Source organism: Ruegeria sp. R13_0, from assembly GCF_017743995.1.
In the GTDB taxonomy this organism is placed as follows: domain Bacteria; phylum Pseudomonadota; class Alphaproteobacteria; order Rhodobacterales; family Rhodobacteraceae; genus Ruegeria.
The window spans coordinates 288,171-345,841 of sequence record NZ_JAGHRB010000002.1 but is presented as its reverse complement, the minus strand read 5'-3'; the positions used below and the strand labels follow the sequence as shown (position 1 = coordinate 345,841).

The 57,671-nt window shown below is 57.8% G+C and carries 51 protein-coding genes and 2 pseudogenes (2 of these 53 cut by a window edge); 32 read left to right on the top strand and 21 right to left on the bottom strand.

Features of this window, described 5'->3' with window-relative positions; all coding sequences use genetic code 11:
• On the top strand, positions 1 to 769 hold the 3' portion of the coding sequence (locus tag J7394_RS04000) for a fumarylacetoacetate hydrolase family protein (protein ID WP_209251126.1). Its footprint begins 380 nt before the window's first position; the window shows 769 of its 1,149 coding nt (coding positions 381–1,149); its start codon lies beyond the left edge, outside the window; the stop codon is at positions 767 to 769.
• A 10-nt stretch (positions 770 to 779) separates the two neighbouring features.
• Positions 780 to 2,276 carry an aldehyde dehydrogenase (NADP(+)) gene (locus tag J7394_RS03995; RefSeq protein ID WP_209251125.1) on the top strand — a complete coding sequence of 499 codons (1,497 nt, stop codon included), beginning with the start codon at positions 780 to 782 and terminating at the stop codon, positions 2,274 to 2,276.
• A 44-nt stretch (positions 2,277 to 2,320) separates the two neighbouring features.
• On the opposite strand, the pseudogene J7394_RS03990 reads toward J7394_RS03995, so the two are convergent.
• Both J7394_RS03990 and J7394_RS03985 read right to left on the bottom strand, forming a co-directional pair.
• Positions 2,321 to 2,416, bottom strand: a pseudogene (locus tag J7394_RS03990) (IS6 family transposase); the annotation flags it as partial.
• Between the two features lie 30 nt (positions 2,417 to 2,446).
• Complete coding sequence (locus J7394_RS03985) at positions 2,447 to 3,325, bottom strand: LysR substrate-binding domain-containing protein (RefSeq protein ID WP_209251124.1); 879 nt, start codon at positions 3,323 to 3,325, stop codon at positions 2,447 to 2,449.
• 108 nt (positions 3,326 to 3,433) lie between these two features.
• On the opposite strand from J7394_RS03985, the gene J7394_RS03980 reads away from it, so the two are divergent.
• The 6 genes and pseudogenes from J7394_RS03980 to J7394_RS03955 all read left to right on the top strand — a co-directional run.
• Positions 3,434 to 4,438 carry a sterol desaturase family protein gene (locus tag J7394_RS03980; RefSeq protein ID WP_371811926.1) on the top strand — a complete coding sequence of 335 codons (1,005 nt, stop codon included), beginning with the start codon at positions 3,434 to 3,436 and terminating at the stop codon, positions 4,436 to 4,438.
• Between the two features lies 1 nt (position 4,439).
• The gene (locus J7394_RS03975) at positions 4,440 to 5,270 is read left to right on the top strand and encodes a 3-methyl-2-oxobutanoate hydroxymethyltransferase (RefSeq protein WP_209251123.1); all 831 of its coding nucleotides are present in this window, start codon (positions 4,440 to 4,442) and stop codon (positions 5,268 to 5,270) included.
• Positions 5,267 to 6,367 (top strand): zinc-binding dehydrogenase, encoded by a 1,101-nt coding sequence (locus J7394_RS03970; protein ID WP_209251121.1) that lies wholly within the window; start codon positions 5,267 to 5,269, stop codon positions 6,365 to 6,367. The genes J7394_RS03975 and J7394_RS03970 overlap by 4 nt, the downstream gene beginning before the upstream one ends.
• An 8-nt stretch (positions 6,368 to 6,375) precedes the next feature.
• Positions 6,376 to 7,749: an MmgE/PrpD family protein gene (locus J7394_RS03965; protein WP_209251120.1), complete on the top strand. Its 1,374-nt coding sequence runs from the start codon at positions 6,376 to 6,378 to the stop codon at positions 7,747 to 7,749.
• Between the two features lie 45 nt (positions 7,750 to 7,794).
• Positions 7,795 to 8,352 carry a trimethylamine methyltransferase family protein gene (locus J7394_RS03960; RefSeq protein WP_209251119.1) on the top strand — a complete coding sequence of 186 codons (558 nt, stop codon included), beginning with the start codon at positions 7,795 to 7,797 and terminating at the stop codon, positions 8,350 to 8,352.
• Positions 8,327 to 8,758, top strand: a pseudogene (locus tag J7394_RS03955) (ABC transporter permease subunit); the annotation flags it as partial. The gene J7394_RS03960 and the pseudogene J7394_RS03955, both read left to right, overlap by 26 nt.
• Before the next feature lie 308 nt (positions 8,759 to 9,066).
• On the opposite strand, the gene J7394_RS03950 reads toward J7394_RS03955, so the two are convergent.
• From J7394_RS03950 to J7394_RS03875, 16 genes are all read right to left on the bottom strand, one after another.
• Entirely contained in the window at positions 9,067 to 9,762 is a 696-nt protein-coding gene (locus J7394_RS03950) for an RraA family protein (RefSeq protein ID WP_209251118.1), read from the bottom strand.
• Positions 9,759 to 10,454, bottom strand: coding sequence for an alpha/beta fold hydrolase (locus J7394_RS03945; protein ID WP_209251117.1), 696 nt, complete (start codon positions 10,452 to 10,454; stop codon positions 9,759 to 9,761). The genes J7394_RS03950 and J7394_RS03945 overlap by 4 nt, the downstream gene beginning before the upstream one ends.
• Positions 10,451 to 11,575, bottom strand: a complete 1,125-nt coding sequence (locus J7394_RS03940) for a cobalamin-independent methionine synthase II family protein (protein ID WP_209251116.1) — start codon at positions 11,573 to 11,575, stop codon at positions 10,451 to 10,453. Before J7394_RS03940 ends, J7394_RS03945 begins: the two co-directional genes overlap by 4 nt.
• Positions 11,576 to 11,585: 10 nt before the next feature.
• Entirely contained in the window at positions 11,586 to 12,188 is a 603-nt protein-coding gene (locus J7394_RS03935) for a class I SAM-dependent methyltransferase (protein WP_209251115.1), read from the bottom strand.
• Positions 12,185 to 13,144: a cupin gene (locus tag J7394_RS03930; protein WP_209251114.1), complete on the bottom strand. Its 960-nt coding sequence runs from the start codon at positions 13,142 to 13,144 to the stop codon at positions 12,185 to 12,187. Before J7394_RS03930 ends, J7394_RS03935 begins: the two co-directional genes overlap by 4 nt.
• 134 nt (positions 13,145 to 13,278) lie before the next feature.
• Complete coding sequence (locus J7394_RS03925; RefSeq protein WP_209251112.1) at positions 13,279 to 14,268, bottom strand: nuclear transport factor 2 family protein; 990 nt, start codon at positions 14,266 to 14,268, stop codon at positions 13,279 to 13,281.
• Positions 14,265 to 15,308 (bottom strand): LacI family DNA-binding transcriptional regulator, encoded by a 1,044-nt coding sequence (locus tag J7394_RS03920; RefSeq protein ID WP_209251110.1) that lies wholly within the window; start codon positions 15,306 to 15,308, stop codon positions 14,265 to 14,267. The genes J7394_RS03925 and J7394_RS03920 overlap by 4 nt, the downstream gene beginning before the upstream one ends.
• Positions 15,301 to 16,056 carry a hypothetical protein gene (locus tag J7394_RS03915; protein WP_209251108.1) on the bottom strand — a complete coding sequence of 252 codons (756 nt, stop codon included), beginning with the start codon at positions 16,054 to 16,056 and terminating at the stop codon, positions 15,301 to 15,303. The genes J7394_RS03920 and J7394_RS03915 overlap by 8 nt, the downstream gene beginning before the upstream one ends.
• Positions 16,056 to 16,820 carry an SDR family NAD(P)-dependent oxidoreductase gene (locus J7394_RS03910; RefSeq protein ID WP_209251106.1) on the bottom strand — a complete coding sequence of 255 codons (765 nt, stop codon included), beginning with the start codon at positions 16,818 to 16,820 and terminating at the stop codon, positions 16,056 to 16,058. Before J7394_RS03910 ends, J7394_RS03915 begins: the two co-directional genes overlap by 1 nt.
• On the bottom strand, positions 16,820 to 17,872 hold the full coding sequence (locus J7394_RS03905) for an ester cyclase (RefSeq protein ID WP_209251104.1): 1,053 nt from the start codon (positions 17,870 to 17,872) through the stop codon (positions 16,820 to 16,822). The genes J7394_RS03910 and J7394_RS03905 overlap by 1 nt, the downstream gene beginning before the upstream one ends.
• Complete coding sequence (gene hisD, locus J7394_RS03900; RefSeq protein WP_209251102.1) at positions 17,869 to 19,200, bottom strand: histidinol dehydrogenase; 1,332 nt, start codon at positions 19,198 to 19,200, stop codon at positions 17,869 to 17,871. The genes J7394_RS03905 and hisD overlap by 4 nt, the downstream gene beginning before the upstream one ends.
• 11 nt (positions 19,201 to 19,211) lie before the next feature.
• Positions 19,212 to 19,742: an ester cyclase gene (locus J7394_RS03895; RefSeq protein ID WP_209251100.1), complete on the bottom strand. Its 531-nt coding sequence runs from the start codon at positions 19,740 to 19,742 to the stop codon at positions 19,212 to 19,214.
• A gap of 4 nt (positions 19,743 to 19,746) precedes the next feature.
• Positions 19,747 to 20,901 (bottom strand): carbohydrate ABC transporter permease, encoded by a 1,155-nt coding sequence (locus J7394_RS03890; protein WP_170692622.1) that lies wholly within the window; start codon positions 20,899 to 20,901, stop codon positions 19,747 to 19,749.
• Position 20,902: 1 nt separating this feature from the next.
• Complete coding sequence (locus J7394_RS03885) at positions 20,903 to 21,925, bottom strand: carbohydrate ABC transporter permease (protein ID WP_209251099.1); 1,023 nt, start codon at positions 21,923 to 21,925, stop codon at positions 20,903 to 20,905.
• Positions 21,926 to 21,992: 67 nt separating this feature from the next.
• On the bottom strand, positions 21,993 to 23,204 hold the full coding sequence (locus J7394_RS03880) for an ABC transporter substrate-binding protein (RefSeq protein ID WP_209251098.1): 1,212 nt from the start codon (positions 23,202 to 23,204) through the stop codon (positions 21,993 to 21,995).
• A 75-nt stretch (positions 23,205 to 23,279) separates the two neighbouring features.
• Positions 23,280 to 24,326: an ABC transporter ATP-binding protein gene (locus J7394_RS03875; protein WP_170641200.1), complete on the bottom strand. Its 1,047-nt coding sequence runs from the start codon at positions 24,324 to 24,326 to the stop codon at positions 23,280 to 23,282.
• Between the two features lie 152 nt (positions 24,327 to 24,478).
• On the opposite strand from J7394_RS03875, the gene J7394_RS03870 reads away from it, so the two are divergent.
• Positions 24,479 to 25,492: an ester cyclase gene (locus J7394_RS03870; protein ID WP_209251232.1), complete on the top strand. Its 1,014-nt coding sequence runs from the start codon at positions 24,479 to 24,481 to the stop codon at positions 25,490 to 25,492.
• Positions 25,489 to 26,361, top strand: a complete 873-nt coding sequence (locus J7394_RS03865) for an amidohydrolase (protein ID WP_209251097.1) — start codon at positions 25,489 to 25,491, stop codon at positions 26,359 to 26,361. The genes J7394_RS03870 and J7394_RS03865 overlap by 4 nt, the downstream gene beginning before the upstream one ends.
• A gap of 198 nt (positions 26,362 to 26,559) precedes the next feature.
• Here the strand turns inward: J7394_RS03865 and J7394_RS03860 are convergent, their stop codons facing one another.
• Positions 26,560 to 27,807 carry an NAD(P)/FAD-dependent oxidoreductase gene (locus J7394_RS03860; RefSeq protein WP_209251096.1) on the bottom strand — a complete coding sequence of 416 codons (1,248 nt, stop codon included), beginning with the start codon at positions 27,805 to 27,807 and terminating at the stop codon, positions 26,560 to 26,562.
• A gap of 200 nt (positions 27,808 to 28,007) precedes the next feature.
• Between J7394_RS03860 and J7394_RS03855 the strand changes: the two genes are divergently transcribed.
• The 15 genes from J7394_RS03855 (at position 28,008) to J7394_RS03785 (ending at position 44,558) form a co-directional block, all read left to right on the top strand.
• Positions 28,008 to 29,150 (top strand): aromatic ring-hydroxylating dioxygenase subunit alpha, encoded by a 1,143-nt coding sequence (locus J7394_RS03855; protein ID WP_209251095.1) that lies wholly within the window; start codon positions 28,008 to 28,010, stop codon positions 29,148 to 29,150.
• Positions 29,151 to 29,152: 2 nt separating this feature from the next.
• Complete coding sequence (locus J7394_RS03850; RefSeq protein WP_209251093.1) at positions 29,153 to 29,569, top strand: RidA family protein; 417 nt, start codon at positions 29,153 to 29,155, stop codon at positions 29,567 to 29,569.
• A 4-nt stretch (positions 29,570 to 29,573) separates the two neighbouring features.
• Complete coding sequence (locus tag J7394_RS03845; RefSeq protein WP_209251091.1) at positions 29,574 to 30,248, top strand: DUF1028 domain-containing protein; 675 nt, start codon at positions 29,574 to 29,576, stop codon at positions 30,246 to 30,248.
• A 24-nt stretch (positions 30,249 to 30,272) separates the two neighbouring features.
• Positions 30,273 to 31,382 carry an aromatic ring-hydroxylating dioxygenase subunit alpha gene (locus tag J7394_RS03840; protein ID WP_209251090.1) on the top strand — a complete coding sequence of 370 codons (1,110 nt, stop codon included), beginning with the start codon at positions 30,273 to 30,275 and terminating at the stop codon, positions 31,380 to 31,382.
• Between the two features lie 54 nt (positions 31,383 to 31,436).
• On the top strand, positions 31,437 to 32,372 hold the full coding sequence (locus tag J7394_RS03835; protein ID WP_209251089.1) for a LysR family transcriptional regulator: 936 nt from the start codon (positions 31,437 to 31,439) through the stop codon (positions 32,370 to 32,372).
• Positions 32,369 to 33,514 carry an acetylornithine deacetylase gene (argE, locus tag J7394_RS03830; protein WP_209251088.1) on the top strand — a complete coding sequence of 382 codons (1,146 nt, stop codon included), beginning with the start codon at positions 32,369 to 32,371 and terminating at the stop codon, positions 33,512 to 33,514. The genes J7394_RS03835 and argE overlap by 4 nt, the downstream gene beginning before the upstream one ends.
• 303 nt (positions 33,515 to 33,817) lie before the next feature.
• Positions 33,818 to 34,579 (top strand): enoyl-ACP reductase FabI, encoded by a 762-nt coding sequence (gene fabI / locus J7394_RS03825; protein ID WP_209251087.1) that lies wholly within the window; start codon positions 33,818 to 33,820, stop codon positions 34,577 to 34,579.
• Between the two features lie 14 nt (positions 34,580 to 34,593).
• Entirely contained in the window at positions 34,594 to 37,017 is a 2,424-nt protein-coding gene (locus tag J7394_RS03820; protein WP_209251086.1) for a DUF3141 domain-containing protein, read from the top strand.
• A gap of 154 nt (positions 37,018 to 37,171) precedes the next feature.
• Positions 37,172 to 38,533: a V-type ATP synthase subunit B gene (locus tag J7394_RS03815; RefSeq protein WP_209251085.1), complete on the top strand. Its 1,362-nt coding sequence runs from the start codon at positions 37,172 to 37,174 to the stop codon at positions 38,531 to 38,533.
• Positions 38,511 to 39,116: a V-type ATP synthase subunit D gene (locus J7394_RS03810; protein ID WP_209251083.1), complete on the top strand. Its 606-nt coding sequence runs from the start codon at positions 38,511 to 38,513 to the stop codon at positions 39,114 to 39,116. Before J7394_RS03815 ends, J7394_RS03810 begins: the two co-directional genes overlap by 23 nt.
• The gene (locus J7394_RS03805; RefSeq protein WP_209251081.1) at positions 39,113 to 40,909 is read left to right on the top strand and encodes a V-type ATP synthase subunit I; all 1,797 of its coding nucleotides are present in this window, start codon (positions 39,113 to 39,115) and stop codon (positions 40,907 to 40,909) included. The genes J7394_RS03810 and J7394_RS03805 overlap by 4 nt, the downstream gene beginning before the upstream one ends.
• A complete protein-coding gene (locus J7394_RS03800; protein ID WP_209251079.1) occupies positions 40,906 to 41,349 on the top strand; it encodes an ATP synthase subunit C in 444 nt (147 codons plus the stop codon). Before J7394_RS03805 ends, J7394_RS03800 begins: the two co-directional genes overlap by 4 nt.
• On the top strand, positions 41,349 to 42,026 hold the full coding sequence (locus J7394_RS03795) for a hypothetical protein (RefSeq protein ID WP_209251077.1): 678 nt from the start codon (positions 41,349 to 41,351) through the stop codon (positions 42,024 to 42,026). The genes J7394_RS03800 and J7394_RS03795 overlap by 1 nt, the downstream gene beginning before the upstream one ends.
• 1 nt (position 42,027) lies before the next feature.
• Positions 42,028 to 42,720: a hypothetical protein gene (locus J7394_RS03790; RefSeq protein ID WP_209251075.1), complete on the top strand. Its 693-nt coding sequence runs from the start codon at positions 42,028 to 42,030 to the stop codon at positions 42,718 to 42,720.
• Positions 42,717 to 44,558, top strand: a complete 1,842-nt coding sequence (locus J7394_RS03785; RefSeq protein ID WP_209251074.1) for a V-type ATP synthase subunit A — start codon at positions 42,717 to 42,719, stop codon at positions 44,556 to 44,558. The genes J7394_RS03790 and J7394_RS03785 overlap by 4 nt, the downstream gene beginning before the upstream one ends.
• 424 nt (positions 44,559 to 44,982) lie before the next feature.
• Here the strand turns inward: J7394_RS03785 and J7394_RS03780 are convergent, their stop codons facing one another.
• On the bottom strand, positions 44,983 to 46,755 hold the full coding sequence (locus J7394_RS03780) for a M14 family metallopeptidase (RefSeq protein ID WP_209251072.1): 1,773 nt from the start codon (positions 46,753 to 46,755) through the stop codon (positions 44,983 to 44,985).
• 715 nt (positions 46,756 to 47,470) lie between these two features.
• Here J7394_RS03780 and J7394_RS03775 point away from each other — a divergent pair.
• The 6 genes from J7394_RS03775 (at position 47,471) to J7394_RS03750 (ending at position 54,669) form a co-directional block, all read left to right on the top strand.
• The gene (locus J7394_RS03775; protein WP_209251070.1) at positions 47,471 to 48,877 is read left to right on the top strand and encodes a YfcC family protein; all 1,407 of its coding nucleotides are present in this window, start codon (positions 47,471 to 47,473) and stop codon (positions 48,875 to 48,877) included.
• A 6-nt stretch (positions 48,878 to 48,883) separates the two neighbouring features.
• Positions 48,884 to 50,215, top strand: coding sequence for an amino acid permease (locus J7394_RS03770; protein WP_209251068.1), 1,332 nt, complete (start codon positions 48,884 to 48,886; stop codon positions 50,213 to 50,215).
• Entirely contained in the window at positions 50,212 to 51,438 is a 1,227-nt protein-coding gene (locus tag J7394_RS03765; protein ID WP_209251066.1) for an arginine deiminase, read from the top strand. The genes J7394_RS03770 and J7394_RS03765 overlap by 4 nt, the downstream gene beginning before the upstream one ends.
• Before the next feature lie 20 nt (positions 51,439 to 51,458).
• Positions 51,459 to 52,460, top strand: coding sequence for an ornithine carbamoyltransferase (gene argF / locus J7394_RS03760; RefSeq protein ID WP_209251064.1), 1,002 nt, complete (start codon positions 51,459 to 51,461; stop codon positions 52,458 to 52,460).
• A 3-nt stretch (positions 52,461 to 52,463) separates the two neighbouring features.
• Positions 52,464 to 53,393: a carbamate kinase gene (gene arcC, locus J7394_RS03755; protein WP_209251062.1), complete on the top strand. Its 930-nt coding sequence runs from the start codon at positions 52,464 to 52,466 to the stop codon at positions 53,391 to 53,393.
• A 124-nt stretch (positions 53,394 to 53,517) separates the two neighbouring features.
• Positions 53,518 to 54,669, top strand: a complete 1,152-nt coding sequence (locus J7394_RS03750; protein ID WP_209251060.1) for a porin — start codon at positions 53,518 to 53,520, stop codon at positions 54,667 to 54,669.
• Between the two features lie 56 nt (positions 54,670 to 54,725).
• Here the strand turns inward: J7394_RS03750 and J7394_RS03745 are convergent, their stop codons facing one another.
• Positions 54,726 to 56,276 carry an AMP-binding protein gene (locus J7394_RS03745; RefSeq protein ID WP_209251058.1) on the bottom strand — a complete coding sequence of 517 codons (1,551 nt, stop codon included), beginning with the start codon at positions 56,274 to 56,276 and terminating at the stop codon, positions 54,726 to 54,728.
• 570 nt (positions 56,277 to 56,846) lie between these two features.
• On the opposite strand from J7394_RS03745, the gene J7394_RS03740 reads away from it, so the two are divergent.
• On the top strand, positions 56,847 to 57,671 hold the 5' portion of the coding sequence (locus tag J7394_RS03740; protein WP_209251056.1) for a sugar phosphorylase. 918 nt of this gene lie beyond the right edge of the window; only the first 825 of its 1,743 coding nucleotides appear in the window; it begins with the start codon at positions 56,847 to 56,849; its stop codon lies off the right edge, out of view.

The following is a 57,671-nucleotide window of genomic DNA, read 5'->3' as shown; positions in this document are numbered from 1 at the left end:
CCGCTGCACCGAGATTTTGGGCGACAGCCTGCGCGCGGTAGTGCCCGGATCTGAAAAAGCACTGGCTTTGAAAGACGCCTTGATCGCCGAGGATGTTTGGTCGCAATACCTTGAGGTTGGGATTGGACCTGATGCCGAGGTCTTCACCAAATCTCAGGCTATGTCGGCTGTTGGAGTTGGCGCAAGCATCGGGCTGCATCCGATCTCAACCTGGAACAACCCGGAACCCGAAGTGGTTTTGGCCGTCGACAGTGCTGCTCGTATCAAGGGCGCGACGCTGGGCAATGACGTCAACTTGCGCGATGTTGAAGGACGCTCGGCGCTTTTGTTGGGCAAAGCCAAGGACAACAATGCTTCTTGCGCTATCGGTCCCATGCTCCGGCTTTTTGATGGCAGCTTTGGTCTTGATGACGTGCGACGGGCTGAGCTATCGCTTCGGGTGATTGGTGAAGATGGTTTTGAATTGCACGGCAACAGTTCGATGGCCGAGATCAGCCGTGATCCGGAAGACCTCGTTCGACAGACCCGTGGCGCACATCATCAATACCCTGACGGCTTTTTCCTGATGCTGGGTACGCTTTTTGCGCCCACGCAAGACCGCGACGCGCCGGGTGGAGGTTTTACGCATAAAATGGGTGATCTCGTCGAAATATCGAACCCGCTACTGGGCACATTGGCCAACACTGTGCGCCTCTCAACCGAGTGCCCACCCTGGGTTTTCGGCACCAGCGCGCTGATGAAAAACCTTGCTAAACGCAAACTGATTTAAGGACATAGACATGAACGGACACAGCCTGATTTCTGGCGAATGGATGGCAGGTGAAGGAAGCTTTCATTCTGCGCCTGCAACTGGTGATGCCAAAACCTATTCGGCGGGAACACCGGGCCTTGTGGAACAGGCGTGCGCCGCTGCGGAGGATGCCTTTTGGTCCTATGGGTATTCCACGCGCGAAGAGCGCGCCGTGTTTCTTGAACGAATTGCCGATGAGATCGAAAAGCGCGGCGCGGAAATAACTGAAATTGGCTGCTCTGAAACTGGTCTGCCTACCGCAAGGCTGGAAGGTGAGCGGGGCCGCACAACTGGGCAGTTGCGCCTGTTCGCTGACCACATCCGCGATGGCGCATACTTGGACTACCGCCATGACGCAGCCTTGCCGGATCGCCAGCCCTTGCCGCGCCCGGATTTAAAAATGGTTCAACGCCCGATCGGCCCGGTGGCCGTTTTTGGCGCATCGAATTTTCCTTTGGCCTTCTCGACGGCTGGTGGTGATACCGCTGCGGCGCTGGCGGTGGGGTGTCCTGTGGTGGTCAAAGGTCATCCGGCACATCCGGGTACAGGCGAGATCGTGGCCGAGGCTATCGACGCCGCCCGACAGAGCCTTGACCTGCATCCGGGTGTCTTCAGCTTTGTGCAGGATGGTGGCGTTGCCGTTGGCGGCGCACTCGTTCAGAATCCGTTTATCAAAGCGGTTGGCTTCACAGGTTCCTTGCGCGGTGGCCGGGCCTTGTTCGACCTATGTGCAGCGCGTGAAGAGCCGATCCCGTTTTTTGGTGAGTTAGGTTCGGTCAATCCGATGTTCCTGCTGCCCGCCGCCCTGAAATCACGTGGTGCAGAGATCGCGAAGGGTTGGGCGGCGTCCTTAACTATGGGGGCAGGCCAGTTTTGTACCAATCCCGGGATTGCCCTTGTGCCTGAAGGATCAGACGCTGAGCTATTCATAGCCGAGGCTGCCGCGGCGCTGCAGGATACGGCCCCGCAGACCATGCTGACAGATGGCATTGCCCGCGCGTTTTGCGAAGGTCGTGATCGCATCGCATCCGAGCCCACGGTCGCGGCGGTGGTTTCGGGAACGGCTGAGAACCGGGATGTGGGGGCCTTTCTCTACCGGGTTTCGGCCGACGATTTCAAAGCAAGTCCGGTCTTGGCGCACGAGGTCTTTGGGCCATTGGGTATTGTGGTTGTTGCCAAAGATGTCGCCACGTTCGCTTCGATCGCACGGGCCATGGAGGGTCAGCTGACTGCGACTATACACATGGATCAAGACGACACTTCCCATGCCGCCAAACTGATGCCAATACTGGAACGCAAAGCCGGCCGCGTATTGTTCAATGGGTTTCCGACGGGTGTCGAAGTTGCTGACAGTATGGTGCATGGCGGCCCTTATCCGGCATCGACAAACTTCGGGGCAACAAGCGTAGGTACTCTTTCGATCCGTCGTTTCTTGCGACCTGTTTGCTATCAGAATGCACCTGATAGCCTCGGTATTGAGGGCTGAATTCAAGCGGAACCGTATGACACACAAACAGGCCTGCTCAAAATGAACGATTTGAACCCGCGCATGTACCGTATGCCACGCTTGATAGACTGATGATCCTGCTCGATCAGGCTGTTCAGATACTTGGACCTGGCCGTTTGGGCTGGGTTTTCCGAAACGTTAGACCTGAACTAAGGCGCCAGAGAAGAGACCCAGTTCCTGAATGCAAAAGCCGAGGGATTTCCCTCGGCGTGCTCGGTCATACAGGCGAAATATCCCCTTTGGGTCTGAACGGTTCTGTTTGTTAGCCGCGTCAACTGACCTTGGGCCAGCAGGCTTTGCAGCAGCGTTTCCAACCCCAGAATGACGCCGTCCCCATTCAGCGCCGCTTGCAGGTACACCATGAACGAGGTGAACTTCTGCTCTGATCTGGGCGCAGGTGGCGCGATGTTCGTTCCTTTGAAATAGATATCCCAATCTCGTGCGTGCACACCGGTGGAAAGGTGCAGCAGCTCATACCGCACAAGGTCGTCCAAATCGCCAACTGCATGAAACAGGCCGGGTTTCGCAACTGGAACGAGCCGCTCGGAGAAAATGCGCTGGGTCTTCGCGGTTGGTAAGCTTTTTGGGTCATCGAAAACGATCAACACATCTGCTTGTTCGCTCTTATAGGCTTCGTTTTGGTCGCGAGAGACCAATTCAACAGCGATGTCAGGATGTTTCAAGCGAAACTCTGCCAATCGTTGCATCAGATAACAGCTTGCGAATCCAATTGTTGTGTTCACGACGACAACGTTCCGATCTGGTTGCGCCTTTATCTGGTTCATGGCGTCTGCGACCTGAGAGATGCCCCCAGAAACGGCCTGAAACAGCAGATCACCTTCCGCAGTCAGTGCTGCATTTGGGCGTGTTCGAACGAGCAGTTTGACACCAAGCTCTGCCTCCAGCTCTGCCACTCGGCGGCTTACCGACGGCTGTTGGACGTTCAGCTCGCTTGCGGCGCGCGTGAAATTCAGATGTCGGGCAACGGCCTCAAAGGCTGTGAGTAGCTTCCAGTTCAATACAGGCATCAAGTATTCTCTCATGGAATAGTCTGTATAGCTCTTTTAGGCGTTCTCCTGTGGTCAGAAAAAGCCCAAAAATGTTGCACTAAACGTGAATCGCATGGGCTCTGCAGGGTGAAGGACAAGATTGCGGACCATTCTGTGCCGGAAGGCGGTGCCAAAGAGTGGACGTGGAACCCCGCGTTGCCCATTCCTGTGAGCCCGGTTTTCGTTTGGCCACCCCAACCTGTACGAGCCGTGAAGTGGCTTGCCGCGTATTGGCTGACGCTGTCATCCACAGTGATCGAACTAGGACTTGCTATTGCGATCTGGTGGGTCACGCAGCCGACTTGGGAGGCCATGCAGACGTTTGATTTTGCTTGGATCATGACGATCTGGGCTCGCAACATGATTTTGCTCGTCCTGGTCGCGGGGGGCCTTCACCTTTGGCTTTGGCGCTGGCGCCGTCAAGGAGAGGCCACCAAGTTTGACCCCCGCGATCTTGCTGTGAACAATCGCAATTTCACCTTCCGCAATCAGATCTACGACAATGTCTCTTGGTCGTTGGCATCAGGGGTCACCGTTTGGACCATCTTTGAGGTTTCATATTTCTGGTGTGCAGCCAACGGGTTTGCGCCTGTCTTGAGCATCACTGGCGCACCGATTTGGTCGGCCGCTTGGTTCGTACTGATCCCCTTGTGGGCGTCGTTCCATTTCTATTGGATACACCGCCTTTTGCACTGGCCGCCAATCTACAAGCGGGTGCATTCACTCCACCATCGCAACGTCAACGTCGGTCCATGGTCGGGCATGTCGATGCACCCACTCGAGCACATTGGCTATTTCTCCTCTGTTCTGATCCATTTTGTCGTTCCGTCCGACCCAATCCACGTCATCTTTCACTTGTACAATCTGGCGCTTAATCCGGCGGTCTCGCATGCCGGATTTGAAAAGCTGTTCGTCAAAGATCGCAAGCGCATGGCGCTTGGGGATTTCTTCCACCAGCTGCATCATCGTTTTTTCGAATGCAACTACGGCACCGCTGAAGTGCCATGGGATGTTGTTTTTGGTTCATTCCACAATGGGACTCCTGAAGCCACGCGGCGTATCCGCGACCGTAAGCGTCGTTTGGGGCGGTAGCATGAAGCGGATCTACACAATGGGGGGCGATCCAGCGGTCCGGCAGCTGACAGTTGCCGATATCCTAGCCATGAAGGGCCAAAGGAAACTGGTGCAGGCGACCGCAACGACCGTAGAGGAAGCGAGCGCTGCTGCAGAGGCTGGACTTGACATGCTGAGCGTCTCTGTCGGTGACGAACTGCGAATGGTGCGTGCTGCTGCCCCAACTATTTTTTTGAACGCGGCATTGCCATTGACTTGTTTTGCGAGCCAGCAAGACCTCTTACGCGCTGCCTACGAGGCGATGGAAGATGGGGCGGATGCTGTGTATTTCTGCGGCCCGGTCCGTTGGGTCGAGTACCTGTCTGCAGCGGCTATTCCCGTGATGGGGCATGCGGGGCTTGTGCCGCGAAAAAGCATCTGGCTTGGCGGCCTGCGCGCATTCGGGAAGACTCCAGTGGAGGCGCGGCGTCTTTGGCAGGATGTTCGCGATCTGGAGAATGCGGGCGCCTACGCGGTCGAGATTGAAGTCGTTCCAGCAGAGCTGACAGCTGAAATCACGAAGGCGACGTCGCTTTCGGTAAGTTCTATTGGTTCCGGTCCGCATGCCGATATCGTGTTCCAATTCACCGAGGACACCTTGGGGACGACTGTAAACGCACCGCGTCATGTCAAAGCCTATGAGGATTTTGTTGCGCGCTTGGCGGATCTACAGACAGCTCGGGTTTCCGCCCTAAAGTGTTTTGCGGAGGAGGCGCGCTCCGGCGCTTATCCTGGCCCTGAAGTCTCTGTGGCGACGCCACAAGAGGCACTCGAAGCACTGCGTACCGCAATCCACGGGGGCAAGCAATGAAGACGCAGGCAGCGGTTATGTACGGCATTGGCCAACCTCTTCGCGTTGAAGAGCTTGATTTGGCCGAACCAGGACCCGGTGAAGTGCGCGTTACCATGGGCGCTGCGGGCGTTTGCCATTCAGACTATCACGTCATGTCTGGCCAAGCCGGTCACGAATTGCCCGTCGTGCTTGGACATGAAGGCGCAGGTACGGTCACAGCCTTGGGGGACGGCGTAGAGGGTCTCGAGCTAGGCGATCACGTCGTGCTCAGTTGGATTCCCTATTGCGGGGCGTGCTTCTTCTGTAAGAATGAAAAAACCCACCTGTGCCAAGCCTACAAAGAGCCACTTTGGGCAGGAACCATGCTGGATGGCTCCTGCCGGTTTTCGAATGCAAGTGGACCGGTTTACCACTTGTCGATGCTCGCTTGTTGGGCCGAGACTGTGGTCGTGCCGCAAGTGAGCTGCGTGAAGATCGACAAAGCTGTTCCTTTTGAAATCGCTGCACTTTTGGGTTGTGCCGTCACCACCGGTGTCGGGGCTGCTTTGAACCGGGCCAAAGTTGCGAACGGTGACAAGGTCGCTGTGATCGGAGCAGGTGGCGTTGGGCTCTCAATCATCATGGGGGCAAAGCTTGCGGGTGCCGCGCAGATCATCGCCATAGACGCGTCACCCGAGGCCGAGGGCAAGGCACGCCAGCTCGGCGCCACGCATTTCGTGGATGCAAAGGAAGACGTAGGTGCAGCTATTCAGGACCTAACTGAGCATGGAACGGATCATGTCTTTGAAGCCGCCGGAAAGCGCGTGTTGCAGCGCGCCGCCATAGACTACTGTCGTCCTGGAGGACAGGTGACCTTTGTTGGGATGGACGCCAACGATGCGACAATTGACTTGCCATCGACCGGGATCACGCGGTCTGAGATCATGGTAACTGGGTCGATCTTTGGGTCGTGCTGCACGACACGAGATTTCAAGGAGTACGGTCAACATTTCCAGGATGGCGACTTGCCCGTCGACCAACTGATCGGTCGCCGCTACCGGCTGGATCAGATCAACACTGCGATTGATGACATGTTGGCCGGCAAATCCGGACGCGGTGTCATCTTGTTCGACTAGGATACGAAATGAGCGAAACCGCACTTGAATGCCTTGCTAGATTTGTAGCCGAGAACGTTCTGACCCCTGATCAGGCGACCACGGCCATTCTAAGAGACGGTGTGATTGACACCCTCGGCTGCATGATCGTTGGCGCAAAGACAGATGTCGCACAACGCTGCCTGTCAGCAGCCGCGCATATGGGGGGAGGTGGAGGACCGTCTCGCGTCGTGGGATCGTCTGAGTGTTTCTCACGGCCCCACGCAGCATTTCTAAACGAAGTGGCCGGGCACGCTTTGGATTTCGACGATTGGGAAATCCCCGGTAACACGCACCCGACCGTGGTGTTGCTGCCCGCTTTGCTGGCAGTGGCGGAACGAAATACCAGCGGAGAGGACTTGGTTCGTGCTTATCTTGCTGGTTTCGAGGTGATTGCCCGCCTGGGAGAAGCCTTGAACTTTGAGCACTACGACGCCGGGTGGCATTCAACGGCAACGCTAGGAGCCCTAGGCGCAGCAGCGGGGTGTGCGCGTCTGATGGGGTTGAACCCAACTGAGACGACAAGAGCCATGTCCTTGGCCTGCAGTTCCGCTGCCGGTTACACATGTCAGTTCGGTTCAAATGCAAAGCCTGTCCAAGCGGGGTTTGCGGCACGCGCCGGTGTGGAGGCCGCTTGCCTTGCCAAAGCAGGGCTCAGTGCACAGCCTCACATGTTGGATCACCCCAGCGGCCTCGCGGCACTTATGGGTGGTTTCAACGCAGACCGTTTGGAGCAGGCCCTGCAAAAGACCGGAACGTCATACGCCCTTAGCGAACATGGCTTGGTTCTTAAGCCATGGCCAAGCTGCGGCTACACCCATCGGATCATGACTTGCGCCTTGGCGATCCGCGCGCGCATTCAAGCCGAAGAGATTTCGCAGGTCATTCTGCATATGCCTGATTTCCACGCGGCTATTCTGCCGTTTCGCAGTCCGAAATCGCGCGCGGAAGCCCTCTTTAGTGCCCCTTTTGTTGTCTCAATAGGGCTCCTTGAGGGAGATCTGACACTTGCCGATCTTGAGAGTGAAGCTTGGAAACGCCCCCCAATCTCGGAATTGATAGTGCGCTGCGATCTTCGACCGTTCTCACCAAAAAGACCCGATCTGAACTACAGCCCAGAAGACCCCGACCGTATCGAGGTCATTCTACGGACAGGCGAGCGTATCGAGGAATGCTGTGTGTACCCGGTCGGCGCACCAGATATCCCAATGACTCAACGCGACGTCTTGGCCAAGTTCAAAGCAAATCTTGGTCAGATGTTCGAAGCGAATGCCAGGTGCACGGTTTGGATTGCTAAACTACAAGACTGGCCGCAGGCCCCCTCCGTACTTGACCTCTTTTTCGAAGAAGGATTTGTCCGATGAGTAGAGTTCGATCAGGGCGCAACGCGCGCCGCGCGGCGCGGCAAGGTGGTGCGGGTTCAGGCCCTGCAACCTCGATCTGGCCTGGGATCGAAGGGGGGGCAATACCGTCCAATTCCCAAAGACGGAATCGAGGCCATCCATCAAACGGCGCTGCGTATCTTGGCTGAGATCGGCATCGCGCGCGCCACGCCCCGGTGTGTTGACACCGTCATTGCCGCAGGTGGTTCGGTCTCCGAGGCAGGCAGGCTGCTCTTTCCTGCCGACATGGTTGAGCGCGTCATGGAAACCGCCGGTCGTGGCTTCAATCTGCACGGTCAGACGCCCGAATGTGATCTCGACCCGTCAGGTACGCGCATTCATCTTGGTACATCCGGCGCAGCGGTGCACATCGTGGACAGTAAAACTGGCAAGGTACGCGACACAACATTGTCCGACCTGCATGACATGGCGCGTTTGGCTGAAGCCCTTCCCAACATTCATATGTTCCAACGCACGGTTGTCGCGAGAGATATTCTTGACCCGCATGCGATGGAGTTAAACACTGCCTACGCGTGCGCAGCTGGAACCAGAAAGCCTGCAGTTTCCCTGGATACGGTCGTCTGAGCTTTGGCCCTACCTGCGTCAGGCTTGGCCCTACGCAGTCCTAGCGCTGACGCTATCCTTTGCGGGATATGAGGGCGAGGTCATGCGAGGCGCGTTTTCAGGCGTGGCAAAAGGCCAGTTGGAGGCTGCAAAGTCTTTCGGGATGCCACGTTTCACAATGTTCCGCCGGATCTGGCTACCCCAAGCCGTACGTAATGTTCTGCCAACCTTGGGCGGAGAAACCATCTTGCAGCTCAAAGCAACACCACTCGTGGCAACGATCACAGTGGTCGAGATATATGCGGTTTCGTCCCGGGTTCGAGCAGACACATTTGTGGTCTACGAGCCCCTGCTGTTGCTTGCACTGGTTTACATGGCCATCGCCGGCTTGATTGCCTTGGCTTTCCGACGATTTGAGGGAGGTTGAGGCATTGGCAGCAATACCTACGAACGGTTGTTGGATAGATTGGCTCAGAACGTGCGAGAGGCAGGATTCAAAACCAGAATAGGACGGTTGCTGCGAAGTCGATTGCGGACAGTTAGGCTTCAGGGCTGCGATCAGACATGTTCATCGCTCGTTTTTACGCGATAAACTACGTGGCTGAATGGAAATCTATAATCCTGAGTCTAGGGTGAGCGGGTGCTGGCTCACCTCGTCAGGCTTGTGATTTGCCCCTTAGAAAAAACGGTCAATTCATGCGCCAATGATTTCTAGAGTCGATGCGTCAGACGCAATCAAACTCTTGCCTTTTCGAACTCGGCCCATGCGGTTTCAAAGGTTTCAAAATCAAATCCGGATTGGCGTGCAGCATCCAGGACGATACGTTCTGTCACCAGCAATTTCTGGATCGCCGCTTCCAGTTGCACGATAACATCCTCTGGTATCACCAGTGCTCCGTGACGGTCAGCGTGTATCAGATCACCTGGGCTTACAGTTAAGCCAAACACGGAAACTGGTGTATCAATCTCGCGTATGTAGACGAACCCATGGCTCGGGCCGATTGAACCGGCGACCACCGGAAACCCATCGGGTAGGTCCCCAAGATCGCGCATGACGCCATTGGTTACGACCCCCGACATGCCAAAACCTTTGTGGACGGTGGTGTTGATCTCACCCCAATAGGCGCCGATACAGTCCGGGTAATCTACATCCTCAATCACAGCGACAGATGGCTTTGGGGCCTCAGCCATATATTTGTAATAGGCCATGCGCCGCGCCCGGATCACATCTGCTGGCTCGGTTGGCGGGTGAATAGCAGCGATCTTGGCGGTGCGGGCATAGCCGACAATTGCTGGCTCATCGGGGGCAGAGCACTGCATGGTGCCCCGGGTGAACTGATCAAAGCCTCGTTTGCCCTGCGCCACTTCAATGGCGTTGCATACAGTGGGCGTGTCGACCTTGCGAAGCAGAGACAGAAGCGATGGGGTCATGAGTCCTCCAGCCAGCGGATCAGGGCCGCCGTGGTTTCTTGTGGTTGTTCCAGTGTGGGCAGGTGCCCTGCGTCTTCAATGATCGTCAGCACGCTGTTTGGCAGAAGATCGTGCATAAGTTGGTGGCGTTCGACAGGGCAAAGACCGTCGGCACGCCCGCACAGAACCAGCGTTTTGCCGGTATAGGCCGACAGGGTTGCGCGTTGGTCGATGCGATCCATCAGCGCTTGCGACTGACGTAGAAAGACGTCCGGCCCCAGATCCGTGGCCATAGCCATGCAAAGATCCAGAATGGCGCCCTGTCGTGGACCATCCGCCAGATAGTTGGGCTTCATCTCATCGCGCATAACCTGCCGCAAGCGCCCCTCGCGCACGGTGGCCATCTGCGGTGCACGGCGCGCTTTGACCTCGGACGCCTCTGCCAGCGGATTGGTATCCAGCAAAGCAAGGCGTTCCACCCGATCCGGGTCCTGACGCAGCGCTTCCATCGCAACAATCCCACCCATCGACAGCCCCGCCAAAGCGAAGCGCGGAGGGGCGTTGTTCAGAATCTCGGCGGCCATGGCCCCAACGCTGTCCTGCTGGCTTAGCGGGAAGCTCATCAACGGGACCCTGTTTGACAGCGCGTCGATCTGCGGACCAAAAAGGCGCGCATCGCACATCATGCCAGGCAGCAAGATCAAAGGCGTCATGACGCAGCCAGCTTTGCCCCTGCCGACAGCGCTGCCAATTTGGCATAGGCGATCTGCGGATCAACCGCTCCGAACCCCGCGAAGGTACCAAAACCGCAATCGCTGCCTGCAATCACCCGATCCGCCCCTACGATGCCCGAGAAACGGTCGATGCGCTGCGCTACAAGCTCGGGGTGTTCGATGAAATTCGTGGTGGTATCGACAACGCCGGGCACTAGTACCTTGTCATCAGGTATCTCATCTTTCCGGTCGCGGAACACGGTCCATTCATGGGCGTGTCGCGGGTTCGAAGTTTCAAACAGCACATAGCGCGATTTGGTCGCCATCAGAGTGGAGAACACCTTGTCCATTGCGATGTCACAACAATGGGGCCCCTCGTAATTGCCCCAACAGATATGCACGCGCACACGGTCCTGCGGGACGTTCTGTAGAGCATGATTCAGGGCCTCGACATGCATATTGGCGATCGTCACGAACGCGTCGTCCGACAGATCGGTGAACAACATGTGCCGCGAAAGGGCTAGATCGGGACAATCCAGTTGAAGGTCCAGACCGGCGGCCACGATGGTTTCGTATTCTTCTTTCATCGCATCGGCCAGCGCGGCCAGATACGCCTCGCGTGTTGGGTAGTGGTCATTCTGCAGAAACAGCGAAATCACCCCTGGCGAGGCGGCATTCATGAAGCCTCGGTCGATCCCGTGCTGGGACATCGCTGACTTGAGGTTGGCGATGTCCTTCTGCAACTCGCCTTGCCCTTTTGAACGTACCTCCCCCGTACACATGGGGCGCGCATATTTCGGGGTGCCGCCATCATCGGCCAGGCGCTGCAAAAAGCTGGGAAACATCTTCAGATCCGCAGGTGCATTGCGCGGGCTGTCACCGGAAAACCCGGTATAGCGGTCCTTGACGTAGGTGGCGTAGGAAATCTTTGAGGTCTCGCCATCGCTGACGATATCCACCCCGGCTTCGACCTGCTTGCGCACCGTCTCGGAGACCGCTTCGGTCATGCATGCATCAAAACCTGCGGCATCATACGGCTTGCCGTTTTCACGGGCGAAAATGTAATCCACCACGTCCTGCGAGCGGGGCAGGGATCCAACATGCGTGGTCTTTACGGTCATCGGGACCTCCTCAGATTTTGCGAGCCATCAGGATTGTATGGCTTTGGGTTTCGGGGTCTTCGGCCAGAAACCCGGTCAATTGCAGCCCGTTTTCTTCAAGGCAAACAGCATAGCCTGCCGGAGACAGCGACGCGTGATAGACACGTTCCGATCCAACGGTGCCACTGTCCTCTCCTGCGCGGGGACCGACAGTGAGCATCAGCATTCCGCCGGGCCGCAAATGGTGGGACATTCGTGCGATGCAATCCCTTTGCTCGTCCGCTGTCAGATGGAAAAAACTGTTCCAGGCAATGATGCCGTCGAAACTCTGATCCAGTTCGAAATCGCGCATGTCGCCATGACGCCAATCGCCATCGGGCCAGCGAGTCCGGGCAATGGCCAGCATCGCCTCAGAGAAATCGACACCCGTGACGTCAAACCCCTCGGCCTTGAACCACCGCGCAATCGGATCGCCTGTCCCGCAACCTAAGTCCAGAACGCGATCGCCTGGCTTCAGGCTGGCAGTGAAGCGCGCCAGCCAGCGCGCTTCGAACAAGGCCTTTGAGCGGCGCTTGTCATAGTCGGTCGCCTGCCGTTCATAGATTGCATGGGTGTCGTTTGGATCTGCGGTCATCCTGTCCAGGTGGCTCCTGCCGGGTCATCGGTCGCTGTAATCCGGTACAGACCCGCCTGTCCGGTCATCGACGGTTCAACGCTATAGCGTTCCCCCGGCAGAACCAAGGCGGTGTCTCCATTTGACAGAGCGGTCTCGTACCCATCAATCGAGATGCGCCAGTGACCGCTGGCGGGCATTAGAACAACCGGTTTTTCAGCGATAACCGGATCAGTCACGCTTGAGCCGCGCCCGAGGAAGTCGACCTCGAACCCTGGTTTATCTTTGATCAGAGCGTTTTCGCCAATCACCGGCGCTGGTTTATTGGCCGACAGTGCCATCAGATCCCAGTAGCGGGCGACGTATTTGCCCACCACATCCTCGACCGGTACCTCGGGGTAGTCTTTCAACTGTTCCTCGGTCAGCAGCGGCATCGGGCGCACGTTGTGGGGCAGCTCTTGGCCTTTCTTGCTATCATACAGAACGCCATTGTCACCCAGCATCAGCCCGTGGGCCTGCGCGTCCTGAATGACTTGCGGCGCCCATGTCACGCCACCCCCGGCATCGTCACCGCCGAGGATCGACATGATCATCCCATAATCCTGACCGACATTTTCGAACCCGCGAAAAATGCCGGTTGGAATGTTGAAGATGTCGCCTTCTTCGGCAATGAACTCACCCGCAGTGCCATAGCGACCCCAGAAGAACCGCCAGCGGCCCTTGGCGACAAAGAACACCTCGGCCGTGGTGTGGCTGTGCAGAGAGTTCCGGCATTTCGGAGGCTGGCCCGCAGCGCCGATGTTAAAGCCGATCTTGTCGGTGATGTGGACGTGCTGATCTGGCGATTCCGAGACGCCGCCGCCGATGATGGTGAAGTTTTCCTTCTGATCACTGCCCGGCGTATGGGCGTCGATAAAGGCGGTTTTGCAGGGCTGCAACTCGCCGTAGCGGACGATGCGTTGTTGGATAGTGCTCATAGTGATCTCCTAGTGGGGGTTGTGTTGCGATAGGGATTAGCCCGTCGCCCCAGGAGGGTGATTGTTCAGCCGCAGCGCGGCGCGGTGGCAATGATACCGCCGCGCCTGTTCGCTGGGTTTGAGGCAGGTTGGCATCACAGGTCTCCGGTCGCCAGAAGAAGCTGCTTCCAGATCGCTGTTTCATCGAACAGGGTCCACTCGCGGCGCAGGCGGACGTCACCGCCGATCAGTTCGCCCCATTCGGCGTGGCTGATGCCCAGAACATACAGGTCCGCCCCGGTAGGAGCGCCAAACGCCCCCCACCCGTTATGTTTGCCATGCAAGCTCCAACGGATGGCCGAGCGGGGCGGCATGTTGGCATCCTCGCGCCCGATCTGGTGATGAATGGTAAACGTCGCACTGGGCAGCGCGGCACGCAGAGACATCCAGAACCGGTCCACCGCGTCGCGCCCGTGGCCGGTGGCCCCACCGGGATATTCACTTTGCACGGCACGATCATAGTCACGTTCAACCGCGCCCATATCTGCGCCCATCATCCGGGTCAGCAGGTCAGCATGGCGCTGGCCCCATTCGTTGTCATTGCCCCGCCCTTTGTACGGCCCGTCCAGATCATTGGCCGGGGTCAGAGGTTTGACGCATGCCTCAGCACCGCCCTCACGCGCGATCAGGTCGCGGGCAAACGCCTTGGGCTCCCACCCCATTTGCCGGACGATCGCGCCATTGTCGCGGATCAGCCATTCATCGTCGATGGTATTGTTGCGGGCATGGCAGTCGGCCAGAATGCGATAGCGCAGCTTGGACCCGGTCGCCTTGCCGAACGCGCCATCGCCCAGATGCGTGGCGGTGGACATGATGCGGTGGCTCGACAGCATCCCATCCTCGGGCGTGCCGGACCAGATCACATCCTCGCCCAGAAGGGTACGGTCGGGGAATTCGGCCAGCGTCGCCATGGTCGCGCCGATGACACCCTGATTACCGGTCGAGACACTGCCCGGCATCCGCACCACGATATCTTTGCCGTAATACTCGTGCAGGGTCGCGATGCCGCGATCCTCCCAAATCTCTTTGGTGATGCCGATGATGTAGTCCGGGAAATCCCGGAATTTCGGATCAAAGCCCTTCATGTCTCAGTCCTTTGTGGTTTCCACCCTTTTGGCAAACGCGCCGAGGTCCGCACGATCAACGGCCCGTCAATGGCCACCTTGCGCGGTTTGGCCGTGGCCGGGGTGTCGATATGGTCAAGCAATGCGGTGACGGTTTCAGCCACCATAAGATTGGCGCGCTGGCGGATGGTCGTCAGGTTATAGGCGGGCCACCCGGCGGGCGGCACGTCGTCGTAACCGATGACCGAGACATCCTCGGGCACGCGCAGGCCCAGTTCAAAGCGGATCACGTCCATCACGGCCAAAGCCATGTGATCATTGGCCACAAATACCGCGTCGGGCCGTTTGCCGGGCGCCACATCAAACATCCGGCGGGCGGCGGCCCGGGCGTTCTCAGTATGGAAATCTCCGACATCATGGGCGAAAACATTCTGCCCGCCTTCGGCCAATGCCGCACGGAACCCCGCCTCGCGGTCGCGCTGGGTCGAGGCGCCCTGCCAACCCGCGACATAGGCGATGCGCTGATGCTCTCCGGCCAGCAGAAACTCGGCCACTTTGCGGCCCCCCGCATAGTTGTCCGAGGCCACCGTGGTGATCCCGTCGAGATCCTGCGTGCGGTTGAACAGCACCACCGGAACGCCGGCCTGCTGACAGCGTGTGGCAATATCCGACGACATGGGAACCGAGGCCAAAACGACCCCATCGACCTGATAGTCCAGAATTTCCTCCATCACGTCGTCAATATTCCCGGCCGAGCGTGAGGCCATGAAAATCAGCACGTGATAGCCCTGTTCCTGCAGCGCATTTGAGAGCTTCTCAAGCGCCTCGGGGTAAAAGTAATTCTCGAGATACCCCACCACCAGACCGATGATGCGGCTTTTGCCCGAGACCATGGCGCGGGCCAGAACATTGGGCCTGTAACCCAGCTCAGCAGCTGCCTTGCGCACCTTGTCTTCGGTCTTTTTGCTGACCGAGGCACCGGGCGTGAACACCCGGCTGACCGCCGACTGGCTGACACCAGCCAGTTGCGCAACCTGCAGGGATGTGACCTTTTCAGCCATCAGGTTTCTCTCTCAACAATGCAGCCAGCAATATCATCCCAGCATCTAGCCCCATCGTCGGCACACCACGCGGTACAGTCGGGTCGTGAATGCTCAGCCATGCATTGCCATCGTGGTATTGATTCAGGGATTGCAATGCTGCCATTGGGCCTTCGGCTTTTGCTATGTCCCGCAGACCGTCTATGGCATGGATCGGTGCCGTTTTTTCAAACTCACGACCGCGCTGTTCACGTTGCTCACGAAATTCGGAAACCATAGCCTGGCTTTCGTCCTGCTTGGACACACCTTCTTGGTCCCAACGTTTTGCGTCACGCATGACGGGGGCAACCCGCTCGGTCCAACGAAAACCGCGCGAGATCGTAGGAACCGCAAAGGTCAATTCGCAACAGGCATCCATGACCCCACGCAGACTGTCCGGTACATGAAAGTCACCCCGGGTGTCCGGCAGTTGGCTTCCGGGGCGCTCGCCCAGAAACTGAACAAATAGCTGATGCACCGTATCGGCATCGGGTTCGTTCAGTTTACCGATCCGTTGCTGCGCATCCTCCCGAACAGAGTCTTTGTCGATCTGTTTCAATCCGTATTCGTCCAAGATCGGGCCAAAACGCCCCCAAAAGTGATGCGGTTCTTCATTCGCCATCCCGGCAGAGGGTCGATAGATCATCGTTTTGCCTTCTTCGACGATAGCATCAAGGATCGCATCCCGTAGTCGGCGTTGAATGCTGATATCCTTGTCGTCATAGCGCATCAGTCCGCCGTCCACCCGCCGTCAATCAGCATCGAAGTGCCCGTCACCAGCGCTGAGGCGTCCGAGGCCAGATAGGTGACGGCGCCCATGATGTCTTCGACTTCGCCCACGCGGTCGAGCTTGATCTTGTCCATGATCCACGCGGCGCGTTCGGGGTTGTCGAAGGTGGATTGTGTCAGCGGCGTGCGGATGAAGGTTGGGCAGACCGTGTTGATGCGGATGCGCTGTTTGCCCCATTCGATTGCCATCGCTTTGACCATGCCCTCAAGCCCGTGTTTGGTGGCGCAGTACAGCGCCCGGTCCACACCGCCCACATGGCCCATCTGGCTTGAGATATGGATGATTGATCCCGGCCGACCCGCCGCCAGTAGCGCCTTTGCTGCATAAGAAGACAGGAAATAGGCCGAGCGCAGGTTGATATCGGTCACTGCGTCGAAATCCTCGGGCGTGGTGTCGATTGCAGGGCTGTGGCGGGCGGTTCCGGCGGAATTGACCACCACGTCAAAGGCGCGGCCTTCGAACAGCTGTTTCAGCGCCTGCAAGTCACCCTGATCCACTACTGCGGCCTCGGCCGACCAGCCCTGCGCCTGCAGCGCGGCGACGGTCTCGGCCAGTCGATCTGCCCCACGCGCCGCACAAACCACATGCGCCCCGGCTTCGGCCAGCGCCACGGCGCAGCCCTGACCGATACCCGAGGAGGCACCGGTAACCAGCGCGGTTTTACCGCTCAGCGAAAAAGAGGGGGTGCGGGGCAGGTCAGTCATCAGCTCATTCCATCTGGTATTTCAATTCGGCCCATATTCCGGGCCTTGTTGAATTCCCGCAGACGGGCGAACACGTCAACGCCAAGTTGGCGATAAGCGTCCAGAAGATCGACCAGAACCCAGTTTTCGCGGATGAGGCCATTCTCGAGCCGCCAGAAATCAAGGCTGCGCATGGTGATCCGCTGGCCTGAGGGCGCAATCCCTATCCAGCCGTCATGGGTTACCGTTTGGATCATGTTCGGCCAGCCGGTGACGGCAGCATAGTCGCCATCGCCGAAGAAGTGATAGGTGATGTCATCCACATACTTCCCGCGATCCGGCATCCCGTTCAGGAACGGAATCTGGTGCCAGTTACGAAACCCAGCATAGCCGCGCCCGGTGCCGATCCCCGCCGGACCGTACCAGTTCATGCGGGGATGCCAGAACTTCTCCATCTCCATCACCTCTGGCCCGCCTTCCGAAGGGTGTTTCTTGAGGTGATCCAGCATGTCGATGATGTGCTGGCATGTCTGCTGGCCTTTGGCGGCATCATATGGCCCTGGCACCAGACCGTCCTGCGTCGCGGGACCTGGCACATTCCATTCGAGCCCAAGGCTAGGGGCCATGGGCCAGGCGTTGGCCTGCATCATAACTTCAGGGATGTCCCAAAGCGCCTGCATCTCAACGATCTTGCCATCGCTGAAGCGATAGAATTCGTGAAACCGCATCGTCACCTGATGGCCGGTCGGCGGGATATCCAGCCACGGCCCGGTGAAGGTGCCGGTATAGTAGCCGCCGCAACCGACCCAATCCGCGCCGTGTTCATCCGGCCCTGCCATCACGATATAGTCGCGCCGCTCTAAATCAGGCCACGCGTCCAGCAAACCCTTGTACGCGGTGTCATAAAACGCGTCGCTGCCTGTGCTGTCGCCGAACGGGTGGCACAACCGAAACAGGGCATCCGGAGCGCTGACACTTGCCAGCGCCTGCCGCACACCCGTTTCGGTAAAGTCATACATAGCCGCCCTGAGTGGAGCGATCAGGGTCTTGTGCTGCGTATGGATATCATTCATTCCGCGGCGTCCCGATATGGGGCCGCCTCGCCATAGGGGACGTTGATCCCGCCATAGCGGCGGACGCGGACGTTGCATTGCTCGGCATGGCCAACAAAGCCTTCCAGCATACACAAGCGCGAGCCATATTCGCCGATTAGCGTTGCGGCCTCATCGGTCAGTACCTTCTGATAACTGTGCGTTTTCAGGTACTTGCCCACCCACAGGCCGCCGGTGTAGCGGCCCGCCTTTTTGGTCGGCAGCGTGTGGTTGGTGCCAATCACCTTGTCACCGTTCGACACATTGGTACGCGGGCCAAGGAAAAGCGCGCCGTAGCAGGTCATGTTCTCAAGGAACCAGTCATCGCGATCGGTCATCACCTGCACATGCTCGGACGCGATGTCGTCGGCAACTTCCAGCATCTCGTCATAGGTGTCGCAGACAATCACCTCGCCATATTCGGCCCAGGACACTTTCGCGGTGTCGGCGGTGGGCAGGATGCCCAGCAGGCGTTCGACCTCGGCCAGAGTGTCCTCGGCCAGTTTACGCGAATTGGTCAGCAACACGCAGGGGCTGTTATAGCCATGCTCGGCCTGCCCCAGCAGGTCGGTGGCGCAAAGCTCCGCATCTGCTGCGGTCTCGTCGGCGATTACCATGGTTTCGGTCGGGCCGGCGAACAAATCGATGCCCACACGGCCAAACAACTGGCGCTTGGCTTCGGCCACAAAGGCGTTTCCGGGGCCGACCAGCATGTGAACCGGGTCGATGGTTTCGGTTCCCAGCGCCATCGCGCCGATGGCCTGAATGCCGCCCATCACATAGATCTCATGCGCGCCGCCCAGGTGCATGGCCGCAATCACCGCCGGGTTCGGTTTGCCCTGAAACGGAGGTGTGCAGGCGATGATACGCGGCACCCCAGCCACACTGGCCGTCGCAACCGACATATGCGCCGAAGCCACCATCGGAAACTTGCCGCCGGGCACGTAGCAGCCAACCGATTGCACGGGGATGTTCTTGTGGCCCAGAATGACGCCGGGCAGAGTTTCAACCTCGATATCCAGCATCGAGTCCCGCTGCGCCTGCGCAAAGTTGCGCACCTGCTCCTGGGCGAATTTAATATCGTCCAGCTCGCGCTCGGTCAGCTGGCCGATCAGATCGTCGATCTGCTCCTGCGACAGGCGGAACGAGGCGGGGGAATAGTTGTCGAACTTCTCGCTCAGCTCGCGCACTGCGGCGTCGCCACGGGTTTCGATGTCTTTCAAAGTGGCCTCGACCACGGCGCGGGTCTTGGCGTCATCTTCGGCCCGGTCGGCGTCGGATTTGCCGCGTTTGAGATACTCGATTGCCATAGTACTGATCCTTACTTGTCGGGGCGGGGCGCGGTTTTCTCACCCCGGTCATAGGCTTCCCAGCCCTCACCGTTGAACAGATCGACCCCCAGCTGCGCGGCCACATGGGCGAAATCCACATTCACCCAGTTGTCGACGATCTTGCCGTCGACAACTTTCCAGAAATCCATGTAACGGATTTCAACCCGCTTTCCGGTGGGAGCGATTCCCAGAAACTCGCCGGAATGGGTGGCCTCTTGCCGGCCAAAGGCTGCGGCCCATTCGCCCATATAGAGGCGTGCCTCGTCGATGCAGGTTTTGTCTGAAAACGCTGCCTGGAACGGGCGCTGCCAATTGTCCTGAAACTCTTTCAGGCCGGTCTTGGTGCCACAGCCCTGATTGCCCATCCAGCGGAAACCCTGCGAAAAGAACTCACCAATATCGTCAATACGATGGTCGTTCAGACCGTCCACCATGGTTTCGATCACGCGACGCGTGTCTTCGGTTTTGCTCAGATCCGTGTCTCGGGTCAGAACGGCTTGTTCCGGGCGGGAACCCTTCATTTCTTTATCCTTTTACTGCGCCAGCGGTCAGTCCGCTTACGATTTGGCGTTGGAAGATCATCACAAGGAAGAACAGCGGGGCGATGATCGAGACCGCAGCGGCCACGGCAACCACCTGATCGGTCGTCGTTGTCTCGCGGTTGAACATGCCCGCAATGGCGGGGACCATCGTCTGGTTCTGCGCATCGAGCAGCAGCGAGGTCACCAGAAAGTCGTTGTAGGCCAGCAAGAAGCTGAACAGCCCGGTGGTAATCACCCCCGGCCACATCACCGGCATGATCACGCGACGGAACGCCTGAAAGTGGTTGCAGCCATCAACTCGCGCGGCCTCGTCCAGTTCGGCTGGGATGTTCTGGAAGAACGAGCGCAGCATCCAGATCGTGAACGGCTGGTTGATCGCCACCAGCACCGCGATCACGGCGAAAGGCTTGCCATAGAGCGTCGGCGCGTTCTCACCCAGAATAGGCGCCAGCCATTCGGCTGAGTTAATGAAGACCGGCAGATAGCCCGCCACCAGAACCGAATGCGGCAGCGCGCGAAAGATCAGCGCGATCAGCAAAATCCAGAAGGCCAGTGTCGAGCCCGACCGCGCCAGACCATAACCGGCCAGCGTGCCTACGGTCAGCGATACGGTCACAACCCCTGCGGTCACGATCAGCGAGTTTTTGAAGTTGTTGGAAAAGCCCCGGTCGACCCAGACGGTTTTGTAGTGTTCGGTCGTCACGCCCAGCACGTCGCGACCCAAGGGGCCGAACAGCGGGTTCAGCACGTTCAGAACCGCAGGCAAAACCACAAAAAACACCAGCAGGAAGGCGATCAGGGCGACAAGCACACCGACCACCCATCCGAACCATGCCTGACCCGGCGCGGTGTATTCCTTGATCTTCGCGGGCAGCACTTTGGTGACGACCATGGCAGCGCCCCAGATCACCGCTATCCCGAGAATGATATCCAGAACCGACAACCCGTTCCCTGTGGCCAGCGTCGCCGGGCCAAAGATCACGTTCAGCGCGTTGCTGTCATAGGCGTCCACCGGGGATTTGACGCTCATGATTGCGATCCAGACGATCGGGAAGGCGGCGACAAGGCACCAGAACGCGAGGAAGATGTTCGAGGTCAGCCGCAGGCTGAGAGGTTGGCGAAGCGCGCGCGAGGACATATCAGTGGCCTCCTTTATGGTCGCGCCAGGTGCGGCGCAGCGGCAGGATCAGCAGCAAGACAATTCCGATCATGGTCAGCATCGCGCTGGCCGAAGCCCGGCTGATCGACCGGTTGCCCGCCTGATCCGGCACGAGGAAGTCGAAGGTCAGCCATTGCAGAGAGATGACGTAGGCCTGGCTTGAGAAACCGACGATCTCTTCGAAGACCCGGTAGGCGTCCATCAGGTGAATCATCGACACGAAGATGATCAGTGGCATCAGATGCGGGATGACGATGTACTTCATGCGCTGCCAGCGGGTCGCTCCATCGATCACGGCGCTTTCCAGACTGTCCTGATTGACGGTCTGAAGCCCGGCATAGAAAACCACGGCCGCAAACGGGGCCACGTGCCAGACGCGGTAGAACATCATCAAGATTTCTATCGTCCAGGCTTGCGCGAATAGGGCGATGTCTCGGTTCAACCACCATTCCAGTAACGCCGTCAGGATGCCCTCACCGCGGAAAAGCCAATTGATCGACAGCGCGCCGATCACCGGCGTGATGATGAAGGGCAGCAGCGAGATGAAGATAACCGGCCCACGGATCGACCCCGCGGCGTTGTTGATCAGAACCGCGATGCCCAGCCCGAACCCGATGACCAGCGGTAGCGTGATCAGCGTGAAAGTCAGCGTGAATCGCAGCGCCTTCCAGAAGTTGATGGTGGACAGCACGGACCAATTGCCCTCGGTTATCGCGCGCCAAGCCCGCTCGGGTTCCAGTACGTTGCGATAACTTTGCAGGCCGACATATTCGGTCTGGGTGATCACCTCGCCATGCTCATCCAGCTTGGGTTGCGATTTCTGTTCGGTCACGCAGGTCTGGGTCAGAAAGCCAGGGGTACAGGTTTCGACCTCGACCATCTCATAGACGGGTTGGGTGATGTAAAAGCTCTGCTTGAACACGCTGACCAACGGGAAAGCGATAAAGAGAAGCATCATAAAGACAGAGGGGCCAACAAAGGCGGCAAATGTCCTGAAATTCATGGCTCTGCCTTTCTCATGGTTCTCGGGTGGGGAGTTAGGGAGGGCAAGGGGCCCTCCCCGGGGAGGATCAGTTGCTGATCAGGCCAGCTTCTTTCGCGGCGGTGATGTAGTCCGCCTCGATATCGGCCAGCGCAGTCTGTGCGTCCTTGGCGCCGGTCAGATAATCGGCCAGACCGTTGCCCAGGGCGCTGTGCAGAACACCCATGGCGGCGCTGGCCGGGTAGGCCCCCGCACCGTTTTCCGCCGAAGCGGCAGCGCCTGCAGCCAGTTCGCCGGGCTGGTAGGCCGCGTTCAGCCAGACGGCAGTGTCATTGTTGGCACTGACCATGTCACCGTCGATGCCTTCCATGACCAGACGGAAGGCAGCATCGGCCTCTTCGTCGCTCATGTTCGAAGCCAGAACGATGCCGTCCCACCAGATCGTGGTCGAGGGACGCTCCGATCCCATCGGGGCTGAGGCCATGGTGACTTTGCCGACCACTTGGCTTTCTGCCTCGTCATTCATGGCAGCGGCGCGGCTGGCCCACAGATTCGCCATGGCGATCTTGCCCTGTTGGAACTGCTGCTGAACATAGGTGGAATCGGACACGAGGTATTCGGGATCCATGAACTCGGTCATGGCCTTCATCGTCTCAAGCGCTTTGACGCCCTTTTCGTTGTTGATCGCAGGAATATTGCCTTCGCCGATGAACGTGCCGCCTTCGCCCATATACATGTTGACGAATTCCTGGGCCAGGTTCCAACCGGTTTTGAAGGTGCCGCCGATGGGGTATTCCATAACGCCGGCCTCTTTGATCTTGGCGGCGGCGGCCAGAACGTCGTCATAGGTCTTGGGTTCTTCAATGCCCAGCTCGGCCAGAACATCATTGCGATACATCAGGTGTTGCGCGTTCACCATCATAGCGATCGCCATCACCTTGCCATCCACCTTGATCAGCTGGTTGGGCAGCAGGTCTTGCCCGTATTTTGCAACCAGATCATCCAGCGGACGGATTGTGCCCGCGTTCAGAAGCGGGATCATGGTTTCATTCGCCACGCCGCCGATCTGATAGAGCGAAGGGTCGGCAGCGAAAGCTTCGGGCTGCTTCTCACGGAATTCCTGGTCCAGCGAGGCGCTGAAATTGCCACACTCGGCCATCGCGTCCGTCACTGCTTTCCAGGCTTCGAACCCCGCCGACAGCGATTTCAGCGGCACTTCGTTTTCGTAAGAACAGGCTGCCGATGCACCGCTTGCTGCGATGGCCATGGCACCCGCCATTAGGATCGTCTTGAGTTTCATGCGTTTCTCCCTGTCAGGATGGGTCCGTCGTCGACGCCCGGACCGCTGTTATGCCCCGAAGGGCTGTTGGCGGGGTTACTCCCCGATCCGCGCACCGCTTCCAGCTTCGAAGAGGTGACAGATTTCTGTAGGCACCGAGAATGAGACATCATCCCCGATCTCGGCGCGGAAAGATTTATCGGCCTTGACCGACACCAAAGCCCCACCGACCCGGACCGAGATCATGGTCGCGTCACCCAGAAGCTCCAGCGTGTAGATCGGTGCGGTGATCTGGCCTGCGCCTTCGGCAAGGCTGGCATCCTCGGCCCGGAAACCCAGTGTCATGGGGCCATCGGGCGCGTTGACCGGGATCTCAACATGTTCCGCACGGAACACGCCGCCCGCGACCTCACCCTCCATCAGGTTCATGGCGGGTGAGCCGATAAAGCTGGCGACAAATGTATTCGCGGGTCGGTCATAGATTTCGGTCGGGCTGCCGACCTGCTGCACCACGCCCTGTTTCATCACCACAACGCGGTCAGCCAGTGTCATCGCCTCGATCTGGTCGTGGGTGACATAGATCGTCGTCACCGCCAGCTCATGGCTGAGGTTCTTGATCTGCGCCCGGGTCGAAACCCGCAGCTTGGCATCCAGATTCGACAGAGGCTCGTCCATTAGGAACACGTTCGGTTCACGTACGATGGCGCGGGCCAGGGCCACGCGCTGCCGCTGTCCGCCCGACAGTTCGGCGGGCTTGCGATGCAGGAAATCATCCAGCTCGACCATCGCGCTGGCACGGCGCACCTTGTCGTCATGGGTCGCCGGGTCGATGCCACGGACTTTCAGCGGAAAGCGGATGTTCTCATAGACGTTCATGTTGGGGTAGAGCGCATAGCTTTGGAACACCATCGCCACGTCGCGGTCTTTGGGTTCCAGATCGTTGACGACCTTGCCGTCGATCAAAATATCGCCCTCGGTCACGTCCTCAAGCCCGGCGATCATCCGCATCGTGGTGGTCTTGCCGCAACCCGATGGACCCAGCAGCACCAGAAACTCGCGATCTGCGATGGTTAGGTCAAAATTATGGACCCCCACAAACGAACCCCATCGTTTGCCGACGTTACGCAGTTGAATTTCCGCCATGGTGCCCCCAACTAGGATTCGTTTTGCATACGTTTGCAAAACTGTAATTCGCATATATCAAATCAGGCAAGACTTTTTTGCATACGTATGCAAGAATGTGGCAACTACCCGATTCATTCCAGCGGCACAAAACGCGCAACACCCTGACACAAATGGAAAACACCGTGACCTTCCAGAAAGAGAAAAAGGTTGTCTCTGACTTTCATTCCGCATTGGATTCAGCGACGCCCCAAGACGTTCCCAGCGTCATGAGCCGTTTCTGTACGCCTGATTCAGTTTGGCGCGGCTTTCACCCATTCAACTTGATCAATGATGCTGAACACGTGGCCCAGCAGTTCTGGATGCCCCTGAAATCCAGTCTGACACGACTGCAAAACCGGGTGGATATCATGTTCGCCGGGCAGAATTCGCTGCGCGATGAGTCAGATGTTTGGGTCGTCACCATGGGGCATTTGATGGGCCTGTTCGACCATCCTTGGCTGGGCATTCGCCCGACCGGAAAGCTGGCGTTTCTACGCTATTGTGCCTTCTACAAAGTCGCCGATGGCAAGATCACGGAAACGGCGATGTATTTCGACATACCACACCTGATGGTGCAAGCCGGGCAAAACCCGTTTCCTCCGCAAACAGCGGCGCATCTGGTGCAACCCGGTCCAATGCCACATGATGGTTTGCTGCTCGCGCAACAACCCGTTGCGGAGGGCGAAAAAACACTGGCATTGATCAATGCGATGATCTCGGATCTCGGCCAGTGGCAAGGCGGGTTACCGCTTGAGGAAGAGTTGGCCCGAACCTGGCATCAAGACATGATCTGGTGGGGGCCCGAGGGAATTGGCGCGACCTACACGATCGAACGCTACGCCAAGCAACACTCGGGACCGTTCCGTGCGGGTTTCAAAGACCGGTCAAAGACCAAGCATATCTGCCGTCTGGCCGAAGGGCATTATGGCGGCTTCTTTGGCTGGCCCAACTTCACCGCTACGCCCTCAGGTGGGTTCATGGGTATGCCGGCTACTGGCAAACCGGGCGAGTTCAGGGTTATCGACATTTATCGCCGCGCTGAGGACAAGCTGGCCGAAAACTGGATTTTCATAGACCTGCTGCATTTCTGGAAACAACAAGGCGTTGACGTATTGGGCCGCACCGCTGGGATTGAAACACCATGAAGATAGACGCACATCACCATCTGTGGGATCTGAACGCGGTCGAGTATCCTTGGTTGATGGAAAAAGGCGCCGTTCGGTTCTTTGGCGATCCCACGCCGATTCAGCGTAACTACTTGTTGCCAGAGTATCGCGCGGATGCGTCGGCACAGGGCTTCTCGGCCTCGGTCCATATCCAGGTCGGCGCCGCCGATCCCTGGGCCGAGGCGCAGTGGGTGCAATCCGTGGCCGATCAATATCCTGACTGGCCGCTGGTTCAGGTCGTATTTTGCGATCTGACGGCCAACGATCTAGAGTACCAGCTGGATCGCTTTCAATCGCTACCCTCGGTCCGGGGTGTTCGTCAGATCGTCGGGCGCGCGCCCGGCGAAGATGCCAAGACCGGCACAAACAAATTGCTTGAAAACCCGGATTTCCGGAACGGCCTAGTAGCCGTGGGCGAGCGAGGCCTTTCCTTTGACCTGCAATTGCTTCCCGAACTGATGGAGCAAACTGCCGAAGTGCTTTCTCAGGCACCAAGTACGCCTGTCGCTCTTTGCCACGCAGGCTCACCACATGACCGCAGTGCTGAGGGATTAAGTCACTGGCAAGATGCGCTTAGTTCCCTATCCAAACTGCCTAACGTCCATTGCAAACTCTCTGGGCTTGGCATGTTTGATCACAATTGGAGCGCCCAAAGCGTCGCGCCAATCGCTTCAACCTGCTTGTCGCAATTCGGCGCCGATCGTTGCATGTTCGGATCGAACTTTCCGGTCGACAGTCTTTCTTCGACTTACTATGAACTGGTGTCGCGCCTTCAAGAACTGATCCCTGGTGCGCATCAGAACAGCGTGTTCCACAACACTGCAAAGAGGTTCTACCGTTTTGAATGAGGTTGGAAACTGTACTCGAAGTTGACCGGCCCGGTGCAACTCAGGGTGCCGCGTGGGGCGATACGTTTAGATAAGCGCACGCCCGGATTCATTCGGTTTCAACATTTCAGCCAGATTTTCGACTTCAAATTCAAACTGAGCCAGTCAGATCAGGCCGCTCATGCGAACGGCCTGGTTTCTTTTGCAGAACGACACCTCTCAAGCAGAATTTGGTGTATAGGCCAGATAGTTTTTCTGAATAGAGATCTGGTCTGCGATGAACTTTGCGTCATGCCAAACGCCCCAGATGAACGAGGACCCGCGGCGCGATTGCCATGGCAGCCCGACGAAATAGAGCCCGGGCACAGGAGAGACACCACGCTGGTGGATCGGTCTGCCCCGGTCGTCCAGTGTGTCTGCTTCCAGCCAGTCATAGTTAAACTGGAACCCGGTTGCCCAGATCACGGTGCGGATGTTATTGCGCTCAAGGTCCAGCTCGCGAATGGGGTCTGACACGCAGGCGGGATCGTCCGGTATGACCCAGGCCTCGGGCTCTTCTGGCAGGTCGATGCCGGTACGCGCGACGTAGGCATCGGCGGCTTCGAGCAGGGACAACATGTTTGCGTCGCCCGCATCGAGATTGGCTTGGAGGTCATCAGCGATATGGAGAACGCCGTTTTCAAATCCCGACGACATCCCCAGCAAAGTGATGCCGCGCTGGGCAAGTTTCCTGAAATCTACGGTTTTGCCGCCATGCGCGCCACTGACAGCGATCGTGACATGCTCGGTGCCGGGTGCCGGTGTATCCAAATTCCAAATGCCAAGAACACCCAGCCACCAGACATTGTCTCGCCCACGATAGCGACGTGGAGGTCGGTCATGGGGGCCAATGGAGAAGAAAACCTCGCGCCCAGCATCATGCAACTCGGCGGCGATCTGCGATCCTGAGGAACCGCCGCCGATGACCAGCACGGCGCCCTCGGGCAAAGCATTGGGATTGCGATACGCGGTGGAATGCATCTGCAGAACGTCAGAGGATTCGGGGATGATCGGCGGAATAGCCGGTTTCTGAAACGGCCCTGTGGCACAGACGAGGTGGCGCGCTTCTATGGGACCTTGCGACGTTTCGATCAAAAAACCCACGCGGTTTTCATGCGGGCGCGCACGCGTCACCGTAACGCCTGTGCGCACGGGCGCGTCGATCATTTTGGCATAGTCTTCAAAGTACTGGGCCACGCATTCCTTGCGCGGAAAGGCGTCGCGGTCGCCGGAAAACTCCAGGCCCGGGAAGCGATCATGCCATGCCGGACCATTTGCAACGAGTGAATCCCACCGCTCGGATCGCCAACGTTCGGCAATGCGGCCCCGCTCCAAAAGGACGTGGTCAATGCCGTGGGCACGGAGATGTTCGCTTGTGGCAATGCCCGCCTGACCTGCGCCAATCACCACCGTGTCGAAATTTTCCATCGCGTCACCTTTTTTGCCGTGCTGGGTATCTGCTGGCGCGGCTGCTTCTTTTGCTTGTGCAACCCTAATTTTGTATCATCTTATGTCGATTAGATTTTACCTAATCGCCAGTAAGATAGACTTTTGGTTTGTTTCCGGCAAAAGCCGTCTCAGTATGTGAATGCGGTGGCCGCCCGCGACTCAGGCAAAGAGGTTCGTTCATGCCCAAAGACCACGTTGATCCTATCGCTGCTCTGCGCGCGAATACCTCGGTCCCCTTTGAACGTGCGCGGGCCATGCCGACCGAGGTCTATACCGAGCAGAGCTTTGTCGATGCAGAGCTTGAGCACATCTTCCGCAAGGACTGGTACTGTGTGGGCCGGGCCGACGCCTTGTCGTCTGTCGGGGACTATGTGGCTTGCGAACTGGCTGGGCAGCCAATCGTTGTATTGCGTGACAGAGACGGCGATCTGCGCGCGATGAGCAATGTGTGCCTGCACCGCATGTCAACGCTTTTGCATGGGCGCGGGAATGCCAAGACGATCGTTTGCCCCTATCACGCCTGGACCTATAACCTCGACGGCAAGCTGCGTGGCGCGCCCGCGATGAAGCAGAACGAGGGGTTTTGCAAAGACAACTACGCGCTGCCTCAGGTCCGCTGCGAGGAATGGCTGGGCTGGGTCTTTGTCTGCCTTGATCCAAATGCAGCCCCCGTGGCCGAGCAACTGTCCGAAGTGGCGACCATGATCGAAGGTTATGACATGGCCAACTATTCCGAGGCGTTCTACGAAGAACACGTCTGGGACACCAACTGGAAGGTGTTGGCCGAGAATTTCATGGAAAGCTACCATTTGCCGGTGTGCCACGCGGGCACGATTGGTGGATTGTCGCGGCTGGAGGATATGATTTGCCCACCCGGGAGTGCGGCCTTCAACTACCACACGATTCTGAAGGATGAATCCCTGCGCATTGCCATGGCGCATCCCAGCAATGATCGGCTGAAAGGAGATGAACGCCGCACGACCTTTCTTCTGGCGCTTTATCCAAGCCTGATGATCACGCTAACGCCGGGGTATTTCTGGTATCTGTCCTTGCACCCCAAAGGGCCGGGTCAGGTGCATATCCGCTTTGGCGGTGGCATGTCGAATGACTTTGCGGACGACCCGGATGCGCAAGACAATTTCACCGCGCTCAAGGCGCTTCTGGATGACGTGAATGTCGAAGATCGTGGCTGTACCGAAAAAGTGTTTCGGGGCTTGTGTTCAGACGCAGCAACGCCCGGGCATCTCAGCCATCTGGAACGCCCGAACTACGACTTTGCGCAGTATCTGATGGCAAAGATCGACGCAGGAGGCGCGTCCTAAATATGGCTTACACCCGCATCCGCCCTTTCAATACCGGCGATACCTACCCCGAACAGTCGCTCGACAATGACCTGTGCCAAGCCGTTGTCACTCGCGGCGGGAGTACTGTCTGGATGCGCGGGCAGTGCCCGCAGAACCTGGATGATGCCAAGAACATCGACAGCCACGACCCGGCAGAGCAGACCCACAAGGTGATGCAGAACATCAAGCAATTGATCGAAGAAGCAGGCGGCGAAATGGAGCATCTCGTCAAGGTGGTCGTCTATATCACAGATGTCCGCCACCGTGAGGCTGTGTATCGGACCATGGGCGAATACATTAAAGGCGTGCATCCTGTTTCGACCGGACTTGTGGTGCAGGCTCTGGCACGGCCCGAATGGCTGGTGGAGATTGACGCCACCGCCGTGATCCCGGACTAGCCCCGTGACTTTCTCTCTTGTGGCCCGCTGCGCGCAGACCGGCATGTTTGGCATGGCGATCTCGTCTTCCTCTCCGGCCGTTGCAGCCCGTTGCGCCTATGCCCGTGCAGGCGTTGGCGCTGTAGCAAGCCAGAATGTCACCGATCCGAGCCTTGGTCCAAAGACGCTCAATCTGATGGAACAGGGTGCCTCGGCTGAGGCGGCGGTGCGCCAAATCATTGGTGAGGCCGCGCACATCGCGTACAGGCAGCTTCTGGCAATTGACGGAAACGGAACCACGGCCATCCACTCCGGCCAGAACGTGCTGGGCAACTGGAACGAGGCGCAGGGCAGGGATGTTGCATCGGGGGGCAATCTTCTGGCCCATGACGGTGTACCCGCTGCCATTGTGTCCGCTTTTGAGGACGCGACGGGTCACTTGGGTGACCGGCTGATCGCTGCACTGCGAGCCGGGCTTGCTGCCGGGGGCGAGGCCGGGCCCGTGCATTCCGCGGGTCTGATGTTGGTCGACAAAGTCAGCTGGCCCGTGGCCGACCTGCGCTGCGACTGGACCGAGGATTGCCCCATCGAGGCGGTTGCCTCCGCCTGGGACGTCTACAAACCACAACTGGACGATTACGTGCGCCGCGCACTCGATCCCTCCGCCGCGCCCTCCTATGGCGTGCCAGGGGACGCGTAAGACATAACAACAAGGGAGGCCGGGATGACCCATTTGCGAACGAAACTTCAAGACTTGGCCGCCTTGCCCGCGGATCGCCCGATGGGTATGCCCGGCGCATTCTATACCTCGCAAGAGCAATTTGACCACGAAGCGCAGACAGTGCTGCGCAGCGGGTGGCATTGCTTGGGTCGGGTCGACGAAATCCCGGAACCCGGTGATTTCTTCACCGTCCAGCTTCTGAATGAACCCTTGCTTGTCGTGCGTGGCGATGACGGTGAAATCCGCGCCCTTGCAAATGTGTGTCGGCATCGCGGAATGCCTCTGGCAGAAGGAAGCGGCAATACAAAGCGGTTTGTTTGCTCGTATCACGCTTGGGCCTATGGACGCGACGGTGCCTTGCTGCGTGCCCCACGGATGGAGAATGCGGGCTTTGTTCCCAAATCCTGCAGGCTGCCGGAACACCAGGTGCAGCTTTGGAACGGGTTCATTTACGTGAACCTTGCGCCAGACGCCCCGCCGTTTGAGCACCCCGAGCTTGATGCCATGCTGGCGCCATATGAGACCGAGGATTTCCGCCTTGTGCATGTGGCTGAAGAGAACTGGCAGACCAACTGGAAATGCCTGGTTGAGAACTTCATGGAAGGCTACCACCTGAGTGTGGTCCATCCGCAAACCCTGCACGGCTACACCCCGTCAGGGCTGTCGCGCAAGCTGGTCAGCGGGGACGGTTACACCTCCTATGCTGCCAACTACCCGGACAACATCACGCCGCGCGGAGACGGCGCGGCGGGCCTGAGCGAGGCAGAACGAAAACGGTCGTCCCTCTTTGCCAAGTTTCCCACGCAGGTGGCCAGCCAAGCCGCCAGCCTGCTCGTATCGTTGTCCATTTTCCCGATCAACGCGAACCTGATCCGCGTCAAATGGACGATGTCCGTCTATCGCGATAACCTCGATCACGACACGATCCAGGGGCGAATCGCGCTCTGGGAAGAGGTCAACCGCGAGGATCGCGAAAAGCTTGAGCGCATGCAGGTCGCGCTGCATTCAGCTCACGCGATCGAAGGGCCGCTGGCAGGGGATGACTATGAAGGCACGATCCGCGATTTCCAGACCTGGCTGGCCCAACAGGATAGTGCCCCTGGTCTGGCCTGAGAGTATGCGAGCCCTTACGATCACTGCCAACGTTTCTAAAATAGGAGCGTCTGCGTGCCGCGTCTGACCCTCCGGCAGTTGGAGTACCTCGTTGCGGTTGGCGAAACAGGCAGTATAGCGCGTGCCGCAGACCGGCTGAACGTCTCGTCGCCGTCAATCTCTTCGGCCATCAACCAGCTTGAAGAAGAGTTGGCGATTTCGCTGTTCGTACGGCAACACGCGCAGGGCCTGTCACTGACACAAGGCGGGCAAAGGGTACTTGAAAAGGCCCGCCAGGTCCTGAACGACGCAAGAGAGATCGCAAACATTGCCGCCGATATTTCGGGTACGGCGCGCGGCCCTCTTGCAGTGGGCTGCCTCCTGACCTTCGCGCAACTTGTCTTACCGCGGTTGCGGCGCGGGTTCGAAACCGGGTTTCCCGATGTCAGGATCGCCCAGAAAGAACTGAACCAGGCAGAGATATTCAACGCGTTGCAACGGTCCGAGATCGACATTGCGCTGACCTATGACATGGATATTCCGACCGACTTGAATTTCATCGGGCTGGTGCGCCTGAACCCATTTGCATTGCTACATGCCGGGCACGAATTGGCGACACGGACATCCGTATCCATTGATGATCTGGCGGACCTGCCAATGATCCTTCTCGATTTGCCGATCAGCACCGACTACTTCCTGTCGCTGTTTACGGCATCCTCGCGCCAGCCTCGCATCGTGGAGCTGACGCGAGACATGGCCGTGATGCGTTCGATGGTCGGGAACGCCTTTGGCTATTCCATCGCCAATGTGCGCCTGCAAAGCAATACATCACCGGATGGCAATCAGCTTGTTTGCGTGCCGATTACCGGGCCGGTTCGGTCCTTGAGAATGGGTCTTTTGACCACCCACGGTGCGGAAAAATCGCGCACCGTTTCTGCGTTCATAGACTATGCGCAGGCTCAGGCCCGCGCAGGCGCCTTCCGCGCCATCGGAGGAGAAACGCTTTCATGAGTGTCTCGCTAGAGGTTCTGGAGCGTCTGGTTGCCTTTGAAACTATCAGCGCCCGATCCAATCTCGATATGATCGCCTATATAGAAGACTTTCTGCGAGATCGCGGCTTTCGGGTGCAGCGCATCGCGGATCCTGATGAACCCAAGGCCGGACTTTTTGCAGAAATCGGGCCGTCTGTTGAAGGTGGCCTACTACTCTCTGCGCATTCCGACGTGGTGCCGGTCGAGGGGCAGGATTGGAGCGTAAGCCCCTTCAAACTCACCCGTCAGGGCGACCGGTTGTTCGGACGTGGAACGACCGACATGAAAGGCTTTTTGGCTGAGATGCTGGCCCTTGCCGATGCCATGCACGGTCGGGAACTGAAAACGCCCTTAAAGCTCTTGGTGTCATACGACGAAGAGATCGGCTGCGTCGGGATTTCACGCATGAAAAAGCAGCTACCGTCGCTTTTGGGCCGTCCCAGACTGGCCATTGTGGGCGAGCCGACCGAGATGCAGGTCGCCATTGGTCACAAAGGCAAGCGTGCCTACCGCGCCGACATTAGAGGAGAGGCCGGACATTCCGCACTGGCTCCGCAATTTGTTAACGCACTCCATGTTGCTGTCGATTTCGTCGGAGAGCTGCGCCATTTGCAGCAAAAGGTTCAACAAACCGGGATCCGCAACAACTCCTACGATGTTCCCTATACGACCTTCCATGTTGGCCAGCTGTCCGGCGGCACGGCGCTTAACCTTGTGCCCGACAAAGCGTCGCTTGTGTTTGAGTTCCGGCATCTGGCGGAAGATGACCCCGACAAGATTGAAGCCGAGCTTCAGCAGGCAGCAGACGCGGTTTTGGCCAAGTTTCCACCGGCTGCCCAAATCTCGCTTCGGGCGTTGGCGGGATACCCGGGGCTGTCAGTCGCCAGCTCTGACCCAGCGGTCTCACTTGTCAAATCCTCTGGCGGCGGCGAAACAACCCACGTTGCATTTGGAACTGAGGCTGGTGTTCTGTCAGAGCTCGGCATCGCGACAGTGGTGTGCGGCCCCGGGTCTATGGCGGACCAAGGCCACAAGCCTGATGAGTATGTTTCCGAGAAACAATTGGTTGCTTGTTCCCTGATGCTCAGAAAAGTCGCGGATGAGGTGTTGTTAAGCCTCTAGGGCCGAACAAGGTCCTTCTGACAATTGACGCCAATAAATGCTCGGAATGAATTCCGTCTGCGTCGGTAAGGTGCGATACGAGATTGACGTGCTGCTATCATACTAACCCTTGTCGGTACCCTTGGATCGGTCGCTTATCTGTTTCCTTCGACGCGAGTCGTCAGAAACTGTCGCGGAATAGGGTGGGCCACGAACCTGCTACTGAACGACTTTGACGCAGCGTTGGCGATATAGTTTGACCATTCAATTATTTCGAATCGATTGAGGCGTGTTATGCTGCGCCGCAGAAACTGAGGCACCACGATGTTCCAACTGAATGGTTCAAAAGCTGTCGTCATCGGAGTAGCAAACGATCAGTCGATTGCGTGGGGATGTGCACGCGCGCTGCATGCGCAGGGCGCGGATGTGGCGCTGACATACTTGAATGAAAAAGCCAAACCGTATGTCAGCAAGCTGGCGGATCAGATTGACGCAGAAATCTTCATGCCGCTGGATGTAAGGGACTCCGAGCAGGCAAAAGCACTTTTCGACGAGATCAGAACGAAGTGGGGGAAGATCGACACACTTGTGCATTCTGTTGCTTTTGCTCCGCGTGATGATCTTCATGGACGGGTTGTTGATACATCGGCCGAAGGGTTCGGTTTGGCGATGGATATTTCGGTCCATTCGTTCCTTCGCATGATCCATATGGCCGAACCGCTGATGGAGCGTGGCGGAACATGTATGACGGTCTCCTTTCTCGGGGCGACGCGGGTTGTTGAAAACTACAACATAATGGGGCCGGTTAAGGCCGCTTTGGAAGCGTCGGTGCGCTATGCCGCAGCAGAACTGGGCCCCAAAGGCATTTCAGTGCATGCTCTGTCGCCGGGACCTCTGAAAACACGTGCGGCCAGCGGGCTCGCCGACTTTGATGCGCTGTTGAACGCGGCCGCCGAGCGTTCGCCCACACATCAGTTGGCGACGATCGAAGATGTGGGTGCCTACGCAGCGTTTCTTGCGAGTCGCGAGGCGTTCAACGTGACCGGGGGCATACACCCCATCGACGGTGGATACAGCATCGTCTGAGGAAGGATAGATCAATGGCTCGGAATTCAGGCGCGAATGAAAAGGCATCGAACCTTGCAACGGATGAAAACGGTACGGCCGTGAACAGCAAATTGTTCGACGCGATTTCCAACGTACTCGATCAATCTGGTGTTCAGTATGAAATTCTGTCTCGTGCCGCCACCATTCAGGCACAAAAAATAACTGAGCACCATTCGGATCGGGTTCTGAACCTGACAAACGATCTGCGCGATCTTGCGGTGCAATTCACGCAGACGAATTCTGTTGGCTCGGCTTGGGCGGACTACGTCAAGGATGCTGGTCAGCGCGTCGCCTTGACGATGGACGCCTTGCGTGAGCGTGGTGATGTTTTCATCGAACATGAAGCGGCCGGTTGCCCGCCAGTGCTTGCTTATGACTACGAAGTGATCGTTGATGGGGCGGAGCTCGACCGGCCTTGCAACTATCAGCTATTGCGCATTGTCCCCCCGCAAGGGATCGACGTAGACGATCACAAACGCCCCTACATCATCATTGACCCGCGTGCCGGTCATGGCGGAGGTATTGGTGGTTTCAAGTCCGACAGCCAGGTCGGCGTGGCTCTGGCCAAGGGCCATCCGGTCTATTTTGTGAGCTTCGGCCGTGATCCGGTTGAAGGTCAGACACTGGCGGACGTTATGCATGCCGAGGCTGGATTTGTTCGAACAGTCAGCGTGCGTCACCCCAAAAGCCCGCAACCGGTTTTGACAGGAAATTGCCAGGGCGGTTGGGCGACATTGCTGATGGCCGCCTGCAACCCTGATCTGACCGGGCCTTTGGTGCTTAACGGAGCGCCGGTTGCACCTTGGTCGGGTGAGGTTGGTGAAAACCCCATGCGCTACAATGGTGGTATGCTTGGCGGTACCTGGCAACCGATGTTCTGGTCAGATTTGGGGAATGGCAAGTTCGACGGCGCCAATCTGGTGATGAATTTCGAACAGCTAAACCCCAGCCGAAACTACTTTGGCAAATATTTCGATCTGTATCGCGATCCCGAAGCCGGCAGGCAGCGCTTCATTGATTTTGAGCGCTGGTGGGGTGGGTTCTTTCTTCTGAACGAGGCCGAAATTCGATGGATTGTAGAAAAGCTGTTCGTTGGAAACCGGTTGGTGAAGAATACCGCGCAACTGGAACCCGGAGTTCCCATTGATCTCAAGGCGATCAAGGCGCCGATTTTTGTCTTTGCAAGCCATGGCGACAATATTACGCCGCCTCAACAGGCGTTGAACTGGATTGCCGAAACCTATGCGGACGAAGAAGAGATACGGGTACGCGGCCAACGCATCATCTACATGCTTCATGATGAGGTGGGACATCTGGGCATCTTTGTTTCCTCCAAAGTTGCGCGCAAAGAGCACGCAGGCTTGGCCTCTACACTTGAGACAGTCGAGGCAATAGCGCCCGGTCTCTATGAAATGGTCATTGATAACATCGAAGGAGACGGGGTCGACAAATCCTTCGAAGTTCGTTTCGTCGAGCGAACGCTGTCGGATGTCGCGGCATTGGATGACGGTCGGCAGGATGAGACCAGCTTTGCCGCTGTGGCGCAAATGTCCGAACTGCAAGCAGGGGTTTATGAAACCTTCGGTCGCCCAGCAGTGCAAACCCTGTCCTCACCGGTGATGGCCCGGGTTTTGCGCGATGCACATCCATTGCGTGCGCAGCGCGCTGCGATGTCTTCGAGCACAGTTTTGGGGAAAGGAATCGAAACTCTGGCGCAGAATGCCAGAGCACAGCGCGCCCCTGCCGATGCTGAAAATCCTTTTCTGAAATGGGAAAAACTCACCGGAGAATGGATCGAGCAGTCGATGGATCTTGCACGAGATTTGCGCGACGCCTGGTATGAGGCGTCATTCTTCGCCATTTGGGGTGGGCCGTTTGCCTCTTGGTTCGGGCAAAGGAATGCAGCTCGCCGTACCCTGCCGGATCCGGCGACTTTGCGCGATCTGCCCGAGGTCAGCGCGGTGCTTGCTCATATGCGGCAAGGGGGTCTACCCGAGGCGGTCATTCGTATACTGGTTCTATTGGCTGACAGTCACAAAGGCTTTCGTGCTGAGATTTTGCACCGTTGGGCGCATATCTTTCACCACGAGGCGCCGTTCAAGTCCCTTTCGGTTACCGACCGGCAACGCATTCTGCATGAGCAATCTCTGGTCGCCACTTTCGATCCGAAGGGCGCGGTCGAAACCTTGCCTTATCTGCTACCTGACAAAGCGCTGCGCATAGAAGCCGTCGAGCTTGTCAAACACATCATAGGTGAAGTCCGAACGCCCTCTAAAGAACTGGAAGAGATGGCCGATCTGCTTGTACGGGTTTTGGACTACAGTGGGGATGCCGGAACTGAGGCAAAGCCAGCGTCAGAGTCATCACCGGCAAGGTCCAGAAAGCGAAAAGTAGCCTCAAAACCCAGTCTGAATTGAAACGATTTCATTGCTTTAGGCTGGAAACGTCTATTAACTTGGCGGCAACAAGATTTGCCAGATCAGTATAATACCCCCCGTTTCGATGCTTTTGGTGGGCAGCACGAAGGTGGAAAGAAATTTAAACTCTCAAACATGCGACTTAGGGTAGGCGATGTCTCAGAGTCTGTTGAAGTATACACGTGTTTTGGAAATTGTCGGCGACACGATCAAGGTTCGTGTGCCGGTTGGCGATGGTCACGCGCCTGCCGTTCGGTTCAATGATCTGGCGGTAATCGAAACGGTCTATGGGCATAAAACGCTGGCCCAAGCGATCTTTATCGACCGGGATGTGGTGACGCTGCAGGTGTTCTCGGGCACCAAGGGCATCTCGACCGAGGCGACGGCGACCTTCCTGGGTCATCCGATGCAGACGCCGTATTCTGCCAATATTCTGGGACGCGTTTTCGACGGCGCGGGAGAGCTGATTGACGGCGGCCCTGACCTATCGGCCGAGCCGCGGATCGACATTGGCGGACCGACAGTGAATCCGGCCGAACGGGCCGTGCCCAACAAGATGATCCGTACCGACGTGCCAATGATCGACGTGTTCAATACGCTGGTCGAAAGCCAGAAGATCCCGATCTTTTCGGTCTCGGGCGAACCGTTCAATGCCTTCCTCAGCCGCATCGGCATACAGGCGGACGCGGATATCGTGGTCTTCGGCGGCTTGGGTTTGATCTTCGATGACTATCACACATTCCGCACCTCGTTCGAGAATGCAGGGGTGTTCTCACGCACCGTGATGTTCGTCAATCAGGCCATGGACCCTCTGGTGGAACGCCTTCTGGTGCCAGACATGGTGCTGGCCGTGGCCGAGAAATTCGCGGTGGAAGAGGGTAAGCGCGTTCTCGTTTTGCTAACCGATATGACCGCCTATGCAGACGCGATGAAAGAGGTGGGCATCAGTCAAGAGCGCGTCCCTTCGCAGCGTGGATACATGGGTGATCTCTATTCGCAGCTCGCGCGGCGCTACGAGAAAGCCTGTGACTATGCCAAAGGGGGCTCGGTGACTGTTCTGACCGTCACGACAATGCCCGGCAACGATGTGACCCACCCTGTGCCGGACAACACGGGCTACATCACCGAGGGCCAGTTCTACCTGCATTCGGGCGTGATTGATCCGTTCGGCAGCCTTTCGCGTTTGAAACAGAACGTCATAGGCAAAACCACACGAGAGGATCACGGGCAGATCATGAACACGATGATCCGCTTCTATTCGGAAAGCCGGGACGCCGCGCAGAAACAGGCGATGGCTTTTGATCTGTCGGACTACGATCATCAACTGCTGAAATTCGGTGCGCTGTTCCGAAAACGCTTCATGGATATCAATGTCTCAATCCCGTTGGAGGACGCGCTGGATTTGGGCTGGAAAACACTGGCCGAATGTTTTGCGCCTGAACAATTGCTGATGAAGCAAGCTCTGATCGACAAGTATTTCCCAAAGGATGGTGATGGCGCGGTTGCAGCTGAATAAATCGTCGCTCGCTCGCGAGCAGACACAGCTGAAAAGCTATGAGCGGTTCCTGCCGTCGCTGGACCTGAAGCGCCAGCAATTGATGGCCGAACGCGCCAAGGCACGCGAAGATGTAAAGCGTCTCGAAGACGAAGTGAGCGATCTGGCGCAACAGGTCGGCGCGAAGCTCCCCATGCTGGCGCAGAAGGGCATTGATCTGGACGGGTTGGTCCAGCTGACAGACTACAACGTCAAAGAGGTGAATGTCGTGGGCGTCAAGATGCCCGCCCTTGACCGGATTGAGGTCTCGGTGCGGCCGTACTCACGGCTGGCCAAGCCCCATTGGGTCGACGCCGCCGCGCAGTTGCTGCACGACATGATTGAGGCGCGTCTGCGGGTCAAAGTGGCGGAAGAGCGGGTTAAGATATTCGACAAGGCCGTCGCCACGATCACGCAGCGGGTCAATCTGTTCGAAAAGGTTCTGATCCCGCGCGCCAAGGCCAATATCAAGAAGATCCGCATCTATCTGAGTGATGAGCAGATGCAGGCCGTCGTGCGCTCGAAAATCTCCAAGCGCAAACATGCGCAGGAGGCCGTGTCATGAGTGTTGCACGGCTTAAGAAGCTGTCTTTGGTGGGACGGGCGGCGCAGAAGGTCGAAACGCTTGAGGCGCTGCAGGCGCTGGGCTGTATGCATGTTCTGCCCCTGGCCCCTCCGCCGGCTGAGCCGGAAAAGGTCAACGAACGGGGCGCGCATGAAGCATATAAGGCGCTGCGTTTCCTCACCGATGTTCCCGAGCCTCGCAGGCAGATACAACGCGATCCTGAGTTCCAGATGGATCAGTTCGTCAAAGACGTGCTGGACCTGATGCAGCGTACGCGTGACATGTCAGACCGAAGGGATTTTCTGGCCCATCGGATTGCTCAGGTGCAGCCTTGGGGGGATTTGGATTTCCCGCCCGACGATGTGCTGGCGGGCAACCGGTTGTGGTTTTACCAACTGCCCCTAAAGCACCGGGATACATTGGAGAATCTGGCGCTTCCTTGGGCCATACTCGAACAGGATCACCGCTTCATCTATGCCGTCCTGATTGCGCCGGACGAACCGGCCGACGATATCCTGCCGGTCCCGCGCACGCATACCGGGTCTTTGCCGATTCACGAGTTGGAAGCACAGCTGGAAGAGGCAGAGATCGCGATCGAATCGCTTGAGGCGGAACGGGTTGCGCAAACCCGCTACCTGACGCTGATGCGGCGTAACCTGTCCGTTGCAGAAAGCGCGGCAGAGCTAGCCCACGCCACCCAGAAGGTCCGCGACGAAGAGGCGATGTTTGCCCTGCAGGGCTGGGTTCCAGAAGATCGGATTGCTGCGGTTCTGGAGATGGCAGGGGCGAAAGATGCCGCCGTTTTGATCGAAGACCCGGGCGCCGATGACACCCCGCCCACATTGCTGGAGCAGCCGGAACAGCGCAGCGCTGCTGTGGACTTGGCGCTGTTTTACCAAGTGCCGGGCTACAAGGACTGGGACCCGAGCGTGATCGTCGCTGCCTCTTTCGCGCTCTTCTTTGCGATGATCGTGGCAGATGCAGGATATGGGGCCGTCATTCTGCTGGGCCTGTTGTTGTTCTGGAAGCGTATGGGCGGGACGGTCAGCCAACAATCCTGGAGGCGCTACGGTGTGATCGTCTCGGTGGCGACCATCCTCTATGGCGTGTTGGTCGGGAGCTATTTTGGGGTCGCGCCGCCTGATGGGTCCCTTCTGGCAAAAGCAAAACTGCTTGATCTGAATAACTTCGGCGCGATGATGATGATCTCGATTGTTGTCGGTGTCTTGCATCTTGTGCTGGCCAACGCTCTGGCCGCACGTGCGGCATGGGGGCAGCGTAAAGCGGTTGCCAACCTAGGTTGGATCGCGGCGCTGATCGGCGGGTTTGTCCTTTGGCTCAGCTACATGAAAGGCCAATCGGCAACGCCGGGCGCGGTGATATTGGGCGCGGGTCTTTTGGCGATCCTGCTGTTTACAAGCGAGAGGCAGATCAAAAAACCAATCGACTGGCTCTGGCGTCTTATTGACGGTGTGCAGGGTCTTGCCGGGGCCATGGGCGCATTCGGAGATGTCCTCAGCTATATGCGTCTCTTTGCACTCGGATTGGCCTCGGCCTCGCTTGCGATCACTTTCAACGATCTGGCCGTCTCGGTGATCCACGCGCTGAAAGGGCCGGGCATTTTGTTCGGCCTGCTGATCCTGATCATTGGCCACATACTAAACTTCGCCCTCGCCATGATGAGCGGCGTCGTCCACGGGTTACGTCTCAATTACATCGAATTCTTTAAATGGGGCCTGCCGGACGAAGGCATCGTTTTTCGTCCGTTCGCCCGCAAGGAGGTTCAGGAATGAATGAGCTTGTTCTGACATTGGGTTGGCTGGGCATCTATGCCCCCATGGCGCTGGGCGCGGCGGCCAGTGCGATTGGCTGTTCGATTGCGGGCATGGCCAGTATTGGTGCGATGACCGAGACCGAGGGCGGCTATGGTCGGTTCGTCGGTGTTTCGGCCTTTCCGTCAACGATGGTGATCTACGGGATCGTTATAATGTTCACGCTCAACCGCGATGTGACGCCGGAAAACGCGGGCGGGCTGTTCGGGATTGGTATCCTGTCCGGCATCGCGTTGATGTATTGCGGTATCTGGCAGGGTCGCGCCTGCGCCGCCGCAATTAATGCGACCAAGGAAAAGCCAGAGGTATTCGGTCTGTCCTTGGCTCCGGCCGCCATCATCGAAGGCTTTGGCGTCTTCGCCTTCGTCTTCGCCCTTGTGATCAGCGCGGGGATCAGTTGATGGCACAGGATGGCATGATCTCGCACGGCGTCGACGCGCTGATCGACAAACTGCGCAGTGACGGGGTGGCTGTGGGGCAGGCGGATGCCGAGAAGCTGAGGGCGGATGCCAAGGCCGAGGCAGCAAAGATTTTGGCGGACGCTAAGCGTGAGGCGGACGCGTACCAGAAAAAGGCCCGCAGCGACTCCGACAGCTATCGCGCGGCAGGCGAAGAAGCATTGAACACCGCCATGCGGGACGCGGTTCTGACCATGAAAGCGGGCCTGACGGATCGGTTTCGAGAGGACGTGGCGCGCCTCGTCACCAAGGAAATGGCAGACCCGGATCTGTTGAAACAGATGATCTTGGAGGTTGTCGGGCGCGCGGCTGAGGGCGCCAATCTTGAGGGCAAGGTTCAAGTCATCCTGCCCGCAAAGGTCGCCACGCAGGAGGACATCAAGCAAAACGCTGATGACATCCAGTCCGGTAAGCTGACGAAATACGTGCTTGGCCTGACTGCCGAGATGCTGCGCGAGCAGGTGGAATTGCATGCTGCGGACGATGCGCAGGACGGCATCCGAGTGCGGGCCGAAGATCAGGGCGTGGTTCTGGATTTGACCGACAAGGCCGTGGCCTCGCTGCTGATGCAGCATCTACAACCTCGCTTCCGCGCCGTGCTGGAAGGGGTGATCCGGTAACATGTCGGACCCCGACGCCTATATCGCTTTGATCAGCAGCCTGCCGGGCTCGGAACGGTTGTTTGTAGCCAAACAGCCGCCCTTGTCGCGCCTGCGCCTTGAGCGGCGCTTGACGGCGCTGACAGCCGAGGACGCGCGCGTTTTGAAGGCATTGGAGCATGCTCTGAACTGGGGCGGCTATGACATGGACGTGACAGATGCTCAGGCCATCGAGCGATGCAAAGAGGCTTTGCAGTCCACGCCGCAACCAACTCTGCGGAAGATCCTTGTGGAACGCATGGATCTGCGCACCGCCGTTGCCGCACTGCGCCTGCGAAAGCAAGGCGGCAGCCCCCCGTCAGGGGTGTTCGGAATGGGACGCTGGAGCCGACACATCCCCGAAAATTGGGGTGATCCGCATTTCCGTCTTGAAGGCGCGATGTCATGGATCAAGGACGCGAAACAGCTATTGGAGGCCGAAGATCCACTAGGCCTGGAACGGTTGCTCTTGTCGGTCAGTCACAAGCAACTGAAACGGCACGCATCTCGTCACTACTTCGATTTCGAAGCGGTGGCGATTTACGTGCTGAAATGGAACATTTTCGACCGCTGGGCGCAAAGCAACGCGCAGGATGCGGCCAAGAGGTTTGAACATCTGGCGCAACAGGCCATGGCCGATGCAGCTGATATCGATTTTGAGGGAGCATACGCATGACCGCCCCAACCCCCGCCACGCAGACCGCCACCGCCCGCGTCGTTTCGGTGCAGGAGGGGCTGGTGCAGATCCAAGCCAACGCCGATGCCTCGGGCCAGCCCGGACAGCTGGTCAAGAACGAGGTGGTTTTCATCCTGCCCACGCGCCCCGGCCCAGGCGGCAGGCAAGAGCGTCTAAAGGCCGAAGTGTTGCGCGTACGCGGTGATACAGCGGATGTTCAGGTCTATGAAAGCACCGACGGCGTCGCGGTCGGCGATCCGGTAGAACAATCGGGCCAGTTGCTGTCGGTCGAACTTGGGCCGGGCTTGCTGGGGCAGGTGTTTGATGGCCTGCAATCGCCGCTGCCCAAGGTGGCCAGCGAGTTTGGAACATTCCTGCCGCGCGGGGCAGACGTTGCCCCGCTCGACGATCAGGCAAAATGGTCATTCACGCCGTCCGTTAAGGTTGGGGATACGGTCACAGCAGGCGACAGCATCGGCACGGTGCCTGAGGGTCATTTCAGCCACAAGATCATGCTGCCTTTCAATTGGACAGGCGACTACAAGGTCGTTTGGGTCCAGAAGGGCGCGGCCACGATCCACGACATCGTTGCCCGGCTGGAAGATGAGCAGGGTGGCGAACACACACTCACCCTTTCGCAGAAATGGCCAGTACGACGCCCCTTGCCAGAGAGCATCCTCAAGCGCGCCCTGTCCGAACGCCTCTATCCGACCGAGCCTGTTCTGACCTCGCAGCGCCTGATTGATACGTTTTTCCCGATCGCGCGCGGCGGAACGGCCTGCATTCCCGGCCCGTTCGGAGCAGGCAAGACGGTGCTGCAAAACCTGATCGCGCGGAACGCCAAGGTAGATATCGTCATCGTCGTGGCCTGTGGCGAACGCGCCGGTGAGGTGGTCGAGACGATCCACGAATTCCCCAAGATGACCGACCCGACAACTGGCGGCAGCCTGATGGATCGCACGATCATCATCTGTAACACGTCTTCAATGCCAGTCGCCGCGCGCGAGGCCTCGATCTTCACCGGCATCACGCTGGGTGAGTACTACCGACAGATGGGCTATGACGTTCTGCTGATCGCAGACAGCACCAGCCGCTGGGCGCAGGCGATGCGCGAAACCTCTGGAAAGCTAGAAGAAATTCCGGGCGAAGAGGGGTTTCCGGCCTATCTGGAAAGCTCGATCAAGGGTTTGTACGAACGCGCGGGCGCGTTGAAAACCAATGATGACGATCTGGGCAGCTTGACCCTGATCGGGACGGTGTCACCTGCTGGGGGCAACTTTGATGAGCCGGTGACGCAGTCCACTCTGTCTACCGTGAAATGCTTCCTCGGCCTGTCCTCAGAGCGGGCCTATAAGCGGTTCTATCCGGCCGTTGACCCGATGCTCAGCTGGTCGCGCTACACGGATCAGCTTTCTGACTGGTATGACAAGAACGCGGAACCCGGATGGACGGGTAAGGTTAGGGACCTGCTGGCCCTGATCGAAAAAGGTGAGCAAGTCGACCAGATGATGCAGGTCACCGGCGAAGAGGGCGTCACCATCGAGGACTTTGTCACCCAACAAAAAGCGCTGTTTGTGGATATGGTCTACCTGCAGCAGGATGCCTTTGACCAGGTGGACGCAACCGTGCCCTTGGAGCGGCAAAAGATGACCTTCAAACTGGTCTACGATGTCACCCAGTCGAGTGCCGATTTCGCCGACAAAGCCGAAGTGCGGCAGGTGTTCACGCAACTCACCGGATTGATGAAAAACTTCCATTACGCGGCCGAGAACACGCCGGAATTCAAATCAATCTGGCAACAGATCACTGATCTCTGTCACGATAAATTTGGAATCTAGGACACCGTAGCCCGAAGGTGAATCGAACCGATTGAATTCAGGGGTGTGTATCTACAACAACAACACTACAGTCACGGATTTTCTACGCCGGTTGTGAAATTAAAATACGTTTGGACAAACTCGAAAACCGGCCGACTTTCCGCCGAGGATGGTCGCGGCGGTTCTGGGTGCGTGTGCTGCGTGGGTTTCGAACACGGATTCCAGATTGTGCAAATAAACATAGACGGTCAAAGGACTTCCAGTCTGATACGTTCGGAGCATCCTGCCGATTTCGTGACCTAAAGTGTCTTGGCCTAAACCTGAATCGCTGGTGGAAGCTCAGAGGTTGGCGTGACCCAGACCCTGCACGACATCTACAAGGTTGCCCGCCGCATCGCCTGCGGTTAGGTAATTTTTTAGCCGAACTATCTGCACTCAGACACGTCTAGCGTTCTATACCGATGGGCAACATGAACGCTTCTGAATCGTAGAATGTGGTCTTCTCGAAAAACCAGTTCAGCACAGCTGCGGCATCACTGGTGAAATCAGGCTTGTCCCGCTGCAGGTCAGCCCAGGCCTCAGCGATTTCACTGTCATGTTTTAGTATTTCTTCGGCAATCTGGGTTGTAATGTAATTCTCACCATACTCGTGGGTTGCCATCTGTGCGTTAGAGAACCCCCAGGTGAAAAAACTACCCTCTCCCAGCGGCTCCAGAAGCGCCACTGCCAGAGTGCCCAATGGCTGATCGGTGGTGACACGCACGTCACCGGGACGATAGAGGATCTGGTCTGTTTGTGGCACCGGCTGACCGCTGGCCACGGCTCTGCCCTCGCGGTTGGGATCGATGATCTTGAAATCGGCAATGCGATAACGCTCAACATGCACCAGCCGTTCATGGGTCAAAGTTTCGGTCTCTATCTCATGGGCATGTAGCCGGTCGATCACATCGACCCAGACGGCGGGGATGTAGTATGCGACCGGTCGCAGTGCAGTAATGCACGGGGTCGTGCGTGTGGATTGGCTGACAATCATAGGGGCAGGGTCCGCGCCCCAGGTAATCTGGTCGATGCCCAAGACTGGGTTGCGGCGAACGTCATAGGTAAACGCATCGTACTGCACTTGCGGTGCCGGATCATCGAAATCCCAGGCGATCGGAACAGGGTCAAGTCTTGCGGTCCTGCCCATGGCAATAGCTTTGCGAAGCGACGCGGCCTTGTTCCCAACGATGTTCAGAACACCGATGAAAAAGCTGTAGGCCCCAAGAACCCGCTGCCGATAGGGTTTGAGCGCGTGAATTTCCAGCAGGTAGGCCGGAATGTGGCGATGATCGGCATAGTTTGTTGAATAAGACGGACCATCGGCAAAAAACGGGTAGTAACCTTGTGTCGGATCCATCGGATCGTTGGCATCTATAGCAGGGCCGGGGATATGGCCCAAATCCGTCAGGAATTGCGCCAACTCGTCGGTCATCTCATCGCGCAGCCATTGGCTTATGGCCGGGCTTTGGCCTGCATTTCCGTTGTCGCTCCAAGTGACGTCGTAGGTGTAGTTCTGGCCATCCGTGGAATGCGCATCGACAAAGAAATCGGGCTGGTAGTCGGTCACTACCTTTACGGATGCGCGCACTTCGGGGCTGTCGAGCTTGCTGAAATCGCAGTTGAGGTTCAGCCATCGCCCATTGGGCCGCCGCCCCGATGTGTTGGGGCCATGTTGATTGATGCGGCCCGTCGGCGACTGCCGTAGATGACCCTGCACATTCAACACCGGAATGAACAAAAGGTTGACCTTGTCCAGAAGCGCTGCCTGTGTGCCGGTGACAATCATATCCCGCACCAGCATTAACCCCGCATTGATGCCCATGGATTCGCCAGGATGGATTCCGGCCTCAATAAACACAGTAGGCTTGCCGCTGGCGCGCAGGCCGTCCGGGGATTTATCCGGTGCATCGGACACGACCAGCATCCAGATATCCTCGGCATTGGCTAGTTTGGCGAGTGACACTAGCGCGACATGATCACTGGTCGCGGCCAGACGCTGAACATATGCTGAGACCTCGCTATAGGTCGCCGTTTCCGTAAAATCCGATTGTTCGATTCGGGTGGCCCAATTGTGACCGGAAGGTAGGGCAAAGGCATTGCTGGCTCCGTGCCACTCAGGCGAAGGGGGCAAAAACCCCTGAAGTTGGGCCTGCGTCATGGTAAAGCGTCGATCGCTCATCGGGAATCTTTGGTCCTGAACTAAAGGTTGGAGATCCGAGTGCTAAGGAGCGGAAGACTCAATCCAAGAGATAGATCACGTATCTGTGTAGAATTCGAAAAAAAGCCGTGACATTTCGGATAAAGGCCGGAAAGCATTTTGCTAAGCTATCAGCCTGGCTAATATTTTTTCAAGACGTAACGGGTTCCTTCCCTGTTGATACCTGTGTTTTGAGAGGAGGCCGCTTGCATGGAAATAGTGACAATACCTGTCGCGGTCCCTCTGTGCGGTGTTCCTGTGGCAATTCCCTATGGATCGAAGTCTTCGTTCAAACCCGCTCGGGTCCAAGCTAGGATTGTGGGTGGACGCATACTCCAGCCAGCGCTGTCCTGTCTGACCGAGGAGGTCAATGCCGCAATACAGGCGCGGCCTGGTAGTGTTCGCCCGAGGTATACCGTCGGACGATTTCAACCGGAACATCTTCGCGTCGCCCGCAAATAATTTACTTGTCTGAACCATTGTACCATCCGAAATCGTGAGGGTTAAATTTCACATTTTTGTTACATCTTTTTGGATTTTCGCCGACTCAGATCAAACTGCGGATCCCGTCGGTTCTGCATAGTCCGTTTGATCAGGCCTGCGGCTCGCACGGTGACAAGGCGAGCCTCTTGCGGGACGACCATCGGACGCGCTGACAGCGTGACGCATATTTTCGGAGCTTTCAGAGGACTGTAAAATGAAGTTCAAGTTCCCTACTGCCTATACCATCCTGTTCGTATTGATCGCGGTGGTTGCGATTGCCACTTGGTTCGTACCGGCCGGTCAGTATGACCGGGTTGAGAATGAGCTTTTAGGCAAAGCGGTCCCGGTTCCGGGCAGCTATCAGGTCGTTGATCCGCAGCCCCAGGGCTTTTTCGACGTGGTTCTGGCTCCGATCGCGGGGTTCTATGATCCCGCAACCTATGAGGCACAAGCGATCGACGTGGCACTGTTCGTCCTCGTGATCGGCGGTTTTCTCGGGATCGTCGCCCATACCGGGGCCATCGACGCAGGGATCGCCAAGGCTATGGCGCGGATGGAGGGGCACGAAAAGTGGATGATCCCCATTCTGATGGCGCTGTTCGCCGCTGGCGGAACCATCTATGGCATGGCCGAGGAATCGTTGGCCTTTTACACGCTGATCATTCCGGTGATGATTGCCGCAGGCTATGACGCTGCAGTGGGGGTGGCAATCATCATGCTGGGCGCGGGCGTGGGCACGCTGGGCTCGACGATCAATCCCTTTGCCACGGTCATCGCCTCGGATGCGGCGGGGGTGCCGTTCACCAACGGGATCATGCTGCGCTTTGCGCTTTTGGGGGCCTGCTGGCTGGCCTGTGTCGCCTTTGTCATGCGTTATGCTGCGCGGGTCAAAGCCAACCCCGATCTGTCGATCGTTGCCGACAAACGCGAAAGCAACGAAGCGCATTTCCTCAAGGGCAAACGCGAGAACGACGCGCCTGTCGCCTTTACCGGCACACATGGGGTGATCCTTGTGATCTTTGCGGCCAGCTTTGGCGTGATGATCTGGGGCGTCTCCGTCGGAGGCTGGTGGATGGCCGAGATGTCGGGCCTGTTCCTAGTGGCTGCAATTGTCGTCGGGCTGATCGCGCGGATGGGTGAGGAAGAGTTCACCTCGACCTTCGTGGATGGTGCACGCGACTTGCTGGGCGTAGCGCTTGTAATCGGGATCGCTCGGGGCATCGTCATCGTAATGGATGCGGGCAACATCACCGACACGATCCTGTATTGGGCCGAGGGCGCAGTGAACGGGTTGGGGCAGGTGGCTTTCATCAACACCATGTTCGGGTTGCAGGGTTTGCTGTCGTTCCTGGTGCCGTCCTCATCCGGTCTTGCGGTTCTGACCATGCCGATCATGGCTCCGCTGGCGGATTTCTCGAATGTGGATCGGTCTTTGGTTGTCACGGCCTATCAGTCGGCCAGCGGTCTGGTGAACCTGATCACGCCGACCTCGGCGGTGGTAATGGGCGGGCTGGCACTGGGGCGTGTGCCGTATGAGCGGTGGTTGAAATTCACTCTGCCTCTGCTGGGTGTACTGATCGTGATCATCATGGCCGGGCTCAGCCTGTCGGCGATCGCGTAAGACGCGATGACGACTTCCGCTGACACCCCACGCGCGCTCGGGTTCTGGATGTGTACCGCCTTGGTGGTAGGCAACATGATTGGCTCGGGGATATTCCTGCTGCCGTCGTCACTGGCGGCGTTCGGGCCGATCTCGATGGCGGGCTGGGTGCTGACCGCCGGAGGGGCCATCGTACTGGCGCTGATCTTCGGGCGGCTGGCGCGGCTGTCCTCGGATACCGGTGGGCCTTATGCCTATGCGCGCGAAGGGTTCGGGGATTTCGCCGGTTTCATGATCGCTTGGGGCTATTGGATTGCGCTGTGGTCGGGCAATGCTGCCGTGGCGGTGGCGTTTGCGGGATATCTGAGTGTGATGATCCCGGCGGTCGGCGAAAGCGCGCTGGCTGGGCTGGTGGCGGCGCTGGGGTCGATGTGGCTGCTGACCTGGATCAATGTACGCGGCGTGCGCGAGGCAGGGATCATTCAGGTTGTGACCACCGTGATGAAACTGGCTCCGTTGCTGGTGCTGATCGTGCTGGGCTTTGCCTATGTGGACAGCGCCAATTTCCGGCCGGTGAATGTCAGCGGGATGTCAAATATTTCAGCCATTTCGACCTGCGCGGCACTGACGCTGTGGGCCTTTGTCGGGCTGGAATCCGCGACCGTTCCTGCAGGTGAGGCAAAGGACCCCAAACGCACCATCCCACGCGCCACGATTGTCGGTACCTGCGTGGCGGCCCTGGTCTATATTGCGACGACCTATGTGGCGCTTGGCGTCGTGCCCTCGTCACTTTTGGCGGGGACCAATGCGCCGCTGGCGGATGTGGCGGCAGTGATGTGGGGTTTTGGCGGGGCCGTTTTCATTGCGGTTGGGGCCTGTATCTCAACCTTCGGCACGTTGAACGGGTTCGTGCTGTTGACCGGGCAGGTGCCGCTCGGGGCGGCGCGCGATGGGTTATTCCCGGCGCAGTTCGCGCGGCTGTCGCGCACCGGCACGCCTGTTTTTGGGTTGATCGTGTCCAGCCTTCTGGCCAGCGCGCTGGTCGCGATGAACTATACACGGTCACTGGCCGAGCAGTTTGAGTTCATCATTTTGCTGGCCACCCTGTCGACGCTGATCCCCTATCTGCTGTGCGCGTTGGTCGAGATTATGATCCGCGCGCGCCGAGGCGACTATACACGCTTGTCACCAAACACGCTTATCCTTGCCGCGCTTGGCTTTGCCTATTCGCTATGGGCAATCCTCGGCGCGGGGAAAGACGTGGTTTTCTGGGGCGTTCTGCTGCTGCTAGCAGGTTTGCCCATTCATGTCTGGCTGCGCTGGCAGTCTGGCAATGCTCATGCAAGGGAGGAAACATGACTGGATTTGGAGCCCATTCCGAGATTGGAAAACTTCGAAAGGTGATGGTGTGTGAACCGGGCCTGGCCCATTCCCGCTTGACGCCAGGCAACGCAGCCGAGCTTTTGTATGACGACGTTCTATGGGTACACAAAGCCCGTGCCGATCACGCCGATTTCCGCATGAAGATGGAGGAGCGCGGCGTCGAAGTGCTGGAATTCCACGCGCTGCTTGAGACGACGCTAAAGGACAAAGAGGCCCGCAAATGGGTGTTGGATCGTCGCATCACCGAAAATCAGGTCGGCATCGGTATGATGAACGAGCTGCGCGGCTGGCTAAACGAGATGGCCGCCAAGGATTTGGCGATGTACTTGATCGGTGGCATTGCGGTCGAGGATATGCCCTTCAAGCCGTCGGGGATGTTCGGCAGCTATCTGGGGCCGCTGGGCTTTGTCATCCCGCCGATCCCCAACACGCAATTCACCCGCGACAACAGCTGTTGGATTTATGGTGGCGTCACGGTCAACCCGATGTATTGGCCTGCACGCCGGCCCGAGACTCTGCTGGTCACGGCGATCTACAAATTCCATCCCGAGTTCAAGGATGGCGATTTCGAAATCTGGTGGGGCGATCCCGACAAGGATCACGGTGCAGCCACTGTGGAAGGCGGGGACGTCATGCCTTGGGGCAATGGTAGCGTACTGATCGGTATGGGCGAACGCACTAGCCCACAGGCGGTGGGGCAAGTTGCCCGCGCTCTGTTCGCCAAAGGCGCTGCGGAACGCGTTGTTGCGTGCCAGATGCCGCGCAGCCGGGCAGCTATGCACCTGGATACGGTCTTCAGCCACTGCGACCGTGAAACAGCAACGGCCTTTGTCGACGTTTGCAACGACATCCAGTGCATCAGCCTGCGTCCTGGCAACAAAGAAGGTGCGATCGAATTCCGTCACGAAGAAAAACACCTGTTCGATGTGGCCGCCGAATGCCTTGGCATCAAATCGCTGAACATCGTTCAGACCGGCGGCGATGCGTTCAACCAGGAGCGCGAGCAATGGGACGATGGCAACAACGTGGTCGCTTTGGAACCCGGCGTGGTCGTGGCCTATGATCGCAACACCTATACCAACACGTTGCTGCGCAAGGCGGGTGTCGAGGTGATCACGATTTCCGGTTCAGAACTTGGGCGCGGACGCGGCGGCGGGCACTGCATGACCTGCCCGATCTGGCGCGACCCTGTGGATTAATAAGATAGGAGACAAAACCGATGGCATTTAATCTCAAGGGCCGCAGTTTCCTGAAACTGCTCGACTTCAACCAGCGCGAGTTGCGCTATCTGCTGGACCTGTCGCGCGATCTGAAGCGCGCCAAATATGCTGGATCGGAAATCCAGCACCTGAAGGGCAAGAATATCTGCCTGATTTTTGAGAAAACCTCGACCCGGACCATGTGCGCCTTTGAAGTGGCAGCGATGGATCAGGGCGCGGGCGTCACCTACCTCGGCCCCTCGGGGTCGCAGATCGGTCACAAAGAAAGCATGAAAGACACCGCCCGGGTTCTGGGCCGCATGTTTGACGGGATCGAATATCGCGGCTTCGGTCAGGATTTGGCCGAAACTCTGGCCGACTATGCCGGCGTTCCAGTTTACAACGGTCTGACCGATGAATTCCACCCGACCCAGATGCTGGCCGACTTGTTGACCATGCAGGAATATGGCGAGAAACCCCTGCATGACATCAAATATGCCTATGTCGGTGACGGGCGCTCGAACATGGGCCACTCGCTGATGATCGCGGGTTGCATGATGGGCATGGACGTGCGCATCGCGGCACCCAAACATCTGTGGCCCTCGGACGAGTTCCGCGGTCCGGCCGAAGAAGCCGCCAAGCGCTATGGGGCCAAACTGACCATCACTGACGATCCGAAAGAGGCGGTGGATGGCGTGGACTTTATCCACACCGATGTCTGGGTTTCGATGGGTGAGGCCGCCGAGGTCTGGGAAAGCCGGATAAAGGAGCTGACCCCCTATCAGGTGAACAGCGATCTGATGGCAGCGGCGAACAATCCGAACGTTAAGTTCATGCACTGCCTGCCCGCCTTCCATAACACCGAAACCAAAGTGGGTGAGGACATCCATCAAAAGTTTGGCATCACCGAAATGGAAGTGACCGAAGAGGTGTTCGAAAGCCCCGCCGGTATCCAGTTCGAACAGGCCGAAAACCGGATGCACACCATCAAGGCGGTCTTGGTCGCCACGCTGGGGAGTTAAGCCATGCGCATTGTCGTCGCCCTTGGGGGCAATGCGCTGCTGCGCCGCGGTCAGGCCCTGACTGCGGAAAACCAGCGCGAAAACACAGCCATCGCTGCCGAGGCGCTGGCCACCATCGCCGAAGGGAACGAGTTGATCGTCACCCATGGAAACGGCCCGCAGGTTGGTCTGCTGGCGCTGCAGGGCAACGCCTATAAACCGGATGAAGCCTACCCGCTGGACGTGCTGGGGGCCGAGACCGAAGGCATGATCGGCTATATGGTCGAACAGGAGCTGGGCAACCGGCTGCCACAGGAAACGCCGCTGGCTACGCTGTTGACTATGATCGAGGTCGACGCCAAGGACCCGGCCTTTGACAACCCGACCAAGTTCATTGGTCCGGTCTATGAAAAACCCGAGGCCGAACGGCTGGCCGCCGACAAAGGTTGGGAAATCCGCGCGGACGGGGACAAATGGCGGCGCGTCGTTGCCTCACCTCTGCCGAAACGGATTTTTCAGATAAGGCCGATCAAGTGGCTGCTAGAGAAGCAGACCGTGGTGATCTGCGCAGGTGGCGGCGGTATTCCGACCGTCTACAACGACGCGGGCACGCTGGAAGGGATCGAGGCCGTGATCGACAAGGATCTGGCCTCGGAACTGCTGGCGCGCGAAGTGGGGGCCGACCTGTTCATCGCTGCCACCGATGCCGACAGTGTCTATCTGGATTGGGGTACCAAGAGTGAGCGCGGGATCAAATCCATCACGCCCGATGCGATTTCCGAATACGATTTCGCCGCAGGCTCGATGGGTCCAAAGGTTGACGCCGCCACCCAATTTGCCCGATTGACTGGTAAGGCTGCCGCCATCGGCGCACTCGCCGATCTTGCTGGGATCGTGGCAGGAACCAAGGGCACAACCATACGCGCCGATGCAAGAGAGGCGGAGTTCCACTAAGAAGGAGGGTATCGAATAAACTGAGGCTCGAAGTAGAAGACAAAGTCGTACCCAATCAACAGCCGCAACATACGGCCCAATATTTCAATGGTGCGACGGGAGATTGATTGAGAGGGAATGACAGATGAAACACAAAAACGGATTGCTATCCTCGGTGGCCGGGCTGACTTTGGTTCTCGCCTTACCGGCGGCTGCTGAACTGAAGTATGAAAACAACTCCGGCGGATTTGTTGTGCTTTACGGCCAGTTGAACCCGGCGATCATTTCGGTGGACGACGGACAGGAGACGGAGACAAATGTCCGCGATTTCGATGCTTCAAACAGTCGCGTAGGGTTGAACTTGGAACAACCTTATGGCGAAAACACGTTCCGGTTCCGATTTGAATCAGCCTTGGGCCTGCCCAACTCGACTGAAACAGACCAGAACGGCAACGATTTCAGCGGATGGACCCGCGAGGATATCCGCCATGTGGATTTCTCGCTGGAAGGAGACTGGGGCACGTTCTCGGCGGGTCAGGGTAGCATGGCGGCCGATGGCGTAGCCGAGCAAGACCTGTCGCTCGTCGGCTTGGTGCTTTATTCGTTTACTGCAGACTCCAACGCGTCGTTCTTGTTCCGCGACAATGCTGGCATTCTAAGCGGCCCGGTTGTTGTAGATACGACCGACAACTTCGATGGTTCGCGCAGAACCCGCATTCGGTATGACACCCCGTCCTTCAATGGCTTTTCGTTCAGCGCCGCATACGGTCAAAACGTGCTGGAAGAGGACTTTGATGACGACCGCGATTACTACGACTTTGCCGTCTACTACGGCAACACCTTTGCCAATGGGATGGAGGTTGCAGCCGGGCTTGCCTATCAGGTCCGCGGCGAGGGCAACAGCGGGTCTGGCGGTGCCGAAAGCGAAAAACGCGAAGACTTGGTCGGGTCGGCATCTATCCTGCTGGAAAACGGGCTGAGTTTTACCGTTGCCGCCGGTGAACGCGACGTGGACGATGACGCATCCACCGATCCCAGCTTTTACTATGTGAAGGTTGGCTACGAAGCCGATTGGTTCAGCTTTGGCAAAACAGGCATCGGTCTCCACTATTGGGACGGGTCCGACTTTAACGCGGATGGCTCGGATTCGGACGTCTGGGGTATTGGTATTGTGCAAAACATCGACCAGTACAACATGGAAGCCTATTTCTCGTACCAGGACTACGCGTATGACGATTCCTCGGACGAGTTTGACGACCTTTCAACCGTTGTTCTGGGCGCGCGCTGGCGATTCTGATCCGGGCATTATGTCGCTGAGCCGGTTATCCGGCTCAGCTCAAATACGAAAAGGACTTAAGTCCACTGAGAAAGAGCGTTTCGTTTAAGTTCGATAACCTGCTCGGACGTAAGGTCAGAGCCCTCCGTGACGCTAAGGAACAAACGGATCGCCTCACCGGTTTTCTCATCTGGCACGCCAACCGCTGCGACTTCGGCGACTTCGTCCAAAATGGCAACATGGGCTTCGATCTCGTTCGGGTAGACGTTGAAACCTGAGACCAGAACCATGTCTTTCTTGCGGTCAACGATCTTGATGAGGCCGTTTTCGTCGCGCACACCAATATCGCCGGTGCGGAAATAGCCGTCTTTGGTAAAGTTCGATGCTGTCTCTTCGGGACGGTTCCAGTAGCCGCTCATGACCTGAGGGCCCTTGGCGCAGATTTCACCCGCTTCACCCTCGGCCACGCGATTGTCATCTTCATCCAGCAAGATGATGTCGGTGGAGGGAAGCGCATAGCCGACAGCCGCCGAGAACGTATCCTGACCCATCGGATTCAGAGTGAGAACCGGAGAGGTCTCGGACATGCCGTAGCCTTCCAGCACATGGTGGCCGGTGACGTCCTTCCAGCGGTTCGAGACCGCCTCTTGCACCGGAGCGCCGCCGCCAATCATCGCGCGATAGTTCGAGAAATCGACGTCCTTGAACTCTGGATGCGAGATCAGGCCCGAGATCAATGTGTTCACAGCGGTTGAAACGGTAAAGCCACTGTCGCGGTAAGCTGCAATCAACTGCTGCGGGTCGCGCGGATTGGCCACAAGGTAGTTTTTGGCGCCGATCGAGCTATAGGTGATCAAGTTCACCATAAGGGCGAAGATATGGTAGAGCGGCAGCGGCGTCACGACGACTTCTTCACCGTGTCGCATCGCTTCGGGCAGTGCCGCCTTGGTCTGTTCGGCGTTCGCCACCAGGTTCCGGTGACTGAGGACCGCGGCTTTTGACAGGCCGGTCGTTCCGCCGGTGTATTGCAGGAACAACAGGTCGTCACCGGTGATTGCCGGCGGGGTGAAGTCCAGTTCTTCCCCCTCATCAAGCAGTGTCGCAAAACGCAGGGTATCTTTCAGGCGTTCGTCTACTGCGGGGCTTGGAATATCTGTTGGTGTGGCGTCGCCAAGATCAACCGTTATCACTGTTTTGATCGGCGTGTTTTCCACGACCTCCGCCAGTGTCGGGGTCGACCCGCCGAAGATGACGATGATCTCTGCCCCGGCATCGTTCAGCTGATGTTCCAGCTCGTGCGGGGTGTACATCGGGTTGACGTTCACTTGCACGCCACCAGCCCGAATGATGCCCAGCATTGCGACCGGGAAAGCCAGGATATTCGGCGCCATCAGGGCAATGCGATCCCCTTTCTGGACGCCCAGTCGCGACTGCAGGACTGCGGCAAAGTCACGAGACAGGCGATCAACCTCGGTGTAGGTCAAGCTACCACCGAGACCCACATAGGCTGTGTTTTCAGGATAGGTCAGAAAGGCCTGTTCAAACATCTCAACGACAGACGAATAGCTATCGGGATCAATCTCGACCTGCATGTCAGGCCAAATGATTTCGGACTTAATTTTATTCAAGATTTGCTCCTCCACGAATGTAATCCAGCGACGCGAGCGCGAAGCTCAACCGGATCTCCCAGTCGCTGACTTGCCCGTTTTTCTCATTTACACTTGCGGCGGCTCAATGATTGTTGAGGACGAAAAGCCGACTTGTGAGGACAATGTCCGAGAGTTTTCCGGTCTGCAAAAGCATCGTTTCCGGGGCTGTTGTGCAATTTCGCCAGCTGAAAGTGCCTTGGCGAGATAGCATGGTTTTCGATGGCAATGCATCCAAGGCCCATCGATGATGTCCGTCTAAGGCGTTCAATATCCTAAGGACGCGAAACCGGCGCGGCACTGAAACAGCTGCTCAAAAGCAATGCGCGCTCGGCTGGTTGAAGGTGCGAAGACGATTTGGTCTGCACAGAGTTTTGCAGCAAGGTCAGTTAAGTCACAGCCGCGTCCCATTTTCTTTGGTATCGACCAATTTACAGGCAGATGGATCGATAAACATAAGGAAGGCGCGCCGCTGAAATTGGACTAGTTTGACAGATCTACTGCTCTGGCGAACAATTGGCATTTGACGAAGCCGAGCCAAGCACAACGACCATGAGCCAGAATTTCTCCCGGCGACTGACGGATCTTCTGATCCGTATCTACCCGGACCATGACCATACAGAATTATCCGAGCAGATTGTGCAAGCGTTCTGGCCGTCCGGCCACCACCAAAGAAAGCAGGGGCGAAAGCCCGGCAATGGTCTGTGGTCGGAGCGGGACAGTGTTCTGATCACTTACGGCAATTCCATCGAAGATCAGGTTCATAAACCGCTGGACCTGTTGCACGATTTTCTTGTGCGTCATCTGCAAGGGGTCGTGAACGGCGTGCATATCCTGCCTTTCTTTCCTTTCACATCCGACGATGGATTTGCTGTTTCGGACTACTACAGCGTCAGTGCGCAATTGGGGGATTGGCCGGACATCACGCGCATCGCGGATGATTTCCATCTGATGTCGGATCTTGTGCTCAACCACGTGTCCAGTCAGGGGCTATGGTTCAACAACTACCTGCAAGGAAAACCGCCGCATGACAGGTTCTTCTTCGAGGCCACGCCCGAAGATGATCTGCAGCCGGTGGTACGACCCAGAACCACGCCGCTTTTGCGTCAGGTTGAAACGAGCCGTGGCGACCGTCACGTTTGGTGTACCTTCAGCCACGATCAGATTGATCTGGATTTCCGAAATCCCGAGGTGCTGATCGAAATGCTTCGGATCATCCGACTGCATATCGACAAGGGCGTGCGCATACTGCGGCTGGATGCCGTGGCCTTCATCTGGAAAGAGGTGGGCACGACTTCGATCCACCTTCCTCAGACGCATGCCATCGTGCAGCTGCTTCGGCTGCTTTGCGATTTCACGACAGAGACTGTCGTATTG

Excerpts from the sequence above, each read along its gene's own strand:
- J7394_RS03920 (WP_209251110.1), bottom strand. The coding sequence starts at position 15,308 with ATGGCTGAAAAGGTCACATCCCTGCAGGTTGCGCAACTGGCTGGTGTC.
- J7394_RS03850 (WP_209251093.1), top strand. The coding sequence starts at position 29,153 with ATGGCTTACACCCGCATCCGCCCTTTCAATACCGGCGATACCTACCCC.
- J7394_RS03880 (WP_209251098.1), bottom strand. The coding sequence starts at position 23,204 with ATGAAACTCAAGACGATCCTAATGGCGGGTGCCATGGCCATCGCAGCA.
- J7394_RS03970 (WP_209251121.1), top strand. The coding sequence starts at position 5,267 with ATGAAGACGCAGGCAGCGGTTATGTACGGCATTGGCCAACCTCTTCGC.
- J7394_RS03775 (WP_209251070.1), top strand. The coding sequence starts at position 47,471 with ATGAAGTTCAAGTTCCCTACTGCCTATACCATCCTGTTCGTATTGATC.
- J7394_RS03940 (WP_209251116.1), bottom strand. The coding sequence starts at position 11,575 with ATGACCGTAAAGACCACGCATGTTGGATCCCTGCCCCGCTCGCAGGAC.
- argE (WP_209251088.1), top strand. The coding sequence starts at position 32,369 with ATGAGTGTCTCGCTAGAGGTTCTGGAGCGTCTGGTTGCCTTTGAAACT.
- J7394_RS03915 (WP_209251108.1), bottom strand. The coding sequence starts at position 16,056 with ATGCGCTATGACGACAAGGATATCAGCATTCAACGCCGACTACGGGAT.
- J7394_RS03800 (WP_209251079.1), top strand. The coding sequence starts at position 40,906 with ATGAATGAGCTTGTTCTGACATTGGGTTGGCTGGGCATCTATGCCCCC.
- J7394_RS03870 (WP_209251232.1), top strand. The coding sequence starts at position 24,479 with ATGGAAAACACCGTGACCTTCCAGAAAGAGAAAAAGGTTGTCTCTGAC.
- J7394_RS03905 (WP_209251104.1), bottom strand. The coding sequence starts at position 17,872 with ATGAATGATATCCATACGCAGCACAAGACCCTGATCGCTCCACTCAGG.
- J7394_RS03890 (WP_170692622.1), bottom strand. The coding sequence starts at position 20,901 with ATGTCCTCGCGCGCGCTTCGCCAACCTCTCAGCCTGCGGCTGACCTCG.
- J7394_RS03820 (WP_209251086.1), top strand. The coding sequence starts at position 34,594 with ATGGCTCGGAATTCAGGCGCGAATGAAAAGGCATCGAACCTTGCAACG.
- J7394_RS03885 (WP_209251099.1), bottom strand. The coding sequence starts at position 21,925 with ATGAATTTCAGGACATTTGCCGCCTTTGTTGGCCCCTCTGTCTTTATG.
- J7394_RS03965 (WP_209251120.1), top strand. The coding sequence starts at position 6,376 with ATGAGCGAAACCGCACTTGAATGCCTTGCTAGATTTGTAGCCGAGAAC.
- J7394_RS03995 (WP_209251125.1), top strand. The coding sequence starts at position 780 with ATGAACGGACACAGCCTGATTTCTGGCGAATGGATGGCAGGTGAAGGA.
- J7394_RS03860 (WP_209251096.1), bottom strand. The coding sequence starts at position 27,807 with ATGGAAAATTTCGACACGGTGGTGATTGGCGCAGGTCAGGCGGGCATT.
- J7394_RS03815 (WP_209251085.1), top strand. The coding sequence starts at position 37,172 with ATGTCTCAGAGTCTGTTGAAGTATACACGTGTTTTGGAAATTGTCGGC.
- J7394_RS03875 (WP_170641200.1), bottom strand. The coding sequence starts at position 24,326 with ATGGCGGAAATTCAACTGCGTAACGTCGGCAAACGATGGGGTTCGTTT.
- J7394_RS03855 (WP_209251095.1), top strand. The coding sequence starts at position 28,008 with ATGCCCAAAGACCACGTTGATCCTATCGCTGCTCTGCGCGCGAATACC.
- J7394_RS03795 (WP_209251077.1), top strand. The coding sequence starts at position 41,349 with ATGGCACAGGATGGCATGATCTCGCACGGCGTCGACGCGCTGATCGAC.
- J7394_RS03780 (WP_209251072.1), bottom strand. The coding sequence starts at position 46,755 with ATGAGCGATCGACGCTTTACCATGACGCAGGCCCAACTTCAGGGGTTT.
- J7394_RS03930 (WP_209251114.1), bottom strand. The coding sequence starts at position 13,144 with ATGAGCACTATCCAACAACGCATCGTCCGCTACGGCGAGTTGCAGCCC.
- J7394_RS03865 (WP_209251097.1), top strand. The coding sequence starts at position 25,489 with ATGAAGATAGACGCACATCACCATCTGTGGGATCTGAACGCGGTCGAG.
- J7394_RS03805 (WP_209251081.1), top strand. The coding sequence starts at position 39,113 with ATGAGTGTTGCACGGCTTAAGAAGCTGTCTTTGGTGGGACGGGCGGCG.
- J7394_RS03750 (WP_209251060.1), top strand. The coding sequence starts at position 53,518 with ATGAAACACAAAAACGGATTGCTATCCTCGGTGGCCGGGCTGACTTTG.
- J7394_RS03785 (WP_209251074.1), top strand. The coding sequence starts at position 42,717 with ATGACCGCCCCAACCCCCGCCACGCAGACCGCCACCGCCCGCGTCGTT.
- J7394_RS03950 (WP_209251118.1), bottom strand. The coding sequence starts at position 9,762 with ATGACCCCATCGCTTCTGTCTCTGCTTCGCAAGGTCGACACGCCCACT.
- J7394_RS03985 (WP_209251124.1), bottom strand. The coding sequence starts at position 3,325 with ATGCCTGTATTGAACTGGAAGCTACTCACAGCCTTTGAGGCCGTTGCC.
- J7394_RS03975 (WP_209251123.1), top strand. The coding sequence starts at position 4,440 with ATGAAGCGGATCTACACAATGGGGGGCGATCCAGCGGTCCGGCAGCTG.
- J7394_RS03925 (WP_209251112.1), bottom strand. The coding sequence starts at position 14,268 with ATGAAGGGCTTTGATCCGAAATTCCGGGATTTCCCGGACTACATCATC.
- fabI (WP_209251087.1), top strand. The coding sequence starts at position 33,818 with ATGTTCCAACTGAATGGTTCAAAAGCTGTCGTCATCGGAGTAGCAAAC.
- J7394_RS03765 (WP_209251066.1), top strand. The coding sequence starts at position 50,212 with ATGACTGGATTTGGAGCCCATTCCGAGATTGGAAAACTTCGAAAGGTG.
- hisD (WP_209251102.1), bottom strand. The coding sequence starts at position 19,200 with ATGGCAATCGAGTATCTCAAACGCGGCAAATCCGACGCCGACCGGGCC.
- J7394_RS03790 (WP_209251075.1), top strand. The coding sequence starts at position 42,028 with ATGTCGGACCCCGACGCCTATATCGCTTTGATCAGCAGCCTGCCGGGC.
- J7394_RS03770 (WP_209251068.1), top strand. The coding sequence starts at position 48,884 with ATGACGACTTCCGCTGACACCCCACGCGCGCTCGGGTTCTGGATGTGT.
- J7394_RS03895 (WP_209251100.1), bottom strand. The coding sequence starts at position 19,742 with ATGAAGGGTTCCCGCCCGGAACAAGCCGTTCTGACCCGAGACACGGAT.
- arcC (WP_209251062.1), top strand. The coding sequence starts at position 52,464 with ATGCGCATTGTCGTCGCCCTTGGGGGCAATGCGCTGCTGCGCCGCGGT.
- J7394_RS03910 (WP_209251106.1), bottom strand. The coding sequence starts at position 16,820 with ATGACTGACCTGCCCCGCACCCCCTCTTTTTCGCTGAGCGGTAAAACC.
- J7394_RS03810 (WP_209251083.1), top strand. The coding sequence starts at position 38,511 with ATGGCGCGGTTGCAGCTGAATAAATCGTCGCTCGCTCGCGAGCAGACA.
- argF (WP_209251064.1), top strand. The coding sequence starts at position 51,459 with ATGGCATTTAATCTCAAGGGCCGCAGTTTCCTGAAACTGCTCGACTTC.
- J7394_RS03945 (WP_209251117.1), bottom strand. The coding sequence starts at position 10,454 with ATGACGCCTTTGATCTTGCTGCCTGGCATGATGTGCGATGCGCGCCTT.
- J7394_RS03840 (WP_209251090.1), top strand. The coding sequence starts at position 30,273 with ATGACCCATTTGCGAACGAAACTTCAAGACTTGGCCGCCTTGCCCGCG.
- J7394_RS03935 (WP_209251115.1), bottom strand. The coding sequence starts at position 12,188 with ATGACCGCAGATCCAAACGACACCCATGCAATCTATGAACGGCAGGCG.